This window comes from Pseudomonas sp. XWY-1 (assembly GCF_002953115.1).
Taxonomy (GTDB): Bacteria; Pseudomonadota; Gammaproteobacteria; order Pseudomonadales; family Pseudomonadaceae; genus Aquipseudomonas; species Aquipseudomonas alloputida.
In genome coordinates this window covers 5181324-5236746 of the sequence record NZ_CP026332.1, presented here as the reverse complement: position 1 = coordinate 5236746, position 55423 = coordinate 5181324, and the positions used below count along the sequence as shown (strand labels likewise).

General features: G+C 63.5%; 56 protein-coding genes (2 of these 56 only partly in view). 25 read left to right on the top strand and 31 right to left on the bottom strand.

Annotated features, from left to right (window positions below):
* The 11 genes from cycA to cbiE all read right to left on the bottom strand — a co-directional run.
* Positions 1-388, bottom strand: partial view of a D-serine/D-alanine/glycine transporter gene (gene cycA, locus PRJ_RS24520; protein ID WP_104962631.1) — the 5' portion only. It extends 1019 nt beyond the left edge of the window; the window shows 388 of its 1407 coding nt (coding positions 1-388); the start codon lies at positions 386-388; its stop codon lies off the left edge, out of view.
* A gap of 204 nt (positions 389-592) precedes the next feature.
* Positions 593-1960 (bottom strand): PepSY domain-containing protein, encoded by a 1368-nt coding sequence (locus PRJ_RS24510; protein WP_104962630.1) that lies wholly within the window; start codon positions 1958-1960, stop codon positions 593-595.
* A gap of 55 nt (positions 1961-2015) precedes the next feature.
* On the bottom strand, positions 2016-4082 hold the full coding sequence (locus PRJ_RS24505) for a TonB-dependent copper receptor (protein WP_104962629.1): 2067 nt from the start codon (positions 4080-4082) through the stop codon (positions 2016-2018).
* Positions 4083-4148: 66 nt separating this feature from the next.
* A complete protein-coding gene (locus tag PRJ_RS24500; protein ID WP_104962628.1) occupies positions 4149-4580 on the bottom strand; it encodes a DUF2946 domain-containing protein in 432 nt (143 codons plus the stop codon).
* 22 nt (positions 4581-4602) lie between these two features.
* On the bottom strand, positions 4603-5088 hold the full coding sequence (locus PRJ_RS24495) for a copper chaperone PCu(A)C (protein WP_003249653.1): 486 nt from the start codon (positions 5086-5088) through the stop codon (positions 4603-4605).
* 47 nt (positions 5089-5135) lie between these two features.
* Positions 5136-5525 carry a DUF2946 domain-containing protein gene (locus PRJ_RS24490; RefSeq protein WP_010955443.1) on the bottom strand — a complete coding sequence of 130 codons (390 nt, stop codon included), beginning with the start codon at positions 5523-5525 and terminating at the stop codon, positions 5136-5138.
* A gap of 218 nt (positions 5526-5743) precedes the next feature.
* Entirely contained in the window at positions 5744-6598 is an 855-nt protein-coding gene (locus PRJ_RS24485; RefSeq protein ID WP_010955442.1) for an SPFH domain-containing protein, read from the bottom strand.
* A 26-nt stretch (positions 6599-6624) separates the two neighbouring features.
* A complete protein-coding gene (locus PRJ_RS24480; RefSeq protein ID WP_049586722.1) occupies positions 6625-7062 on the bottom strand; it encodes an NfeD family protein in 438 nt (145 codons plus the stop codon).
* 128 nt (positions 7063-7190) lie between these two features.
* Positions 7191-7910 carry a cobalt-precorrin-6A reductase gene (locus PRJ_RS24475; protein ID WP_104962627.1) on the bottom strand — a complete coding sequence of 240 codons (720 nt, stop codon included), beginning with the start codon at positions 7908-7910 and terminating at the stop codon, positions 7191-7193.
* The gene (locus PRJ_RS24470) at positions 7907-9001 is read right to left on the bottom strand and encodes a cobalt-precorrin-5B (C(1))-methyltransferase (protein ID WP_104962626.1); all 1095 of its coding nucleotides are present in this window, start codon (positions 8999-9001) and stop codon (positions 7907-7909) included. The genes PRJ_RS24475 and PRJ_RS24470 overlap by 4 nt, the downstream gene beginning before the upstream one ends.
* Entirely contained in the window at positions 8994-10205 is a 1212-nt protein-coding gene (gene cbiE, locus PRJ_RS24465; protein ID WP_104962625.1) for a precorrin-6y C5,15-methyltransferase (decarboxylating) subunit CbiE, read from the bottom strand. The genes PRJ_RS24470 and cbiE overlap by 8 nt, the downstream gene beginning before the upstream one ends.
* A gap of 243 nt (positions 10206-10448) precedes the next feature.
* Between cbiE and cobG the strand changes: the two genes are divergently transcribed.
* The 7 genes from cobG to PRJ_RS24430 all read left to right on the top strand — a co-directional run bounded on the left by cobG (position 10449) and on the right by PRJ_RS24430 (position 16957).
* Positions 10449-11780, top strand: a complete 1332-nt coding sequence (gene cobG / locus PRJ_RS24460) for a precorrin-3B synthase (protein WP_177429903.1) — start codon at positions 10449-10451, stop codon at positions 11778-11780.
* Positions 11773-12399 carry a precorrin-8X methylmutase gene (locus PRJ_RS24455; protein WP_003249670.1) on the top strand — a complete coding sequence of 209 codons (627 nt, stop codon included), beginning with the start codon at positions 11773-11775 and terminating at the stop codon, positions 12397-12399. The genes cobG and PRJ_RS24455 overlap by 8 nt, the downstream gene beginning before the upstream one ends.
* Positions 12396-13130 carry a precorrin-2 C(20)-methyltransferase gene (locus PRJ_RS24450; RefSeq protein ID WP_020191548.1) on the top strand — a complete coding sequence of 245 codons (735 nt, stop codon included), beginning with the start codon at positions 12396-12398 and terminating at the stop codon, positions 13128-13130. Before PRJ_RS24455 ends, PRJ_RS24450 begins: the two co-directional genes overlap by 4 nt.
* Positions 13118-14815, top strand: coding sequence for a precorrin-3B C(17)-methyltransferase (gene cobJ, locus PRJ_RS24445; protein WP_104962623.1), 1698 nt, complete (start codon positions 13118-13120; stop codon positions 14813-14815). Before PRJ_RS24450 ends, cobJ begins: the two co-directional genes overlap by 13 nt.
* 92 nt (positions 14816-14907) lie before the next feature.
* The gene (locus PRJ_RS24440) at positions 14908-15588 is read left to right on the top strand and encodes a hypothetical protein (RefSeq protein ID WP_012053823.1); all 681 of its coding nucleotides are present in this window, start codon (positions 14908-14910) and stop codon (positions 15586-15588) included.
* 59 nt (positions 15589-15647) lie between these two features.
* Entirely contained in the window at positions 15648-16337 is a 690-nt protein-coding gene (locus tag PRJ_RS24435; protein ID WP_104962622.1) for a hypothetical protein, read from the top strand.
* Positions 16334-16957, top strand: a complete 624-nt coding sequence (locus PRJ_RS24430; protein ID WP_012053821.1) for a hypothetical protein — start codon at positions 16334-16336, stop codon at positions 16955-16957. The genes PRJ_RS24435 and PRJ_RS24430 overlap by 4 nt, the downstream gene beginning before the upstream one ends.
* Here PRJ_RS24430 and PRJ_RS24425 read toward each other — a convergent pair.
* The 9 genes from PRJ_RS24425 to PRJ_RS24385 form a co-directional block, all read right to left on the bottom strand.
* On the bottom strand, positions 16954-17550 hold the full coding sequence (locus PRJ_RS24425; protein ID WP_104962621.1) for a MarC family protein: 597 nt from the start codon (positions 17548-17550) through the stop codon (positions 16954-16956). The two genes, PRJ_RS24430 and PRJ_RS24425, sit on opposite strands and share 4 nt — an antisense overlap.
* A gap of 75 nt (positions 17551-17625) precedes the next feature.
* The gene (locus PRJ_RS24420) at positions 17626-20397 is read right to left on the bottom strand and encodes a hybrid sensor histidine kinase/response regulator (RefSeq protein ID WP_104962620.1); all 2772 of its coding nucleotides are present in this window, start codon (positions 20395-20397) and stop codon (positions 17626-17628) included.
* Positions 20398-20532: 135 nt separating this feature from the next.
* Positions 20533-21828: a phosphoribosylamine--glycine ligase gene (gene purD, locus PRJ_RS24415; protein ID WP_003249685.1), complete on the bottom strand. Its 1296-nt coding sequence runs from the start codon at positions 21826-21828 to the stop codon at positions 20533-20535.
* A gap of 146 nt (positions 21829-21974) precedes the next feature.
* Positions 21975-23582, bottom strand: a complete 1608-nt coding sequence (gene purH, locus PRJ_RS24410; protein WP_003249687.1) for a bifunctional phosphoribosylaminoimidazolecarboxamide formyltransferase/IMP cyclohydrolase — start codon at positions 23580-23582, stop codon at positions 21975-21977.
* A gap of 81 nt (positions 23583-23663) precedes the next feature.
* Entirely contained in the window at positions 23664-23984 is a 321-nt protein-coding gene (gene fis, locus PRJ_RS24405) for a DNA-binding transcriptional regulator Fis (protein WP_012274390.1), read from the bottom strand.
* The gene (dusB, locus tag PRJ_RS24400) at positions 23981-24994 is read right to left on the bottom strand and encodes a tRNA dihydrouridine synthase DusB (RefSeq protein WP_003249695.1); all 1014 of its coding nucleotides are present in this window, start codon (positions 24992-24994) and stop codon (positions 23981-23983) included. Before dusB ends, fis begins: the two co-directional genes overlap by 4 nt.
* A gap of 207 nt (positions 24995-25201) precedes the next feature.
* Positions 25202-26557, bottom strand: coding sequence for a DUF3426 domain-containing protein (locus PRJ_RS24395; protein WP_104962619.1), 1356 nt, complete (start codon positions 26555-26557; stop codon positions 25202-25204).
* A 42-nt stretch (positions 26558-26599) separates the two neighbouring features.
* Complete coding sequence (gene prmA, locus PRJ_RS24390) at positions 26600-27478, bottom strand: 50S ribosomal protein L11 methyltransferase (protein WP_003249700.1); 879 nt, start codon at positions 27476-27478, stop codon at positions 26600-26602.
* Positions 27479-27595: 117 nt separating this feature from the next.
* The gene (locus PRJ_RS24385; RefSeq protein WP_010955428.1) at positions 27596-28051 is read right to left on the bottom strand and encodes a MaoC family dehydratase; all 456 of its coding nucleotides are present in this window, start codon (positions 28049-28051) and stop codon (positions 27596-27598) included.
* A gap of 143 nt (positions 28052-28194) precedes the next feature.
* On the opposite strand from PRJ_RS24385, the gene PRJ_RS24380 reads away from it, so the two are divergent.
* Genes PRJ_RS24380 through PRJ_RS24370 form a run of 3 tightly spaced genes read left to right on the top strand, consistent with a single transcriptional unit; the run spans position 28195 to position 29870 of the window.
* Positions 28195-28557, top strand: a complete 363-nt coding sequence (locus PRJ_RS24380) for a CidA/LrgA family protein (protein ID WP_049586734.1) — start codon at positions 28195-28197, stop codon at positions 28555-28557.
* Positions 28554-29270, top strand: coding sequence for an LrgB family protein (locus PRJ_RS24375; protein WP_004576852.1), 717 nt, complete (start codon positions 28554-28556; stop codon positions 29268-29270). Before PRJ_RS24380 ends, PRJ_RS24375 begins: the two co-directional genes overlap by 4 nt.
* 9 nt (positions 29271-29279) lie before the next feature.
* Complete coding sequence (locus PRJ_RS24370) at positions 29280-29870, top strand: LON peptidase substrate-binding domain-containing protein (RefSeq protein ID WP_003249708.1); 591 nt, start codon at positions 29280-29282, stop codon at positions 29868-29870.
* 111 nt (positions 29871-29981) lie between these two features.
* Here PRJ_RS24370 and PRJ_RS24365 read toward each other — a convergent pair whose 3' ends face one another.
* A complete protein-coding gene (locus tag PRJ_RS24365) occupies positions 29982-31298 on the bottom strand; it encodes a bifunctional DedA family/phosphatase PAP2 family protein (RefSeq protein ID WP_104962618.1) in 1317 nt (438 codons plus the stop codon).
* A gap of 2 nt (positions 31299-31300) precedes the next feature.
* A complete protein-coding gene (locus PRJ_RS24360) occupies positions 31301-31969 on the bottom strand; it encodes a DNA-3-methyladenine glycosylase (protein ID WP_010955424.1) in 669 nt (222 codons plus the stop codon).
* Between the two features lie 305 nt (positions 31970-32274).
* Between PRJ_RS24360 and PRJ_RS24355 the strand changes: the two genes are divergently transcribed.
* From PRJ_RS24355 to PRJ_RS24295, 13 genes are all read left to right on the top strand, one after another.
* Positions 32275-33546 carry a glutamate-5-semialdehyde dehydrogenase gene (locus PRJ_RS24355; protein ID WP_004576854.1) on the top strand — a complete coding sequence of 424 codons (1272 nt, stop codon included), beginning with the start codon at positions 32275-32277 and terminating at the stop codon, positions 33544-33546.
* Entirely contained in the window at positions 33515-34207 is a 693-nt protein-coding gene (gene nadD / locus PRJ_RS24350) for a nicotinate-nucleotide adenylyltransferase (RefSeq protein WP_020191776.1), read from the top strand. The genes PRJ_RS24355 and nadD overlap by 32 nt, the downstream gene beginning before the upstream one ends.
* A 43-nt stretch (positions 34208-34250) precedes the next feature.
* Positions 34251-34670: a ribosome silencing factor gene (gene rsfS / locus PRJ_RS24345; protein WP_009685825.1), complete on the top strand. Its 420-nt coding sequence runs from the start codon at positions 34251-34253 to the stop codon at positions 34668-34670.
* Positions 34671-34680: 10 nt separating this feature from the next.
* The gene (gene rlmH, locus PRJ_RS24340) at positions 34681-35148 is read left to right on the top strand and encodes a 23S rRNA (pseudouridine(1915)-N(3))-methyltransferase RlmH (RefSeq protein WP_003249722.1); all 468 of its coding nucleotides are present in this window, start codon (positions 34681-34683) and stop codon (positions 35146-35148) included.
* 16 nt (positions 35149-35164) lie between these two features.
* On the top strand, positions 35165-37054 hold the full coding sequence (gene mrdA / locus PRJ_RS24335; RefSeq protein WP_010955422.1) for a penicillin-binding protein 2: 1890 nt from the start codon (positions 35165-35167) through the stop codon (positions 37052-37054).
* 38 nt (positions 37055-37092) lie between these two features.
* Complete coding sequence (gene rodA, locus PRJ_RS24330; RefSeq protein WP_003249727.1) at positions 37093-38196, top strand: rod shape-determining protein RodA; 1104 nt, start codon at positions 37093-37095, stop codon at positions 38194-38196.
* Positions 38197-38213: 17 nt separating this feature from the next.
* Positions 38214-39224, top strand: coding sequence for a lytic murein transglycosylase B (mltB, locus tag PRJ_RS24325; protein ID WP_014592536.1), 1011 nt, complete (start codon positions 38214-38216; stop codon positions 39222-39224).
* The gene (locus tag PRJ_RS24320; protein ID WP_064491146.1) at positions 39224-40225 is read left to right on the top strand and encodes a septal ring lytic transglycosylase RlpA family protein; all 1002 of its coding nucleotides are present in this window, start codon (positions 39224-39226) and stop codon (positions 40223-40225) included. Before mltB ends, PRJ_RS24320 begins: the two co-directional genes overlap by 1 nt.
* 220 nt (positions 40226-40445) lie before the next feature.
* A complete protein-coding gene (locus PRJ_RS24315) occupies positions 40446-41606 on the top strand; it encodes a D-alanyl-D-alanine carboxypeptidase family protein (RefSeq protein WP_010955418.1) in 1161 nt (386 codons plus the stop codon).
* 73 nt (positions 41607-41679) lie between these two features.
* On the top strand, positions 41680-41955 hold the full coding sequence (locus PRJ_RS24310) for a DUF493 domain-containing protein (protein ID WP_104962617.1): 276 nt from the start codon (positions 41680-41682) through the stop codon (positions 41953-41955).
* Entirely contained in the window at positions 41955-42602 is a 648-nt protein-coding gene (lipB, locus tag PRJ_RS24305) for a lipoyl(octanoyl) transferase LipB (RefSeq protein WP_003249738.1), read from the top strand. The genes PRJ_RS24310 and lipB overlap by 1 nt, the downstream gene beginning before the upstream one ends.
* A gap of 2 nt (positions 42603-42604) precedes the next feature.
* Positions 42605-43621, top strand: a complete 1017-nt coding sequence (gene lipA / locus PRJ_RS24300; RefSeq protein WP_003249742.1) for a lipoyl synthase — start codon at positions 42605-42607, stop codon at positions 43619-43621.
* Positions 43622-43719: 98 nt separating this feature from the next.
* Positions 43720-44658 carry an LD-carboxypeptidase gene (locus tag PRJ_RS24295; RefSeq protein ID WP_104962616.1) on the top strand — a complete coding sequence of 313 codons (939 nt, stop codon included), beginning with the start codon at positions 43720-43722 and terminating at the stop codon, positions 44656-44658.
* 33 nt (positions 44659-44691) lie between these two features.
* On the opposite strand, the gene PRJ_RS24290 is transcribed toward PRJ_RS24295, so the two are convergent.
* From PRJ_RS24290 to leuS, 5 genes are all read right to left on the bottom strand, one after another.
* Entirely contained in the window at positions 44692-46008 is a 1317-nt protein-coding gene (locus PRJ_RS24290) for a lytic murein transglycosylase (protein WP_010955414.1), read from the bottom strand.
* A 60-nt stretch (positions 46009-46068) separates the two neighbouring features.
* Positions 46069-46233: an alternative ribosome rescue factor ArfA gene (gene arfA / locus PRJ_RS24285; protein WP_003249747.1), complete on the bottom strand. Its 165-nt coding sequence runs from the start codon at positions 46231-46233 to the stop codon at positions 46069-46071.
* Between the two features lie 367 nt (positions 46234-46600).
* Positions 46601-47638, bottom strand: coding sequence for a DNA polymerase III subunit delta (gene holA / locus PRJ_RS24275; protein ID WP_003249749.1), 1038 nt, complete (start codon positions 47636-47638; stop codon positions 46601-46603).
* A gap of 39 nt (positions 47639-47677) precedes the next feature.
* Positions 47678-48283, bottom strand: a complete 606-nt coding sequence (lptE, locus tag PRJ_RS24270) for an LPS assembly lipoprotein LptE (protein ID WP_014592529.1) — start codon at positions 48281-48283, stop codon at positions 47678-47680.
* A 61-nt stretch (positions 48284-48344) separates the two neighbouring features.
* Positions 48345-50951, bottom strand: a complete 2607-nt coding sequence (gene leuS, locus PRJ_RS24265) for a leucine--tRNA ligase (protein ID WP_020193849.1) — start codon at positions 50949-50951, stop codon at positions 48345-48347.
* 227 nt (positions 50952-51178) lie between these two features.
* On the opposite strand from leuS, the gene PRJ_RS24260 reads away from it, so the two are divergent.
* Positions 51179-51493 (top strand): hypothetical protein, encoded by a 315-nt coding sequence (locus PRJ_RS24260; RefSeq protein WP_104962615.1) that lies wholly within the window; start codon positions 51179-51181, stop codon positions 51491-51493.
* A gap of 134 nt (positions 51494-51627) precedes the next feature.
* Positions 51628-52389, top strand: coding sequence for a YdcF family protein (locus PRJ_RS24255; RefSeq protein WP_104962614.1), 762 nt, complete (start codon positions 51628-51630; stop codon positions 52387-52389).
* 141 nt (positions 52390-52530) lie between these two features.
* On the opposite strand, the gene lnt is transcribed toward PRJ_RS24255, so the two are convergent.
* The 4 genes in view from lnt to PRJ_RS24235 are tightly spaced (at most 25 nt apart) and all read right to left on the bottom strand, a layout consistent with a single transcriptional unit that may run on beyond the window.
* Positions 52531-54048, bottom strand: coding sequence for an apolipoprotein N-acyltransferase (lnt, locus tag PRJ_RS24250; RefSeq protein ID WP_019437045.1), 1518 nt, complete (start codon positions 54046-54048; stop codon positions 52531-52533).
* Positions 54049-54056: 8 nt separating this feature from the next.
* Complete coding sequence (locus PRJ_RS24245) at positions 54057-54896, bottom strand: HlyC/CorC family transporter (RefSeq protein WP_003249762.1); 840 nt, start codon at positions 54894-54896, stop codon at positions 54057-54059.
* Between the two features lie 25 nt (positions 54897-54921).
* A complete protein-coding gene (gene ybeY / locus PRJ_RS24240; protein ID WP_010955408.1) occupies positions 54922-55395 on the bottom strand; it encodes an rRNA maturation RNase YbeY in 474 nt (157 codons plus the stop codon).
* On the bottom strand, positions 55388-55423 hold the 3' portion of the coding sequence (locus tag PRJ_RS24235; RefSeq protein WP_014592526.1) for a PhoH family protein. It continues 963 nt past the right edge of the window; 36 of the gene's 999 nt are visible here — the last part of the coding sequence; the start codon falls outside the window, past its right edge — the gene reads right to left on this strand; it ends in the stop codon at positions 55388-55390. Before PRJ_RS24235 ends, ybeY begins: the two co-directional genes overlap by 8 nt.

Below are 55423 nucleotides of genomic sequence, written 5' to 3'. Positions count from 1 at the left end.
GCGGCAGGTCGGGGAACCAGAACTGCGTGTAGGCGGCGATCGCGACTACGTCGGCAATGCCGGTGACCACCCAGCAGAACCAGTAGGTCCAGCCAGTAAAGTAGCCGGCCCAGGGGCCGAGCAGGTCGGCGGAAAAGTCGATGAACGATTTGTAGTTCAGGTTCGACAGCAGCAGTTCGCCCATGGCGCGCATGACGAAGAACAGCATGAAGCCGATAATCATGTAGACGAAGATGATCGATGGCCCGGCCAGGCTGATGGTCTTGCCTGAGCCCATGAACAGACCGGTACCGATCGCGCCGCCGATGGCGATCAGCTGGATGTGGCGGTTGGTCAGGTTGCGTTGCAGGTGCGGTTCATCTGTCGCTATGGGTGAGGTTTGCGTCATAGGCTGCAGTCTTCTTGTCAGAGGTAGCCGGCTAGGCTAACACGCGCGTTCCAGATCGGGGCGCGACAGATCGACTCTGCATTTTCGGCTCAGCATTTCGCCTGTACCGGCCTCTTCGCGGGTAAACCCGCTCCTACAAAGGCAACGCGGTCCCCTGTAGGAGCGGGTTTACCCGCGAAGAGGCCAGCACAGGCAACACAAGGCTCAAGCGCTGGCCAAGACCCGGCGGTGCCTCACCACCAAACTATCCACTCCCCACATCACCACCATCGACACCCCCACCAGCGGGAACATCACCCCCAGCACCAGCATCACGGCCACCGCCGCCTTCCAGCGTGGCAGGTCATGACGCAGAGGCGGTACGCCCAGGCCGCCTTCAGGCCGGCGCTTCCACCACATCACCAGCCCACTCACCGACCCCAGCAGAATCATCAGGCACACCAGCAGGATGATGATCTGGTTCAGCGCCCCGAACATCTTGCCTTCGTGCAGCATCACGCCCAGCTCGGTGGCGCGGGCGACCGGGCTGTAGTCGTGCCAGCGCACATCGGCCAGAACCTTGCCGGTGTATTGGTCGACATGCAGGGTGGCGTCGTTGCGCGGGTCGTCGGCGAACACGGCAATGGTGAACACCCCGTCGGCAGTGGTGGGCAGGGTAATGCTGTAGCCCGGCTCGACCTGACGCGAAGTGGCAATGTCTTCGACCTGCTGCACGCTCACCTGGGGCGCTGCGGGCATGTCCGACATCATGTGGTGCCCGGCGTGCTCGGCGTGTGCACCGGACTGTGGCATCGGCGTGTTTTCCATGGCCCAGGGCACGGTCTGGCGGTGTGCGCTGTTCAACTCACGCGCCTGCTGGTCCGACTTGGGCACGTCGTTCCACATGGCTGCCGGGAAGCGGTTCCACAAATCAGCGTACTGCTTGCCCCACAAGCCGGTCCAGGTCATGCCGCTGACCAGCATCAACAACAGCAAGGCCGAACCCCAGAAACCGGTTACCGCGTGCAGGTCACGCCAGAACAGCCGGCCGCGCGCCGACAGCCGCGGCCAAAGCACGCCAGCGCCACTGCGCCCGCGCGGCCACCACAGGTACAGGCCCGATACCACCAGCACGATGCCCCAGCCCGCAGCCAGTTCCACCAGCCGGTCACCGACCGTGCCGACCATCAGCTCGCCATGCAGGGCGCGGGCGATGGCTTGCAGGTTCTGCTTGCCGTCCTGTTCGCCGAGGACCTTGCCGCTGTATGGGTCGACGAACACGTTCAGTTCGCGCCCGCCGTCATGCACCACGAACTGCGCACTGCGCTCGGCGTTCAGTGGCGGCAAGTACTGGGCGATGTGGCCCTTTGGGTAGGCCTGGCGCACTTCAGCCAGCATCGTGTCTGCGCCCTGCCGGTGCTGGCCGGCCTCGACCACCATCAGGTCGCGGTACAGCAGCGGGTCGAGCTGGGGCTTGAACAGGTAGATGATGCCGGTGATTGCCAGCAGGATCATGAACGGGGCCACGAACAGCCCTGCATAGAAATGCCAACGCCAGGCCAGGTTATAGAATGAGACGCGTGTTCCTCTCATGGGAACCTCCTTTTTGACCAGCTGAGGGGCGCAACCGAAGCTGCGCCCGTTGTTGTCAGAAGCTGAAGTCGACCTTGGTCCAGAAGGTCCTGCCTGGCTCGTTGACCGGCTGTGGATCTGTAGCCGGGTAGCCAAACCCGGCGTTCCCGGCCAGGTTCAAGTGCTCGGCGTAGGTTTTGTCGAACAGGTTGTCGACCCCTGCGCTGAGCTTGAGGTTGTTGTTCACCTTGTAGGCGCCGTTCAGGGAGAACACGCCGAAGCCGGCGCTCTTGTCGTAGTCCTTGCCAACGACGTTCCCTTGGTTTTCGGCAATGCGGTTTTGCGCCGCCACCAGCCGCCACAGTGCGCCGACGCTCCACACATCGCGGCTGTACGTCAGGCCCATGCGGCTTTCCAGGGGAGGCATTTGAGGTAGCGCTTTGCCATCGCTGCTGTTCTTGCCCCAAGCGTAGGCAAGCGTGGCGTCGGCCTTCCAGTTTTCAGTCAGCTGGTAGGCGGCGCCCAGTTCGCCACCCATGATGCGGGCATCGATGTTCTGCGCCTGCGAGGTGCTCATGCCCATCATGCCAGTGCGATAGTCGAACAGGATGTAGTCGCGAATCTGCCCGACATAGCCCGAAGCCCAGGCCTCCAGGCGTTCAGTGCGGTACTGGATGCCGAAGTCGAGCTGGGTGGTTTTTTCTGGCTTGATGCCGTCGAAGGCATTGGCCGAGCCGGGTGGTGCCAGCTTGGGTGAGAACAGCTCCCAGTAGTCGGGGAAGCGCTGGGCATGGCCGAGGCCGATGTAGGTGGTGGCCGGGATGGCCGCCAGGTCGTGCTCGTAACGGATGAAGCCGCTTGGCAGGGTATCGGCGCGGGTGTCGCCTTCGGTGGCGCTGGTTTTGCGGAAGTCGCGCGCCGAGGCGCGGTCCAGACGGGCGCCGGTAATCAAGCGGTCCTCACCGCTGACGTACCAGGTCAGTTCGCTGAAGGCGCCGTAGTTGTGGAAGTCGGCGTCCTTGGTCCAGGCCTGGCCCTTATGTGCGTCCACACCCATACCGCCACGCTGTCGATGTTCATTGGTTTGCGCGTCGATGCCGCTGATCAGCTGCACGTCGGCCCAGCGCCAGGTGGCTTTGATGCGTGCACCCATGGTGCGGCGGTCGACGTTGCTGACCATCGGCATGCCCATCATTCCGCTACCCGACGGCGTGCGCAGGCTGTAGTTGTCCATCACATGGTCGGCGTAGTTGTAGTAGACCTGCGCCTCGACCTTGTCGAGCACCTCGCCGAGGTTGGACTTCTCAAAGCGCAGGCCCAGGCTTTCGCGCTTGAACTGCGAGCCGTCCATGCCGCGCCCGGCGTAGCGGGCTTCGCCATCACCCTTGCCGGCAGTCAGCTCCAGCAAGGTGTCCTGGTCGGGAGTCCAACCGAGAGCGACATCGCCGTTCCACTTGTCCCAGCGCGACGGCACGGTGTCGTTGTTGCCGTCGTGGTAGTCATCCGAACGTGACTGGTTGCCGACGAAGCGGGCGTAGGCCTGACTGTTGCCGGCCGCGGCATCCAGCACCTTGTCGAAGCGGCCGTTGGAGCCGGCCAGCAGGCTTGCGTTGACGCGGCTGCCGAGGGTGCCGAATTTCTCCGGTTCGCGCTCGAAGAGGATGGTGCCTGCCGAGCCGCCGGGGCCCCAGATGACGCTCTGCGGGCCTTTGATCACGGTCAGGCGGTCATAGGTTTCTGGCGAAATATAGGACGTGGGCGCGTCCATGCGATTGGGGCAGGCCCCAAGCATCAGGCCTCCGTTGGTGAGGATGTTCAGACGCGAGCCGAACATGCCGCGCAATACCGGGTCGCCGTTGGTACCGCCGGCACGGATTGCCGAGAAGCCGGGGATGGTCTTCAGGTAGTCGGCGCCGTCGCTGGCCGGCACTGGCTGGCGCGGGTCTTTCGGGTTGGTGACCACAGTCAGCGGCGAACTCGGGGCCACGGCGGTGATCACCGTCGGGCTCAACTCGGGTGCGTCGTGCACATGGTCTTCATGGCCAGGGTCGGCAGCCAGGGCCATGGGCGCGAGCAGCGAGCCGCACAGGGCGGCGATGGTCCCACGCAGGGACAAGGCAAAAACAGGGGTGCAGCCGGACATAATGATTCCAGTCGATCAGTCATGAGTTAGCGCGAAGCCTCCTGGCTTCGTGCGCAAAATGTGGTTTCAGACGTTGATCGAAGAAGGCGGGGCGCGGCTGCGCGCACCAGGGAATACAGCCTGCCGGGCATGGCCCTGGTGCGTTGGCGCAAGCAGGTGGGTGGTGGGGACGATGCTGCCGGCGCTGAGCGGGCTGAGGGCCTGGGGCAGGGCCGGGCAGTTGAACAACAGGCTGCAGTAACCGCACTTTTCCCACATCACATGCAACTGGCCATCGCTGCCGTGGCCGTGATGGGCGTCGCCGCCATGCTGATGGGCAGCCGCCATCGGCATGTTCATCGGCATGTTCATGCCCGCGTGGTGGTCCATCGGCATCGACTGGGAAATCAGCGGGCCGATGAAGATCATCCACATGGCGAACAGGCTCAGCCATCCGCCACCGGCGCGCCTGAGGTCAGGGCGGATGGTACGGCCGATGCTGTGGCGCGGCAGGCTCATGGCGCGTGCCTGTCAGCAGGTATCAGTGCGCGTGTTCGTGGGCTTGCGGCTGGTCCGCAGGCGCCTGCTTCTGCACGGCCACTTCGACGGTGATGTCGCCGGCCTTTTCGAAGTGCAGGGTCAACGGGAAGCGTTTGCCGTCGCTGAGCAGGCTGCGGTCCTTGGGCTGCATCAGCATCACATGGTAGGCACCGGGGGCAAAGGTCAGGTCCTTGCCGGCAGGCACTACCACGCTGGGCACCTGTTGCATCTTCATGGCGCCAGTGGCGCTCATGGCATGCTCGTGAAGTTGCGCGTCATCGCTGATGGGGCTGTCGACGCTGAGCAGGCGGTCATCAGCCTGGCCATTATTGTGCACCACGAAATACGCGGCGACGTTAGGCGCGTTGGGTGGCAACTGCAGCGACCACGGGTGGGCAATGTGCAGGTCACCCACGCTGTATTCGTGGGCATTGGCAAAGGCGCCAGGCAGCAGCAGGGCGGCCATGACGAGGGCGTGCTTGAGCATGGTGAATCTCCGTTTCAATTCTGGTTCAGGCAGACAGCATGATGAACTCAGGCTAGCGGAGAGGCACGAGGGTTTAGCCCAGGCCAGAGCTGGCGGGGCGTGGGTGTGTACTTGGCAGGTGGCGGCAGCAGCCCGCTGAGCAGTGTCGGCGGGTTGTGCAACTGTGGCGGGTAGCCGGGCAGGGCCAGCAGCGGCACGGCACCGGAGCAGCACCAGCAGTTCATCATGCCGACGCTGTCGTCACTTTGCGGGCCGAGGTCGATCTTGGCCAGGGCCTGAACGTCGACGTTGGCCTTGTTGGCCATGCTGGAACAGAAAGCCCCCCACAGCAGCTGCTCGGCCGTGCCCTTGGGCGCAGCAGAAGACAGCGGCATGGCCAGCAGGTTGAACAGCACTGCAAGGCAGGCTATCCAGGCAATGTGCCGACGTGGGGGCATGGAGAGATCCGGTCAGGAATCGTGGTGGCTATTGTACGGCGGAGTATAGGTAAAAATGCCGGGGTGCGGTGAAGTGACGCAGGTGGTCTGGTAATGGGGGCTGCTGTGCAGCCCATCGCGACACAAGGCCGCTCCCACAGAATTGCGGCAGCCTCGAATACTGCGCTGTCCTGTGGGGCCTTGTGTCGCGATAGGGGCGCAAAGCGCCCCCGACACTCTCAAATCTTGTTGCGGCCCATCAACCCGCGCACGGTTTCTTGCAGGTCAGCCGGCAACACCACCACTTTGGCATTGCTGCTCCCCGCCAGGTTCTCCATCGCGCCCACATAGCGTTCGCCCAATAGGTACATCGCCGGTACGGTCTCGTTGCCCACCGCTTCCTTCACCAGCGAAATCGACCGCGCCGAGGCCTCGGCCAGGCTGATCTGTGCCTCGGCATCCAGCCTGGCCGCCTGCAGGCGCGCCTCTGCTTCGAGGATCGCCGCCTGCTTGGCCCCTTCGGCGCGGGTAACGTCGGCCTTGCGCTCACGTTCGGCCGCGGCCTGGCGTTCCATGGCCAGTTGCATGTTTTCCGAAGGTTTGATGTCTTGAATCTCCACCGAGCGCACCGTCACGCCCCAGTCTTCGGTCTGCTCGGACATTGCATCGCGCAGGCGGGCCTTGATCTGCTCGCGGCTGGACAGCGCCTCGTCGAGGTCCATTGCACCGACGATGGCGCGCAGCGAGGTCATGGTCAGGCTGGTGACGGCGAACGAGAAGTCCTGCACGCCATACGAGGCTTTCTGCGGGTCGACTACCTTGGCGAAACACAGGGCGTTGGCGACGATTACCGCGTTGTCCTTGGTGATGATTTCCTGCTGCTGCACATCGAGGATGATGTCCTTGGTCGGCAGGCGGTAGGCGACCACGTCCATGTAGGGGATGACAATGTTCAGGCCCGGCTTGAGGGTGCTGTGGTAGCGACCCAGGCGTTCGACGATCCACTCCTCGCCCTGGGGCACGATGCGCACCCCCTTGAACACGGTGATCAGGACGAACAGGGCGATGGCGCCGACGACGATGAGGCTGGTCATGCTGCAAAATTCCTTTTAATGCGGATTCAGGCCCGGATAACGCGGGCGGTGTTCCCCTCGATGGCGGTCAGGCGTACCCGCTCGCCGGCGGCGATCTGGCTATCGGCGACGCAGGTCCACTCTTCGTTGCCGAGGATCGGCTTCTGGAAGCGTACGCGGCCTTTCTGGAACTCCGACACGGGAGCGGTCAGCAGGCCCACTTCGCCGATCACGCTGTCGGCGGTCCAGCGCACATCCGGCTGCTTGCGCCGGAACACTTTGAACCACAGCACGGTGGTGGCCGACGACAGCAGTACCCACAGCAGGACCTGCATGTCCAGTTGCAGGCTGGGTGCGGCGAGCGAGATAAGCGAGACCAGCACGGCGCCGATGCCGAACCAGAGTATGAAGAACGTTGGGAGGACCAGTTCAAGCAGGATCAGCGCAATGCCGAAGACCAGCCAGATCCACCATTGCATTTCCATATGGGTGAAACCTTCCGGGGGAGGGGCGTCGAGTTTAAGGCAGCAGATCGGCAACGGGCCACTGGGTTGGTTGGAAGAAAAGTCTGAAATCCTTGTAGGAGTGCCTTTGTGTCGCGAAAGGGCAGCGCCTAAAGGGCGAGCGCTGTGGCCAGATCCGTCAGTGAGTCGAATGCCCTGTCCACCTCCGGCAGCGTCGGACGTTTCAGGACAAGCACCGGCACGCCAAGCTCCCGCGCCACTTCCAGCTTCGGCTCGGTCGCCACACTGCCGCTGTTCTTGCTGATCAGCACATCGATGTGGCGGCGCTGGAACAACACTCGCTCATCCTCGATATGGAACGGCCCACGTGCGCCAATCACTTCACAGCGCTCGTTGCCAGGGCACGCCTCCAGCGCACGCAAGGTCCAGAACTGCTCCGGCGGAATCTCGTCCAGGTGCTGCAGCGGCTCGCGCCCCAGCGTGAACAGTGGCCTGCGGAACGGCTTCAGTGCTTCGATCAACCCTGCCCAATCCTCGACTTCACGCCAGTCGTCCCCCGCTTGCGCCTGCCAGGCGGGGCGGCGCAAGGCCCAGCACGGGATGCTGGCGTTGCGTGCGGCGCTGGCGGCATTGCGGCTGATTTGCGCGGCATAGGGATGTGTGGCGTCGATCAGCAGGGTGATGCCCGCTTCGCGCAGGTAACGGGTCAGGCCCTCGACGCCGCCATAGCCGCCGACCCGCACCTGGCATTGCAAGCCCTGGGGCACGCGGCCGATACCGGCCAGGCTGTAGACATGTCGAGGCCCGAGCCGGCGGGCGATAGCCAGGGCTTCAGTGACACCTCCCAGCAACAGGATGCGCGCAGTCATTGCACACCCGCCTGGCCGACGATGCCGCCTTGGCGGTCGATGGCGAACACTTCCACGTGCACCTGCGCCGGCACGACGCTACGGGCGAAGGCCAGGGCGTGGGCACACACCGCGTCACCCAGGGCAATGCCGGCCGCATGAGCCAGGGCGAGCGCTTGCTGGCTGGTGTTGGCGCCGCTGATGGCAGCCTGCAACGCCTCGTCAGCGCCAATGTCTGCGGCCCAACCTGCCAGTTGCGGCAAGTCGATGCTGGAGTGACGGCTGTGCAGGTCCATGTGCCCGGCGGCCAGTTTGCTGATCTTGCCGAAGCCGCCGCACAGGGTCAGGCGCGGCACCGGTACCTTGCGCAGGTGCTTGAGCACCGCGCCGACGAAATCGCCCATTTCGATCAGGGCGATTTCCGGCAGACTGTAGACGCGGCGCATGGTGTCTTCGCTGGCATTGCCGGTGCACGCGGCTATGTGCGTGTAGCCATTGGTGTGGGCCACGTCGATGCCTTGGTGGATCGAGGCAATGTAGGCCGCGCAGGAGAACGGCCGCACGATGCCGCTGGTGCCGAGGATCGACAGCCCACCGAGAATGCCCAGACGCGGGTTCATGGTTTTCAGGGCCAGCTGCTCGCCACCTTGCACATTGACCGTGACCTCGAAGCCGCCAAGGTAGCCACACGCGTCGGCCAGGTGTTGCAGGTGTTCACTGATCATGCGCCGAGGCACCGGGTTGATGGCCGGTTCACCCACAGCCAGCACCAGCCCCGGCCGGGTCACCGTGCCCACGCCGCTGCCTGCTACAAAACCAATGCCAGGTTCCGCCAGCAGGCGCACCTGGCAATAGACCAGGGCACCGTGGGTCACGTCCGGGTCGTCACCCGCATCCTTGAGGGTGCCGGCTTCGGCGCACTCGCCGATCAGGCGGCAGAATTCCAGGCGCATCTGCACGACCTTGCCTTTGGGCAGGGTGATGTCCACCGCATCGTCACGCTGCCCGGTGAGCAGCAGCTTGGCCGCTGCCAGGCTGGTGGCGGTGGCGCAGCTGCCGGTGGTAAGGCCGCTGCGCAGAGGCGCGGGCTGTTCGCGGGTTTCTTCACGCATCGGCGGGTTTCAGTACTTCGAGAAGGGTGATCGGCAGAGCCTGGCGCCAAGTGTCGAACGCACCCAAGGGCTGGGCATGAGCGACATGGATACGGGTCAGCTCACCACCGTGCTGTTCGCGAAAATGTGCCAGGGCCAGTTCGCTTTGCAGGGTGACGGCGTTGGCCACCAGGCGGCCGCCGGGGCGCAGGCTTGCCCAGCACAGGTCCAGTACACCTGTGCGGGTTACGCCGCCTCCGATGAAGATCGCATCCGGTTGTTCCAGGCCTTGCAGCGCCGCTGGCGCCTTGCCGCGAATCAGTTGCAGGCCGGGTACACCCAGTGCATCGCGATTGTGCTCGATCAAACCCTGGCGGCCTTCGTCGGCCTCGATGGCCAAGGCGCGGCATGCCGGGTGGGCGCGCATCCATTCGATGCCGATCGAGCCGCAGCCCGCGCCCACATCCCACAACAGTTCGCCAGGCTGCGGTGCCAGGCGCGCCAGGGTGATGGCGCGGACATCACGCTTGGTCAACTGGCCATCGTGCCGGTATGCGGCGTCTGGCAGCCCGGCCAGCCGGTGCAGGCGGGGCGCATCGGGCGTAGCCAGGCATTCGATGGCTACCAGGTTGAGCGCCGCGATACCAGTGTGCGGCCAGTCTTGGGCGGTGCCGGCCAGTGCACGTTCGTCCACGCCCCCCAGGTGCTCGAACACCTGCAGGCGGCTAGGGCCGAAGCCGTGCTCGCGCAGTTGCGCGGCAATTGCCGCCGGACTGTCGCCATCGTTGCTCAGCACCAGCAGGCGCATGCCGCTGTACAAGTGGGCATTGAGCGCTGCCAGGGGGCGGGCCACCAGCGACACCACCTGCAGGTCCTGCAGCGGCCAGCCCAGGCGGGCAGCGGCCAGGGCGCAGGAAGAGGGCAGCGACAACACGCGCATTTCTGCAGCAGGCACCTGGCGTGCCAGGCTGGCGCCGACGCCGTAGAACATAGGATCACCGCTGGCCAGCACGCACACCGGCTCGCCGCGAAGGGCCAGCACCGGGGCCAGCGAGAACGGGCTGGGCCAGGCCAACTGTTCAGCGGTCACGCAACGTGGCAGCAAGGCCAGCTGGCGCGGGCTGCCGAAGACCCGGACAGCGCCCATCAGGGCGCGCCGGGCCTGTTTGCCCAGGCCGCTGAAGCCGTCTTCGCCGATGCCTACTACTGTCAGCCAGGGTGTCATGTATTTCAATCCGCCATTTTTGGGGCCGCTTCGCGCCCCTTCGCGGGCAAGCCCGCTCCTACAGGTACAGTGCAGCATGTGCAGCCTGCAGTGATCCTGTGGGAGCGGGCGAGCCCTCGAAGAAGGCGACGCGGTCCTGAATTTCTACTTGATCGCCGAGGATGCTCGACCACCGGCTTTTCATGCCGCCGGACAAAGCAGGCATAATACCGCGCCTTCTACACTCAAGCGCACTTTCACAGATTGCCGGACACCCCATTGACCCAGGCCGAAGCCCCCACTGTCATCCCTCGTCCCTCGGCCTGCCCGGGGTTGTGGCGCATCGTCAGTGCCCGTGATGGCGGTATCTGCCGCATCAAGCTGCCGGGTGGCCTGCTGCTGGCCGAGCAGGCTGAAGCCGTGGCGGCGGCGGCGGAGCGTTTTGCTGGCGGCGTGATCGAGGCCACCAACCGTGGCAACCTGCAGATTCGCGGCATTGGCAGCGAGCATCGCGCTTTGGTCGAGGCACTGCTCGCAGCCGGCCTGGGACCACGCGATGCCGCGGGTGACGATGTGCGCAACGTGATGCTCAGCCCACTGGCCGGGCATGACCCGCTCATGCTGCTGGACGCCAGGCCGCTGGCCGGGCAGATCCTCGACCTGTTGGAAGGCACCCCGCGCTTTCACCAGCTGTCGGCCAAGTTCGCTGTGCAGCTGGATGCAGGCGAGCGCCTGGCGATGCTCGAACACCCCCATGACCTGTGGCTGTCGCCCCTGCACCTGGACCAGCAGACCTGGCTGGCGTTTGGCCTGGCAGGGTGCCCGGCAGAGGGCCAGGCGCTTGGTGCGGTGCCGCTGACGCAGGGCCTGATGCTGGTGCGCGCCGTGCTGGAGCGCTTCCTCGATCTGGCATCCCCGACGCAGACGCGCATGCGCCAGCTGCTTGAGGTGTACCCGCCAGCTGATTTTGTCGCTGGGCTCGGCCTGGACATCCGCTGCGATGCCGCCGTGCTCACATGGCGGCGTGAACAGCACCGCGCCTCGTGGTTGGGCAGGTTGCCCCAGGCGCAGGGTGTTGCCCTTGGCGTTGCCCCACCGCAAGGCCGCCTGACCCCCGCGATGCTGCGTGGCGCCGCACGTATTGCCCGTGAACTGGGCGATGCCAGTATGCGCCTTAGCCCCTGGCAAAGCCTGGTGCTGACCAACCTGCAAGCGCAGCACATCGATCAGGCCCTGGCCGAGCTGTCTGCGCTGGGGTTGCTGTGCCACGACCGTGAACCCCTGGCGCGTATCAGCGGCTGCACCGGTGCCAGCGGCTGCGCCAAGGCCCTTGCCGAGACCAAGGCCGACGCCGTTGTCCTGGCCGCGCTGCTGGGCCCTGGCGTGCCGGCCAGCGTGCACCTGTCCGGCTGCCCCCGTTCCTGCGCCGTGGCCCATGTTGCCCCGGCCACCTTGCTGGCCCGTTCGCCGGGCCGTTACGACCTGTACCTGCGTGATGCGCGCCAGCCGGGTTTCGGTGCCCTGCGCGCCACCGACCTTACCTTGAATGAAGCAGGCGCCATGCTCGACCTGCCGACGGAGCACCTTGATGATTGACTACATCCGCGATGGTCAGGAGATCTATCGCAATTCCTTCCGGATCATCCGCGAGGAAGCCCGACTCGAGCGGATCCCCGCAGACCTTGAAAAGCTCGCCGTGCGCGTGATCCACGCCTGTGGCATGGTCGACGCCATCGATGGCCTGCAGTTCTCCGACGGTGCCGGCCGGGCCGGGCGAGAGGCGCTGCTCAACGGCGCGCCGATCCTGTGCGATGCGCACATGGTGGCCGAAGGCATCACCCGGGCCCGCCTGCCAGCTGACAACAAAGTCATCTGCACCCTGCGTGACCCCAGCGTGCCGGGCCTGGCCAAAGACGCCGGCAACACACGCTCCGCCGTAGCCCTGGAACTGTGGCGCCCTTACCTGGAGGGCAGCGTGGTGGTCATCGGCAATGCCCCTACTGCGCTGTTCTACCTGTTGGAAATGCTCGACGCCGGTGCGCCCAAGCCGGCGCTGATCCTCGGTTTCCCGGTCGGTTTCGTCGGCGCTGCCGAGTCCAAGGCCATGCTCGCCGCCGACAGCCGTGGCGTGCCGTTCGTGATCATGCAAGGCCGCCTGGGCGGTAGCGCGATGGCCGCCGCGGCGGTCAACGCCCTGGCCACGGAGGTGGAATGATGGCGCCGCGCGGACGACTGCTTGGCCTGGGCGTGGGCCCTGGCGATCCTGAACTGATTACCCTCAAGGCCCTGCGCCTGTTGCGTGAGGCGCCGGTGGTCGGCTACTTCGTGGCCAAGGGCAAGCGTGGCAATGCCTTCGGCATTATCGAGGCGCACCTGCAGCCCGAGCAGACCCTGCTGCCGCTGGTCTACCCGGTCACCACCGAAGTGCTGCCGGCGCCGCTGTCCTATGAGCAAGTGATCAGCGACTTCTACGACGAAGCCAGCGTACAGGTGGCCGAGCACCTGGATGCCGGCCGCGACGTGGCGGTGATTTGCGAAGGCGACCCGTTCTTCTATGGCTCCTACATGTACTTGCATGACCGCCTGGCGCAGCGCTACGAGGCAGAAGTGATTCCCGGTGTCTGCTCCATGCTCGGTGGCGCTTCGGTGCTGGGGGCGCCGCTGGTGTACCGCAACCAGAGCCTTTCGGTGTTGTCCGGTGTGTTGCCCGCTCAAGAGCTCAAGCGCCGTCTGGCCGACGCCGATGCAGCGGTGATCATGAAACTTGGGCGCAACTTCCCCAAGGTGCGCGAAGTGCTGGCCGAACTGGGCCTGGACGGGCGTGCGCTGTATGTGGAACGGGCGACCATGGCCAACCAGAAGATCGTGCCGCTGGACCAGGTCGACCCGCAGTCGTCACCCTACTTCTCGCTGATAATCGTGCCGGGGGAAAAATGGCAGGGCTGAACATGCACAAGGCGCCGGCGATCATCATTCTTGGGCCGGGCAGCCTGGCGACGGCGCAGCGTATCCAGGCCTGTTATCCACAGGCCACGATCCATGGCCTCGAGGGGCGTGTCGAGGGTGCGGACCAGTCGTACGCGTCGTTTGGCGATACCCTGCGCGGGTTGTACCAGCAAGACACGCCGATCATCGCGTTGTGCGCCGCGGGTATCGTCATCCGCAGTCTGGCCAGCCTGCTCAGCGAGAAGGGCAGCGAGCCGCCGGTCCTGGCCGTGGCCGAGGATGGTAGCGCGGTAGTGCCGTTGCTCGGCGGCCTCGGTGGGGTGAACGTGATGGCGCGCGAAATCGCTGACGCGCTGGGCGTTTCCGCTGCCATCACCACCAGTGGCGAGCTGCGCTTCGGGACTTGCCTGCTGAACCCGCCGCAGGGCTATGCATTGGCCGACATCGAGCAAGGCAAGCGCTTTGTATCCGACCTGCTGGCGGGTGAGTCTGTGCGCATCGAAGGTAACGCCCCGTGGCTGCAGCTGGCGCAGTTGCCCGCCAGCGAAGCGGCGCAGCGCACCATCCATGTGGGGCATCAGGCGCGCCCGGCCAACCGCGACGAGCTGCTGATCCACCCGCGCCTGGTGGTGGTGGGCGTTGCAGGTGGCAATCTGCACAGTATTCGCGCAGCCCTGCAGCAGGCCGGCATCGCCGAGCCCTCGGTAGCCTGCGTGCTGGCAGACGAGCGAACCATGGCCGACAGCGCGTTGCACGAAGCTGCGCAGGCCCTGGGTGTCCCCTTGCGCTTCGCCACCCGCCCAGGCGATGTGGCCAGCATGGTCGCTGCGGCGGTGCCCGATAGCGAGTTGATAGCGCTTGGAGAAGTCGTGGTCGCGGTGGCGCCTGCCCCGGTCGACGTAGCGCAGGTCGGCCGCCGTCGCGGTCGCCTGGCGGTCATCGGCCTTGGCCCAGGTGCGGCGGAACTGATGGTGCCGGCGGTCAAGGCCGAACTTGCGCAGGCCGAAGATGTGCTCGGTTACGAAACTTACGTGCGCATGGCTGGCCCGTTCCGCAGCGACCAGGTGCTGCACTGCACCGACAACCGCGAAGAGATGCAGCGCGCCCGACATGCCTTCGAACTGGCGGCCCAAGGCCGTTCGGTGGTGGTGGTCTCGTCGGGCGACCCGGGCGTTTTCGCCATGGCCGCTGCGGTGCTCGAAGCATTGCACGAATCCAGCGACCCCACTTGGCATCGCGTTGACCTGCAGATCTTGCCGGGGGTATCAGCCTCGCTGGCAACCGCCGCCCAGGCAGGTGCACCGCTGGGGCATGACTTCTGCGTGATGTCGCTGTCGGACAACCTCAAGCCCTGGTCGATCATTGAAAAGCGCCTGGACCTGGCTGCCCAGGCCGACCTGGTGCTGGCCTTCTACAACCCGATCTCCAAGGCCAGGCCGCACCAGCTCGGTGTGGCCCTGGAGGTTGTGCGCCGACATCGTGACGGGAACACGCCTGTAGTCCTAGGCCGTGACATCGGTAGGCCGGGGCAGACGCTTAAGGTAGTCACCTTGGCCGAGCTGCTGCCGGAAATGGTCGATATGCGCACCATGGTTCTGGTTGGCTCCTCTACAACCTGTGTATTCCCTCGCCTGTCGGGTGGGGTGTGGGCCTACACGCCGCGTTGGTACCCCACCGCCAACTAGTTGCGTCGGAAACTCTTCAGCGCGCTTTGTGGCCAGCGCGCTGGCTAAGGTGATTGCCCTTGACTCAAGGGGCAACCATCAAGGAGTTTCCAATGTCCGATGCAACCCAAATCACCACCACCGATGCCGCCATCCTGGTAGACGGCAACCTGCTTGCCTTCGGCGCGGGCATGTCTGCGCAAAGCCGTCATGATGTGAAGAATGCCTTCCACTTCGCCACGTTGGTCGCCGACAAAGCTTTTGACGCCGAAAAGCAGAGCCGAGAGTGGTACGACAAATTCATCGATGTCATGCGAGACCTTGGCTTTACCATCCCACGCCGTACCTTCGAACTTGAAACCTCGGTGGAACTGTCCGTCACCGTAGGCGCCGTGGCCATCCGCGCGATAGGTGTGGTCGGCAATGCGATGCTGGGCGGCACCAAGCTGGGTGAAGTGGCAAAGCGGGCGTTTGACAAAATGACCACAGTCGAAAACGACGCCAAGGTGCTCCACCACAAGCGCAAGAACAAAGCCAGGGGCCTGGTCGGCCTGGCCTCCTGCATTGAAACCTCAAAAAACGATGTGGTCATGGTGGTGAGCTGCATCCAGGCATCTGCCCCAGCACTGGACGACGATGTGCTCGGCATCCAGTGGAAGCTGGACAGGTCCGCTTACTACGCCGGCACGGCAGTGCTCACCCTCAATAACTTTGTCTACGACAAAGTCCGCGAAACCGTAGAAAACAAACTCGGCGTGCGCAGTGTCGAGAACGTGCTCGAGTACGACATCTGATTGCTCGGCGGCGTAGTCGCAACGCCGCCTTGTTCGGTTCTTTGTGACGAGGTAACACGATGGATAGAGCAGATGAGCAACTGATGTTGATTGGCGGAACAGCATTGCTGTATTCGCCAGGCGCAGTCGAGGCACAACGCCAGGCCGCTTTCGATTCAGTCCTGTACGCGCAGTTGGTAGCCAACAAGCACGCCGGTTCACGCGTGGACAATTATGAAAACTGGTATGCCGCGTATCGGGAGGCCTACCGCCAACTGGGCTGGATCAAGCTGGCCAGTACTCATGACCTGAAACCGTTGGGGCGACCTGTGCGCAACGCGCATATACAGCCACTTGAAGCGTGGCTGAAGATGCGTTCGCTTCGCCATGAGGCCGTGCTGGCGGCGATAAAGACGGGCCTTGGCCAGTCTGCTGAAGGCTTCCGGCACTTGCTGAGTTTCTGCGCGCATGATCAGGCGCAGTGCTCCACCCTGGTCATCGAACTTGGCGTACTCAAGCCGGGCCCGGCGCTGGACTTGTGCAGCATCTCGCTGCAAATCGACAAGCCACTCTCGCTAGTTTCGCTGGAGACATTTCTGGGCGAACAAGTACTTGAGGGCGAGGCCGAGTTCAACGGCGTTTCCCTGGCATTGGATGAAGGACGCTTCCAACGCCAGCGTGATGAATTGCAGGCCTTGATGGAAACCAAGGATGCACAGGCCGTTTACCGGTTCGACCCTTACGCACAACCTACAGGAGCAGCATCATGAGTGAAGCCACGTCTGCCGTGATCGGCGCTGGGATTGTTTCGTTCTTGCCGGGCGTCGACGCCGCGCAGAAAAACAAGGTGAAGCTGGCCTTGGCAATGGCCGAAAGAGCCACCGAGGCCGCTTTCAAAGAGGGGCTGATTAAAGACTGGTTCGCTTATTACCGTAACCAACTCAAATTCATGGGGTGGGATGCGGTGACGGCTGAGCAGATCCATTGGCCGGACAAGACGCGTACGCAACAGACGGATCAGGTGCTGCAGACCCTGTCCAAAACTGCCGGGGACAGCTTTGCATCGTCGGTCAAAGTGTCCATTCAAGCGTTGCTGACCAAGCCGTCGGTGCTGAAGGAACTTGAGAAAAAGGCATTCGAGATGCAGCACTTTCAAGTGTTGGCCTGTGCGCCGGCCGGTAATAACCGTGTCGACATGGTGATTTACCACGAAACGGACAAGCAGTCTGTTTTCAGTGCAGGGTTCATCAGCCGCAAGCGCAGTTACAAGAATGTGCGTGCGGAGCTGGTCCGGTTCAATATTCTGGCCTTCGAGAACAGCGTAATGCCAAAAGTGCAGGAAAGCGTCGTCAAGGTATCCCTGGCGCGCATTCATGACTATGCCATCTAAGGCACCAGGTACCCTTTGATCCCTGTAAAAATGATCTGCGCCGCCAGGGCACAGACGAACAGCCCCATCAAACGGCTGACGATCTGCAGGCCCTGGTCGCCCAGGATTCGCTCGATACCGTGGGACAGGTAAAGCACTAGGCCGACAGTGAAACTGGCCAGGGCAATGCTGACGATGGCCAGCAGTTTTTCATCCCAGTGCGGCTGGCTCACCCCCATCACCAGCAGGGCACCGATGGTACCGGGGCCAACGGTCAGCGGAATGGTCAGCGGTACGATGGTCACATCCTGCTGCACGTTGTCGGCCTGTACCGCCGGCTTGCCCTGGGCCATGCCCAGGGCCGAAATGAATAGCACGCTGCCGGCACCGATGCGGAAGGCATCGGCGGTGATGCCGAAAATTCCGAAGATCGCGCGCCCGAACAGGTAGAGCGTCACGCTGGCGACCAAGGCTGCGAACGCGACCTTCCAGGCCAGTTGCTTGCGCTCCTTGCTGGAGTGGCCACGGGTCAGGCTGATGAAACACGACAGCACGAAGAACGGGCTGTAGAGCACGAGCATTTTCAGGTAGACGCTGAACAACTCATGGAGCATGAGCAGTGTTCCTTGGGTTTATGCCGGCGCGGCCTTGTGTCGCGAGGCCGCTCCTGCAAGAGCATTGGATATCGGTCAGGACGTATGTGCCGGGTCCACCTTGGCTTCCCGGTGATTGGCCCAGTATTGAATCAGCTCACGCAACTGCGACAACTCCACCGGCTTGGCCATGTGTCCGTCCATGCCTGCCAGCCGCGCACGCTCCTTGTGTTCGGCGAGTATGTGCGCTGTCAGTGCCACCACCGGCGTGCGCTGGCGCTGGTTTTCTGCTTCCCAGGCCCGCAACTGCTGGGTGGCCGAGAAACCGTCCAGTATCGGCATCTCGCAGTCCATCAACACCAGGTCATAATGCTGCGCTTTCATTGCCTGCAAGGCCTCTTCGCCATTGCAGGCGGTATCGGGCTTGAGGTTGAGCTTGCCGAGCATGCTGCGGATCACCTTGGTCGAGATGCTGTTGTCTTCGGCGACCAGCACGCGGAAGTCGCCTGGCAGGTCCAGCGCCTGCGGGATGCCAGGCAGGCTGGCAGGCATCGCCTGTTCGCGGCCGCGCTGGGCCAGCTCCTCGGCCAGGGTGGTCTTCAATGTATAACCGGCCACCGGTTTGGCCAGTATTCGCTTGACCCCGGCGTTGCGCGCGATGACTTTGCTCGGCGCATTGCTGATGCCGGTGAGCATCACCACCAGGATGTCGTGGTTCAGGCTCGGGTCTTCCTTGATCTTGGCGGCCAGCTGCATGCCGGTCATGCCGGGCATGTTCTGGTCCAGCAGCACCGCGTCGAAGTAGTCGCGCAGGTGTGCCTTGGTGCGCAAAAGGGCCAGAGCCTCCTTGCCTGACGGCACCGCGCTGACGTTCATGCCCCAGGCGCTGCACTGCTGTACAAGCACCTTGCGGCACGTGTCGTTGTCGTCGACCACCAGCACGCGGGCATCGCGCAGCGGGCTGTCGAGGTCCGCCGGTGGCTGTTCCAGACGGGAAGGGTCCAGCGGCAAGGTCAGCCACAAGGTGTTGCCCATGCCGGTGCTGCTCTTGATGCCGAACTCGCCCTGCATCAGACCGATCAGCTGTTTGGCGATGACCAGCCCCAGATGGCCGCCCAGCTTGTTGCTGGAAAGGAAGTGGTGGCTGTGCAACTCAGCCTGCAGCAAGGCTTCACGGTCGGCGGCGGGCAACGGCTCGCCGCTGTCCTGCACGGCGATACGCAGGCGTGGCACCTCGCCGCGTTGATCCAGCGCCACCACCAGCAGGATCTCGCCCTGGTCGGTGTTTTTCAGGGCGTTTTCCAGCAGGCTCGACAAGGCCTGGCGCAGGCGCGTCGGGTCTCCGCTGATGACCCGGGGTACTTGTGGCTGGGTGAAACTGATCAGCTCGATGTTCTGTTGCTCGGCCTTGGCGCGGAAGATGTTCAGGCAATCCTCGATCAGCGCGTTAAGGTCGAACTGCACGTCATCCAGCTCGATCTGCCGGGATTCCAGCTTGGAAATGTCCAGAATTTCGTTGATCAGCGTCAGCAGCTCGTTGCCCGCGCTGTGGATGGTCTGCACATAATCTCGTTGCTTCACCGACAGCGGTGTGCCCAGCAGCAGTTCAGTCATGCCGAGCACGCCGTTCATCGGGGTGCGGATTTCGTGGCTGATCTTGGCCAGGAACTCGGCTTTGGCGTTGATTTCTGCATCGCTGGCGGCCAGCGCGCGGCTGGCGCTGAAACGCTCCTCGCTTATGCGCCGCAGCCGTTCACTGACCGCCAGGTTGAGCAGCAGGCCACTGACCACGGTCAGGCCCAGCAGGATACACAGCAGCCAGGGTGTCGAGGTGCGTGTCAGGCCCAGCAGGGCTGGCAGCAGTACCAGGCCTCCGAGGTTGAACACCACCATTGCCAGGCTGAACAGGCGTCCGGGCGCATAACCCTTGTACCAGTGGTAGCTGCTGACCAGCAGCATGCTCACGCTGCCCAGCGCCATCAGGGCGTAGGTCATCAGGTTCAATGGCAGGGTATCGACGAACAGCAGCACCAGGCCACTGAGCCCGACAATCAGCATCTCACCCTGCAGCAGGCGGTTAAGCCGTGGCGAATTGCACGGCGAAAAGAAATGTTGGGTGAAATACAACCCGGACAGGCCGGCCAGGACCAGTGTCAGATAGGCGGCAGGCGTTTGCGCACTGTGCCACACATGCCACCAAGGGCCGCTGAGGTTCAGCAGGATCAGGCCGCTGAGCAGCATCAGGCCGTGGTAGAGCGCCAGGATCAGGGTGGTGCTGGAGCGGGTGTAGAGGAAGCGGATCAGGTTGTGCATGATCAGCATGATCAGGCCGCCGAACAGCATGCCGAACAGCAGCGGCTGGCGTTGGTCCGAAGCTGCCTCGGCCGCAGGTTCAAGGCTGATGGCCGGACGCAGCTGGTGCTCTGAGGCCAGGCGCAAGTAGATGTCCAGCGGTTGCCTGCTGTTGGGCAGGGGCAATACATGGTCGCTGCCTCGCAGGGTCGGGCTGGCATTGCCGGCCTGGCGCCCGTGGTGCAGCTGACGCAGAAGTTGTTCGCCTTCGAGGGCGTAGAGGTCCAGGCCAGAAAGGTCCGGGGCAAATACCCGCAGCAGTTGCTCCTGGTCACCTGGTGCCAGACGATAGTGCAGCCACAAGGCCTGTCCAGCCGGGGCAGCATCAAGGTCGGCGAGAGGCAGTGGGCTGAACTGGTTGCGATAGCGCTCGGAGCGCACATCGCTCAGTTGCAGGTTGGCCTGTTCGTCGAACAGAACGGTCCAGCCACCGTCATGTTCGGCCGCAGCCGGAAACATGCAGAGCAGGGTCAGCAAGCTGACGATCAGAGCTGAGGCAATCCGAAGCCGACGCACTACGAAATCCCTTCTTGGCCGATGTGCCGGGTACTCACTATGCGCGGCGCGCCAAGTCGAAGGCAAGGCCCATTCCGGGCCCTGTCGACGAGCCGGATGCCGCAGGCTGAAACCGCTACGGCATACCGGTAGTACTTACTGCTGGTGCTCACCGCGCTCGCGGGCGATGGCCCGATAGCCGATGTCGGAACGGTAGAAGCTGCCGTTCCAGCTGACTTCCTTGGCCAGGCGGTAAGCCTGCTGCTGCGCGTCGGCAACGGTGCTGCCCATGGCGGTGGCACACAGCACGCGCCCGCCGTTGGTGGTTACCTTGCCATCCTTGAGCGCAGTACCGGCATGGAATACCTTGCCTTCGATCTTGGCGGCAGCGTCCAGGCCGTTGATCACATCACCCTTGGCGTAGTCGCCCGGGTAACCGCCCGCTGCCAGGACCACGCCCAGGCTCGGGCGCGGGTCCCACTGTGCTTCGACCTTGTCCAGTGCCTTGGCGAATGCAGCTTCCACCAGCAGGACCAGGCTCGACTCCAGGCGCAGCATGACCGGCTGGGTTTCCGGGTCACCGAAGCGGCAGTTGAACTCGATGACCTTGGGGTTGCCCGCCTTGTCGATCATCAGGCCGGCGTAGAGGAAGCCGGTGTAGACGTTGCCTTCCTCGGCCATGCCGCGCACGGTTGGCCAGATCACCTGGTCCATCACGCGCTGGTGCACGTCGGCGGTAACGACCGGGGCAGGGGAGTAGGCGCCCATGCCACCCGTGTTCGGGCCGGTGTCCTGGTCGCCGACGCGCTTGTGGTCCTGGCTGGTGGCCATGGGCAGCACGTTGTGGCCGTCGACCATGACGATGAAGCTGGCTTCCTCGCCGTCGAGGAACTCTTCGATCACGACACGCGAACCGGCTTCACCGAAGGCGTTACCGGCCAGCATGTCACGCACGGCGGCTTCGGCTTCTTCCAGGGTCATGGCGACGATTACGCCCTTGCCCGCAGCCAGGCCGTCGGCCTTGATCACGATTGGCGCGCCTTTTTCCTGCAGGTAGGCCAGCGCTGGCTCGATCTCGGTGAAATTCTGGTAGTCGGCGGTCGGGATCTTGTGACGCGCCAGGAAATCCTTGGTGAAGGCCTTGGAGCCTTCCAGCTGGGCCGCGCCCTTGGTTGGACCGAAGCAGTCCAGGCCGCGGCTGCGGAACAGGTCGACCACGCCGATAACCAGCGGTGCTTCCGGGCCGACGATGGTCAGGTCGACGTTTTTCTCGGCGAAGTCGGCCAGTTGCTCCAGGGCGCACACGTCGATGGCGACGTTCTCGCACTTGGCTTCAATGGCGGTACCGGCGTTGCCCGGGGCAACGAAGACTTTCTCGACGCGTGGGTCCTGGGCGACTTTCCAGGCCAGGGCGTGCTCACGGCCGCCGCTGCCGATGATCAAAACTTTCATGTCAAAACCTCGATTCAAGTGATCCCGTGGCTTGCGCCGAACACTGTGGGAGCGGGCTTGCCCGCGAATGCGGCGGTGAATCCACCATCGTATTCGCGGGCAAGCCCGCTCCCACAGGATCTCGACTCGCCTCGGGATCCGCGTAATTAGTGGCGGAAGTGGCGCATGCCAGTGAAGACCATCGCGATGCCGGCCTCGTCGGCAGCAGCGATGACTTCAGCATCACGCATCGAACCACCCGGCTGGATCACGGCGCTGATACCCACTTTAGCTGCATTGTCGATGCCGTCACGGAACGGGAAGAATGCATCCGACGCCATGACTGCGCCCTGCACCTGCAGGCCAGCGTGCTCGGCCTTGATTGCAGCGATGCGGGCGGAGTTGACGCGGCTCATCTGGCCGGCGCCGACGCCGATGGTCTGGCGCTGCTTGGCGTAGACAATGGCGTTGGACTTGACGAACTTGGCCACTTTCCAGGCGAATACCAGGTCGTGGATCTCTTGCTCGGTCGGGGCACGCTTGGTGACGATCTTCAGATCATCGGCGGTGATCATGCCGATATCGCGGCTTTGCACCAGCAGGCCGCCATTGACGCGCTTGAAGTCCCAACCGGCAGCGCGCTCGGCTGGCCACTCGCCGCACTCCAGCAGGCGTACGTTCTGTTTGGCAGCCACCACGTCGCGGGCGGCCTGGGAGATTTTCGGGGCGATGATCACTTCGACGAACTGGCGGTCGACAATGGCCTTGGCGGTTTCGCCGTCCAGTTCACGGTTGAATGCGATGATGCCGCCGAACGCCGATTCGGTGTCGGTCGCGTAGGCCAGGTCGTAGGCTTTGCGGATGCCGCCTTCGTCTTCCGGTACTACCGCCACGCCGCACGGGTTGGCGTGCTTGACGATGACGCAGGCCGGCTTGACGAAGCTCTTTACGCATTCCAGCGCGGCGTCAGTGTCGGCCACGTTGTTGAATGACAGTTCCTTGCCTTGCAGCTGGACAGCGGTGGAAATGCTGGCTTCGCCTTTCTTGGCTTCTACATAGAACGCCGCGCTCTGGTGCGGGTTCTCGCCATAACGCATTTCCTGTGCCTTGACGAACTGGCTGTTGAAGGTGCGCGGGAATTCGCTGCGCGCCTCGGTGCTCAGGGTGTCCTTGGCCTGGTCGATGGTGCCCATGTAGTTGGCGATCATGCCGTCGTAGGCGGCAGTGTGCTCGAACGCCTTGAGCATCAGATCGAAGCGCTGGGCATAGGTCAGGCCACCGGCCTTGAGGCCTTCGACGATGCCGGCGTAGTCGCTGGCGTTGACCACGATGGCCACGTCCTTGTGGTTCTTGGCTGCCGAACGGACCATGGTCGGGCCGCCGATGTCGATGTTCTCGATGGCGGTCGGCAGGTCACAGCCTGGCTTGGAAATGGTGGCTTCGAACGGGTACAGGTTGACCGCAACCAGGTCGATCGGCTTGATGCCGTGCTCGTTCATGATGGCGTCGTCGGTGCCACGACGGCCGAGGATACCGCCGTGGATCTTCGGGTGCAGGGTTTTGACCCGGCCATCCATCATTTCGGCGAAGCCGGTGTAGTCGGCCACTTCCACCGCGTTTACGCCGTTGTCCTTGAGCAGCTTGTAGGTGCCGCCGGTGGACAGGATCTCGACACCGAGCTGCTGCAGCTCACGGGCGAATTCGAGGATACCGGTCTTGTCGGAGACGCTGATCAGGGCGCGGCGGACTGGCAGGCGGGTAGTCTGGTCGGTCATTTCGGGTTCCAATAACGCGGTGGAGTCAGCAAAAAAGGCGCCTCTGTTCAGGGAGTCGCCTTTTCTGGATGGGATTCTGGCTTACAACAAGTCGTACTGCTTGAGCTTCTTGCGCAGGGTGCCTCGGTTCAGCCCGAGCATCTCGCTGGCCTTGGTCTGGTTGCCCTTCACGTAGTTCATCACGCTTTCGAGCAGGGGCGCCTCGACTTCGGAGAGCACCAGGTTGTACACGTCCGTCACGGTCGCGCCTTCCAGGTGGGCGAAGTAGTTGTGCAGCGCCTTCTCGACGCTGTCGCGAAGGGTCTGGCCCTCTTCGCTCGGCGTGTTGAGGTGCTGTTTCAGGTTGGCGTTGTCGCTCACGGGCGTTGTTCCACTCACAAATGTCTCGGTCATCATCGTCATGCGGCCACCCCTTGTCCGTCCTCTGTCTCAAGGCTCTGTCGACGTTCGCTGAAAAACGCGCGAACGTTGGCGCACTGCGCTTGTGTGTCTTCCAAAGCGTTGAACCGGGCGCGAAACTCCTTGCCGCCGGGTCGTGTTGCCAGGTACCAGCCAACGTGCTTGCGGGCGATACGTACGCCCATCACATCGCCATAGAAGGCATGCAGCGCGGCCAGATGCTCCAGCAGGATGCGTTCCACTTCGTCCAGTTGCGGCGCTGGCAGATGTTCGCCAGTGCGCAGGTAATGCTCGATCTCGCGAAAGATCCATGGCCGCCCCTGGGCAGCCCGGCCAATCAACAGGCCATCGACCCCGGTGGTTTCCAGCACCGCCCGGGCCTTTTCTGGCGAGGTGATATCGCCGTTGGCAAAAACCGGGATTGACACCGCCTGCTTGATGGCAGCGATGGTGTCGTACTCGGCTTCGCCGGTGTACAGGTCGGCACGTGTGCGGCCATGCACCGCCAGCGCCTGGATGCCAGCCTGTTCGGCGATCTTCGCCACGTTCAGGCCGTTCTTGTTCGCCCGGTCCCATCCGGTGCGGATTTTCAGGGTCACCGGTACGTCCACGGCGCTGACCACGGCGTGGAGGATCTCGCTGACCAAGGCTTCATCTCTCAATAAAGCAGAGCCTGCGGCTTTGTTGCAGACTTTTTTTGCCGGACAGCCCATGTTGATATCGATGATCTGGGCACCCGCCTCGACATTGGCCTTTGCCGCCGCAGCCATCATCTGCGCATCGCCGCCGGCGATCTGCACCGAGCGTGGCTCGGGATCACCTTCATGGATGCGGCGCAGGCTCGACTTGCGGCTGTTCCACAGGCTCATGTCGCTGCTAACCATTTCCGACACCACCATACCGGCGCCCAGGCGCTGGCAAAGTGTACGGAAAGGCTGGTCCGTGACCCCGGCCATGGGCGCGAGGATCAGGTTGTTACGTAGTGTGTATTGGCCGATGCGTACCGCCGACATAGGTGATCCCTGTTGTGGGGCCGAATCTTGGAGTTCGAAAAAGGGTTGGCATGATACCCGCTCTCGATGACTGGATAAAGATGGATTTGGATAAAATCTGAACAGTTGTCGGCTTATGCCTTTGCGCTTCAAGCAGCAGGCGACAGGACGAAAAGCGGTCGCGGTTGGGGCTTCTTGTCTTGTCGCTCGCTGCTGGCCGCTTGTCGCCTACTCCGGCGAACGGAAGCTCAGGCTGTAATTCACGGCCTTCGGGCCAGGGTCGAGGATGTCCAGGGCAATGTGGATTGGCGTCTGGCTGGGCATTTCGCCACGCCCTGCCAGTTCGCCCGACAGGTACTCGCTGGGCTTGAAGCGACGGCTGGCGATCAGTTGGCCATTGAGGTCGGCGAAACGCAGTTCCAGCAACGGGAATGGCTGGGCGAACGGCGCGCGGTTGTAGATGATTGCGTCGACAATCAGCGCGCCCTTGAAGTCCGGGTGGCTGCGTACCACCAGATTGCTGCTCTTGATGCGTGCAATATCGACGCGGGTTGGCACCTGGCAACCGACCATCGGGCAGATCTGCTGGAAAATCGGCCGATACTGGTCCTGGCGGGCCATTTCGTCGAAGTGGAACCACACGTACTGGAACGCGAGCAGGCCGGCAGCCAGCAGGGTCAGAAAGCCCCACAGCAGGCGCTTGCCCCAGTTGGGTGCGGGTTTTTCCCAGCCTAGCTGCAAGGGGTCGTCGACCACATCGACCAGCGGCTCCTTGCGCGAGGGGCGCTCGGGTTTGCCGGCAAGGCCTGGTTCCAGGCGCTCTCCGGGCAGCGGCTCGACGGGCTCGTCGTCATGCGCCGACAGGCGCAGCGCCAGTGGCTCGTCGTCGCGGGCGCTCAGGCCCGTTTCCGGGGTTTCGTCATCGCTGATACGCAGCGGTTCGCTGAATGCGGGCTGGTCATCGCGTTCGGCCGCACGGTGCACGGGCGGCTCGCCATCGATGTCCAGGTCAAGGTTGCTGCCCAGGGTAGGCTCGGTGCGTTCGCCGGGTGCAGGCTCCAGGTCGAGCTCCAAAGGTTCCGGTTCCAGCAGCACCGGGGTAGGCTCTGCCGGTTCCTGCGGCACGTAGGGCTCATCGGTAGCCGTGCCGAAAAGGTCTTCTGCGTGCTCGTCCGGGTGAAGTTCATCGCGCCGTGCCTGCAGCTTGTCATCCTGGCTGGCCGGGTGGGTCGGGGCCGGTTGGCCGCGACGCTCCAGGCGCTCCAGTTCCTTGTCGAGGTCGAGCTCGTCCAGCGCCTGGGCAGTCAGCGCCCAGTCCTGGTCAGGGGGGGTACCGCGTACGCTGGTGGCAGGCTCTTGCGCCGGTTCGGCCAGCGGCTCGGCAGGCACTGTAGGTACCGGTGCCGGCACCACGGGGGCGCTGGTGGTGGCGGCGCGGTTTTGCTCCAGCAGCTGCTTGGCGGCATTGAATACCTGCAGGCAGTGACCGCAGCGCACCACGCCACGGGCCACGCCCAACTGGTGGTGGGTGACGCGAAAGCTGGTCTGGCAATGCGGGCACTGGGTGACGAAACTGTCGGTCATGCGGCGATCCGGGAGCTGTGCAGAAAAGTATTCTAGGCCCGCTTAGCGACGCCGACCACTGATGCGCACCCAGCCGTCGCGCACGACGATCGGGTCCAGTTCAAAGTCGGCGGCATAAGCGGCGGCCACGTCTTCACCTTGCTCGGCGAGGATGCCCGAAAGCGCCAGCAGGCCACCTGGGCGAACCAGGCCGGACAACTGTGGCGCCAGCGACACCAGCGGGCCGGCGAGGATGTTGGCAACCAGCACGTCGGCCTGCATCGCCGGCATGTGCTCGGGCAGGTACAGCGCCAGTTTCTCGTCGGCAATGCCGTTGCGTTGGGCGTTGTCGCGCGAAGCCTCGATGGCTTGCACGTCGATGTCGGTGCCTACCGCTTCGCGGGCGCCCAGCAGCAGCGCAGCGATGGCCAGGATGCCCGAACCGCAGCCAAAGTCCAGCACCTGGGTGCCTTCAAGCTGCTGGCCGTCGAGCCATTCCAGGCACAGGGCCGTGGTGGGGTGAGTGCCGGTGCCAAAGGCCAGGCCCGGGTCGAGCAGCAGGTTCACGGCGTCCTTTTCCGGGGCATCGTGCCAGCTGGGCACGATCCACAGGCGGCGGCCGAAGCGCATCGGCTGGAAGTTGTCCATCCAGCTGCGTTCCCAGTCCTGGTCCTCGATCACCTCGGCCTGGTGCTCGGGCAGCTCGGCGCCGGTCAGCAGGCGCAGGTGGGCGAACACCTGTTCAGGGTCGGCATCGGCCTCGAACAGCGCCAGCAGGTGAGTGTGCGACCACAGCGGGGTGGTGTTGAGGTCTGGTTCGAAGATCGGTTGATCTTCGGCATCCATGAACGTGACCGAGACGGCGCCTACTTCAAGCAGCGCATCTTCATAGGTTTCGGCTTGTTCCGGGCTGATGGCCAGGCGTACTTGCAGCCAGGGCATGGCGGGCACCTTTGATAAATCGACAGGGGCAGCCCTAGGCTGCGCGAAGGCTGGCAGTTTACGCGAGTGCGGGGGATTTGTGGATCGGGGGCTGCACAGCAGCCCCCCGGGCATGTATCAGACAAAACAGAGCGACAGCGACTCGGCTATATAAGCAGGTTTCTCTTCACCCTCAATCTCCAGTGTGGCAATCGCCTTGAGTAGCCACTGCCCCGGCTTTTTCTCCACCACCTCGCCCAGCTTTACCTTCAGCCGAACCCGGCTGTCGACCTTGACCGGCTGAATGAAGCGCACGCTGTCCAGCCCGTAGTTCACCACCATCTTCAGCCCTTGCGGCAGGACGAGGATGTCCTCGATCAGCTTGGGGATCAGCGACAAGGTCAGGAAACCATGGGCGATCGTGCCGCCAAACGGGGTTTTTGCCGCCTTCTCGGGGTCGACATGGATGAACTGGAAATCGCCGGTCGCCTCGGCGAACAGGTTGATGCGCTGCTGGTCGATCTTCAACCACTCCGAGTGGCCCAGCTCCTTGCCAACGTACTGCGAAAGCTCTGTAACCGGTACATGGGGCATCGCGGACTCTCCGGGTTGTCTGTTGGTACGAAAGTACAAGATCAGCACGGCGAACCGTTTCAGTCAAGTTGCCCGCTTTTCGGCGAATATCGGTCTACAGCCGAGCGTGCTTATAATGGCGGCCATGCCCGAGGGAGATGCTTATGCTGTTGCGTGGTTTGACCTGGCTGGTACTGTTCCAGCTGCTGGGGACGGCGATCAATCACCTGTTCGTGCCGTTTTTACCCGGGCCGATCATCGGCCTGTTGTTGCTGCTGCTCTTCCTCATGGCCCGCGGTGAGGTCGGCAAGCCGCTGAACGAGGCCGCCAGCAGCTTGCTGCGCTATCTCCCGCTACTGCTGGTGCCGCCGGCAGTCGGGGTGATGGTATATGCCAAGGACATTGCCGCCGACTTCTGGGCGATTGCCGGGGCCTTGCTGATCTCCTGTCTGGTGACCCTGGTGTTCGTCGGTGTGCTGATGCAAAAGCTCATCCAGCGCCAGGGCAAGCGTGAGGAGCAGCCATGATGCTCGACTGGCAGGGCGCACTCGATGCGGTCATTCATCACCCATTGTTCGGTATCGGCATCACGCTGGGGGCCTATCAGGTAGTGCTGGCAGCCTACGAGAAAACCCGCTGGATCTTCCTGCAACCTGTATTGGTATCGATGCTGCTGGTGATCGGTGTGTTGCTGCTGTGCGGCATCGATTACAGCGAGTACCGCAAAAGCACCGAAATCATGAACATCCTGCTGGGGCCCGCTACGGTGGCCCTGGCTGTGCCGCTCTATCTCAACCTGCGGCGTATCCGCCAGCTGTTCTGGCCTACATTTACTACGCTGGTAGTCGGAGGCCTGTTCGCCACGCTCTGCTGCCTGGTGCTGGGTTGGTGGTTCGGTGCCGAGCACATGATCCTGATGACCATGGCGCCGAAGTCCGTCACCTCGCCGATCGCCATGCTGGTGGCTGAGCAGATTGGTGGCGTGGCAGCCCTGGCGGCAGTGTTCGTGTTGATTACCGGGGTGATCGGGGCGATCTTCGGCCCGGCGTTGCTGAGCCGCTTCGGCGTGCACAGCCCTGAGGCGCGCGGCATGTCGCTGGGCGTGACCGCACACGCAGTGGGCACTTCGGTGGCCCTGCAGGAAAGTGACGAATGCGGCGCCTTTGCCGCGCTGGCGATGAGCCTGATGGGAGTGGCTACAGCGGTGTTCCTGCCGCTGGCAGTCAGCCTGGTGGCTTGAGGAATTGTGATGACGCTACCGCTGTTTCCGCTCAATACCGTGCTGTTTCCTGGCTGCTTTCTCGATTTGCAGATTTTCGAGGCGCGCTACCTGGACATGATCGGGCGCTGCATGAAGCAGGGCGAAGGGTTTGGTGTGGTGTGCATCCTTGAGGGCGAGCAAGTCGGCAAGGCGCCGCCGGTGGTCGCCTCGATCGGCTGTGAAGCGGTGATCCGCGACTTCGTGCAGCAGGATAACGGCTTGCTGGGTATCCGCGTCGAGGGCGTGCGGCGCTTCAATCTGGAAAGCTCCGAGGTGCAGAAGGACCAGTTGCTGGTGGGCCAGGTGCAATGGCTGCCGGAGCAGGCCGACAGCCCGTTGCTGGAAGCCGATGACGACCTATTGGCGCTGCTGGTAGCTCTGGGTGAGCACCCCATGGTCGAAGCGCTGGGCATGCCGCGGCCGGTGGACGGGCGTCAGGCGCTGGCCAATCAGCTGGCGTACCTGTTGCCGTTCATGGAAGAGGACAAGCTGGACCTGCTGACCCTCGATTCGCCACAGCAGCGGCTGGGCGAGATCCAGAAGCTGCTGGAGCGGATTCAGGGTGAGTTGTTCGCCTGATGGTTCTGTATTGCCTGTGCCGGCCCCTTCACGGGTAAACCCGCTCCTACGACAAGCGCGATCCCCTGCGTAGGAGCGGGTTCACCCGCGAATAGGCCGGCACAGGCAACATCAATATTGATACCTGACCAACGCCTGCGGCAACGCATGCATGGCGAAGAACGCCAGCAGCGCCACGCATGCCGGCAACACCAGCCACCACACCCGCAGCGGCAGGGCTGGCAGGGTCTGCTGGCGTTGCACCAATGTCAGGCTGAGTGCGCACACGCAACAGGCCAGCAGGGCCCCGGCCAGGATATCGGTTGGCCAGTGCGCCCCCAGGTACACCCGCGACAGGGCAATCGCCAGCGCCGGAATGCACCCCAGCATCACCCAGGTCAGGCGCATGCGTGGTGGCTGCCCACGCCCCGCCAGTACGGCCATGACCAGGAAGAACGCGAACGATGCCGAGCTGTGCCCGCTGGGCATGCTGTAGCTGGTCAGTGGGTCGGTCAGTACTTCCGGCCTGGCCCGGGCAAATAGCCATTTCAGTGTGCCGTTGGCGATCGCCGTGCCCATCAACGCGCCCGCCGCGAAAAATGCGTGTCGCCACTGACGGGCAAGCAGCAGCAGGCCGGTCAGCAGGGCACCGAGGAACAACTGGGTGCGGAAATCGCCTAGCCGTGTCACCAGCACCACGGTGCTGTCGATGGCCTGGCTGCGATGCTCCTGGACCAGTGTCATCACGCCTTGGTCGAACTCATGGAAGTAGGGCCAGCCGAGGAATACACCGGCCAGGGCGATGAAGCTGAGCGCGGCAACCAGCCGGGTGCCGTGGCGCTGGTCACGCAGGCTGGTATTCAGGCTCAGGCCGATCAGCACCGCGAGGGCGCCGGCTATGATCCCGGCGTCCAGCCAGAAGCCTTCCGGCAGGGGCAGGCGCATGGCGGCGCCGGTGGCCCAGCCGGGCAGCAGGTAGGCGACCGACCAGCCGGCGCCCGCCAGCAGGCTGACGGCGATGAAGCGCGGCAGGGGCATGTCGAACATGCCGGCGACCATTGGCAGCATCGGCCGCAGCGGGCCGATGAAGCGGCCTACCAGCAGGCTGGCGATGCCATAACGCTGGAAGTAGCTTTCGGCGCTGCCGATCCATTCCGGATGGTGGCGTAGCAGCGGCAGCCGGCGAATGTTCTGGTGGAAGTACTTGCCCACTGCGTAAGACATGGCGTCGCCCAGCAGGCCGCCGAGAAAGCCGAGGAGCAGCGTTTCGCCCAGGCTGAACGTGCCGTTACCGGCCAGTACCGCAACGGCGAACAGCAGTACGGTGCCCGGCACGATAATGCCGGCGATGGCCAGGCATTCGATGCAGGCCACCAGGAAAATCGCCAGGCCAAGCCACTGCGGGTTGGCGCTGAGCCAGCCGGTCAGGCTGTCGAGCCATTGGCCCATGTTCAGCTTCCTTGTTCGAGAATGAAGAAATCACGGCCTTCGACTTGGCCGCGACGTAACGGGTTCCGTGTGCAGAAACGGGCGTACTCGGCATCGACGAAGCGGTACGGCAGGTGCTCGTCGCGCCCGTGCGGGATGCCCAGGCGAGCGGCCTGGATCACCCGGGGCACGGCGTTGCCGCAGTCCTCGACGTACAGGCGTTCGGCGTCGAAACGCTGGGCGTCCCAATGCGGCACTTTCAGGCCCAGGGCCCGGCATAGCAGGGTCTGGCCGGCGCACAGGCGCTCTTGCGGGCGGATATTGCCGCTTGCATCGGGGTTGTTCAATTGCATCTGCGCCAGGCTGTCGGGCCCCGAGAGGGTGTCCTGCCAAGGATAGGCAGACTTGATCAGCACTGCGTTGCCCGGCCCGTGGGCGCTGAAGTTCAGCGAATCGCCGCCGCGGGCGTAGTACATGTAGATGTGCCCCCCATCCAGGAATAGCGCCTTGCGTTTTTCGGTGTAGCCGAGCGAAGCGTGGCTACCTTTGTCGGAAAGGTAGTAGGCCTCGGTCTCGATGATCCGCGCGGCCAGCCACAGGTCGCCGTGGCGGTGACGGATGACCTTGCCCAGCAGGGCCTTGGCCAGGGTCTGGGCGTCGCGGTCGAAAAAGCTGTCGGGCAGGGCTGGCATGCGGGGCAGTTCGTGGCTGGAGAGGCGGGGATGATAGCAATGAATGGCTTAATCGAGGCTGAATCGGATGGTGATGTGGGCAGTGCCGGCCCTTTCGCGGGTAAACCCGCTCCTACACAAATCCCTGTGGGAGCGGGCGCGCCCGCGAAAGGGCCGCGACAGGAGATGAAAATCTCGATAACCCCGGTTACATCTTTCCTACACATTGCCCCATCCATTTTCTACCATCCGCCACCCGCCGCTGGGCGTACACCTGCGCGGCAGTTATAATCAGCCGATTTCCCCTTCGCCAAGACACCGAACCCATGACTGAGTCCGTTCTTGACTATATGACCCGCTTGGGTCGCGCTGCCCGTGAGGCTTCCCGGGTGATTGGCCGTGCCAGCACCGCGCAGAAGAACCGCGCCCTGCAAGCCGCCGCCGACGCGCTGGACGCTGCCCGTGCCGAGCTCACCGCTGCCAACGAGCTGGACCTGGCCGCCGGCCGCGCCAGTGGCCTGGAGCCCGCACTGCTCGACCGTCTGGCGCTGACCCCGGCGCGTATCGACGGCATGATCACCGGCTTGCGCCAGGTGGCCAGCCTGCCGGACCCAGTCGGTGCCATCCGCGACATGAGCTACCGTCCATCGGGCATTCAGGTAGGCAAGATGCGTACCCCGCTGGGGGTGATCGGGATCATCTATGAATCGCGTCCGAACGTGACCATTGATGCCGCCAGCCTGTGCCTCAAGTCGGGCAATGCAACCATCCTGCGTGGCGGTTCCGAAGCCATCCACTCCAACCGCGCCATTGCCACCTGCATTCAGCGTGGCCTGGCCGAAGCCGGCCTGCCGGCGGCGGTGGTGCAGGTGGTCGAAACCACCGACCGCGAAGCCGTGGGCGCGCTGATCAGCATGCCGGAATTCGTCGATGTCATCGTGCCGCGCGGAGGCCGTGGCCTGATCGAGCGCATCAGCCGCGATGCCCGCGTGCCGGTGATCAAGCACCTGGACGGCATCTGCCACATCTATGTCAGCCAGCATGCCGACCTAGACAAGGCCTGGAATGTGGCTTTCAACGCCAAGACCTACCGCTACGGCATCTGCGGTGCCATGGAAACGCTGCTGGTCGACCAACAAGTGGCTGAGCGCTTCCTGCCAGAAATGGCCCGCCGCTTCGTGGAGAAGGGCGTGGAGCTGCGCGGTTGCGAGCGTACCCAGGCTATCATCAGCGCCAAACCGGCCACCGAAGCCGACTGGCATACGGAATACCTCGATGCGATCCTGTCGATTCGCGTGGTCGACGGCCTGAACCAGGCCATCGAGCACATCAACCACTATGGCTCGCACCACACCGACTCGATCATCAGCGAACACCAGGGTGAAGCCCGTCAGTTCATGGCCGAGGTCGATTCGGCGTCGGTCATGCTCAACACCCCGACCTGCTTTGCCGATGGCTTCGAGTACGGCCTGGGTGCGGAAATCGGTATTTCCACCGACAAGCTGCATGCCCGCGGCCCTGTCGGTCTGGAAGGCCTGACCTGCGAGAAGTATGTGGTGATCGGCGATGGCCAGTTGCGCGGCCAGGGGTCCTGCTGAGTTGAGCAAGGCCCAGGCAGTCCGGCGTATCGGCATTCTAGGTGGTACCTTCGACCCCGTGCATATCGGCCACTTGCGCAGCGCGCTGGAAGTGGCCGAGTTCATGCGGCTGGATGAGCTACGCCTGTTGCCCAATGCCCGGCCGCCGCACCGCGACACGCCACAGGTGGCCGCGCAGGATCGCCTGGCGATGGTCCGTGAAGCGGTGCAGGGCGTCGCTTGCCTGAGCGTCGATGCCCGCGAGCTGGAACGTGACAAGCCGTCGTACACCATCGATACGCTGGAATCGATCCGCGCCGAACTGTCCGGCCACGACCAGCTGTTCCTGGTGCTGGGTTGGGATGCCTTCTGTGGCCTGCCCGCCTGGCATCGCTGGGAAGAATTGCTGCAACACTGTCACATCCTGGTACTGCAACGTCCGGATGCCGACGTAGAACCCCCTGACGAGTTGCGCAACCTGTTGGCTGCGCGCTCGGAGAGCGATCCCACCGCCATGTCCGGCCCGGCGGGAAATATTTCGTTCGTCTGGCAGACGCCGCTTGCGGTGTCGGCTACACAGATCCGACAGCTGCTGGCCAGCGGCAAATCGGTGAGGTTCCTGGTGCCGGACGCCGTACTGGCCTATATCGAGGCGCACGAACTGTATCGTGCGCCCAACTGACGGTGCCTCTGGCGCCTCATCCAACGAGTTGAACGAGTTTTATATGACCAAGCAGAAAATTTACGGCGAAGAACTGGTCGCAGTGACCAAGGCAGCGCTGGAAGACGTCAAGGCCCAGGACATCCAGGTCATCGACGTGCGCGAGAAGCACAGCCTGACCGACTACATGATCATTGCCACCGGTACCTCCAACCGCCAGATCAACGCGATGGCCGAAAAGGTCCGTGAAGCAGTCAAGGCCAAGGGCGCCCAGCCACTGGGTGAAGAAGGCAAAGGCGACAGCGACTGGGTGCTGCTGGACCTGAACGACGTCATCGTGCACATGATGACCGCCGCTGCCCGCCAGTTCTACGACCTTGAGCGTCTGTGGCAGGGTGCCGAGCAAAGCCGTGCCGCCGATGGCAAGCACCACAGCCCGGACCATGCCCACGAGTACTCCGACAAGCTCAAAGACCGCGAATAAGGAAAGCGCTGTGCGTCTGCGCCTGATTGCGGTCGGCTCGCGCATGCCGAAGTGGGTCGAGGAAGGCTGGCATGAATATGCCAAGCGCCTGCCCGCCGAGCTGTCGCTGGAGCTGGTGGAAATTCCGCTGAACACCCGTGGCAAGAATGCCGACGTCGCCCGCCTGATCCGTCAGGAGGGCGAAGCCATGCTGAGCAAAGTGCAGCCTGGGGAACGCATTGTCACCCTCGAGGTCCATGGCAAGCCATGGAGTACCGAGCAGCTGGCCACCGAGCTGGACCGCTGGCGCCTGGATGCGCGCACGGTGAATTTGATGGTGGGCGGCCCGGAGGGCCTGGCGCCTGAGGTTTGCGCGCGCGCCGAGCAACGTTGGTCGCTGTCGCCGCTGACTTTGCCGCACCCGTTGGTAAGGATACTCATCGGCGAGCAGATCTACCGCGCCTGGACCGTGTTGTCCGGGCACCCTTACCACAAATGAGCCTGTAAGCAGTCCGATGTCGCAGCCGATCCGTCTCAAGGACCACGAGAAAGACGCCCGCCTGGTGCGCAAACGCGTCGTGGTCGGCGCAGTCGCGATCATGCTGCTTGTGTGCGTGTTGATCGCACGGCTGTACTACCTGCAGATCATCCAGTACGACTACCACTCCACGCTGTCGGAGAACAACCGGGTGCATGTGCAGCCGATCCCGCCGACCCGCGGGCTGATCTTCGACCGCAACGGGGTGATCGTTGCCGACAACCGGCCCAGCTTCAGCCTGTCGATGACCCGCGAACGTGCAGGTAACTGGCAGGAAGTGCTGGATACCATCGTCGAAGTGCTGGACCTCACCGCTGACGACCGTGCCCTGTTCGAGAAGCGCATGCGCCAAGGCCGCCGGCCATTCGAGCCGGTGCCGATCCTGTTCGAGCTCAACGAAGAGCAGATCGCCCGCGTGGCGGTAAACCAGTTCCGCCTGCCGGGTGTCGAGGTGGTGGCACAGCTGGTGCGGCATTACCCGCAGGGTGCGCATTTTGCCCATTCGGTGGGTTATGTAGGGCGGATCAACGAGAAAGAGCTGAAAACGCTCGACCCGGTGAACTACAGCGGTACCCACCATATCGGCAAGACCGGCATCGAGCGCTTCTACGAGGCCGCCCTGCACGGTCAGGTGGGTTACGAGGAAGTCGAGACCAACGCCCGTGGCCGGGTGCTGCGGGTGCTCAAGCGCACCGACCCGAAGCCGGGCAAGGACATTGTGCTGAGCCTGGACATCAAGCTGCAGGAGGCCGCTGAAGCCGCCCTGGGAGGCCGGCGTGGTGCAGTGGTTGCGCTCGACCCGCGAACCGGCGAGGTGCTGGCGATGGTGAGTCAGCCTAGCTTCGACCCCAACCTGTTCGTCACCGGCATCAGCTTCAAGGCCTATGCCGAATTGCGCGATTCGATCGATCGGCCGCTGTTCAACCGCGTGCTGCGTGGCTTGTACCCGCCGGGGTCGACCATCAAGCCGGCGGTGGCTATTGCCGGTCTGGACAGTGGCGTCGTGAATGCCAGCAGCAGGGTGTTCGACCCTGGCTACTACCAGTTGCCCAACTACGACCATAAATACCGTAACTGGAACCGTTCCGGTGATGGCTGGGTCGACTTGGACACCGCCATCATGCGCTCGAACGACACCTACTTCTATGACCTTGCGCACAAGATGGGCATCGATCGCTTGTCCAGCTACATGAACAAGTTCGGTATCGGCCAGCGGGTTTCCCTCGATATGTTCGAGGAGTCTGCCGGGTTGATGCCGTCGCGCGAATGGAAGCGTGCCACCCGTCGCCAGGCCTGGTTCCCTGGCGAAACCCTGATTCTCGGCATCGGCCAGGGCTATATGCAGGCTACGCCGCTGCAACTGGCCCAGGCCACTGCACTGATCGCCAACAAAGGTGTGTGGAACCGCCCGCACCTGGCCAAGACCATCGAAGGCCTGCCGCCGGTGGACGACAACCCCATGGAAGACATCGTGCTACGTGACAAGTCCGACTGGGCCAAGGTCACCCATGGCATGGAACAGGTGATGCACAACGCCCGCGGTACCGCGCGCAAGGCAGCTGCCGGAGCCCAGTACCGCATTGCCGGCAAGAGCGGTACCGCCCAGGTGGTGGCGATCAAGCAGGGCGAGAAGTACGATCGCAACAAACTCCAGGAGCGCCACCGCGACCATGCCCTGTTCGTCGCGTTTGCCCCAGCCGAAGCCCCGAAAATCGTGGTTTCGGTGATGGTCGAGAACGGTGAGTCCGGCTCGGGTGTCGCCGCTCCGGTGGTACGCCAGATCATGGACGCCTGGCTGCTCGACGAAAATGGCCGGCTCAAACCCGAGTTCGCGCCCGCCACCGTTACCCAGGAATCGGCCCTGTGATGAACAATTTCGATCGCATGCTCTCCAGCGAGGATGTGATGCGTCGGCGTGCGAGCTTTCTGCAACGCATTCATATCGACGGCCCCTTGCTGATCATTCTGCTGACCCTTGCAGCCGGCAGCCTGTTCGTACTGTATTCGGCCAGTGGCAAGAACTGGGACCTGCTGCTCAAGCAAGCCACCTCGTTTGGCATCGGCCTAGTGTCGATGTTCGTCATCGCCCAGCTGGAGCCGCGCTTCATGGCGCGTTGGGTGCCGTTGGCCTACCTGGCCGGGGTGCTGTTGCTGGTAGTGGTCGACGTGATGGGCCACAACGCCATGGGGGCCACACGCTGGATCAACATTCCGGGGGTGATCCGCTTCCAGCCCTCGGAATTCATGAAGATCATCATGCCGGCGACCATCGCCTGGTACCTGTCCAAGCGCACCTTGCCGCCCCATTTGAAGCACGTGGCGATCAGCCTGGTGCTGATCGGCGTGCCGTTCATGCTGATCGTACGTCAGCCCGACCTGGGGACCGCGCTGCTGATCCTGGCCTCCGGTGCCTTCGTGCTGTTCATGGGCGGCTTGCGCTGGCGCTGGATCCTCAGCGTGCTGGCGGCAGCCGTGCCAGTCGCGGTGGCAATGTGGTTCTTCGTCATGCACGACTACCAGAAGCAGCGGGTATTGACCTTTCTCGACCCTGAAAGCGACCCGTTGGGCACCGGTTGGAACATCATCCAGTCCAAGGCGGCGATCGGCTCGGGCGGGGTGTTTGGCAAAGGCTGGCTGCTTGGCACGCAGTCGCACCTGGACTTTTTGCCGGAAAGCCACACCGACTTCATCATCGCCGTGCTCGGCGAGGAATTCGGCCTGGTAGGCATCTGCCTGCTGCTGATTGTCTACCTGCTGCTGATCGGCCGTGGCCTGGTGATCACCGCCCAGGCGCAGACCCTGTTCGGCAAGCTGCTTGCGGGCAGCCTGACCATGACTTTTTTTGTATACGTGTTCGTCAATATCGGAATGGTAAGCGGCCTTCTGCCCGTGGTGGGCGTGCCGTTACCTTTCATCAGCTATGGCGGAACATCGTTGGTGACGCTGCTGTCAGCGTTTGGCGTTTTGATGTCGATCCATACGCACCGCAAATGGATCGCGCAGGTTTGAATAAGGTGAACAATTTCATGCAAGCAGTGCGTAACTGGGCTGCCCGTTGTGCGCCTTGGATCGGTGCGGTGGGCCTGTTCGGCGCTGTACAGCTGGCCCATGCCGGCGAATACGACGGCTCGCCCGAGGTAGCCGCATTCGTAGGCGAAATGAGCCGCGACTATGGTTTTGCGCCTGAGCAACTGATGGGTGTGTTTCGTGAGGTGCAGCGCAAGCAGTCGATTCTCGACGCCATCTCGCGCCCGGCCGAGCGGGTCAAACCGTGGAAGGACTACCGGCCGATGTTCATCACCGATGCGCGTATCGCTCGCGGTGTGGATTTCTGGCGTCAGCACGAGGCTGTATTGGCACGTGCCGAGCAGGAGTACGGCGTACCTGCGCAGTACATTGTCGCGATTATCGGCGTGGAAACCTTCTTTGGCCGCAATACCGGCAACTACCGGGTGATCGACGCCCTGTCGACGCTGGGCTTCGACTACCCGCCACGGGCCGAGTTCTTCCGCAAGGAGCTGCGTGAGTTCCTGCTGCTGGCCCGCGAGGAGCAGCTCGACCCCTTGACGCTCAAGGGCTCGTACGCTGGAGCTATGGGGCTGCCGCAGTTCATGCCAAGCAGCTTCCGCAACTACGCGGTGGACTTCGACGGGGACGGCCATATCAATATCTGGAACAACCCTGACGATGCTATCGGCAGCGTGGCCAGCTACTTCAAGCGCCACGGCTGGGTGGCCGGCGAGGGTGTGGTCAGTCGCGCCTGGGTGGAAGGTGAGCGCGCCGACGAAGGCCTGACCACCGGCATCGAGCCGGTGAAAACGGTAGGGGAGTTGCGTACGCTTGGCTGGTCGGTTCATGATTCGCTGCGCGATGATCTGCCGGTTACCGCCTTCCGTCTCGAGGGCGAGAGCGGCCCCGAGTACTGGATGGGCCTGAAGAACTTCTACGCGATCACTCGCTACAACCGCAGCGTGATGTATGCCATGGCGGTACATCAGCTTGCGGAACAGCTGGTTCAAGTACGGGGCGTCAAGTAATGCGCGCAATCATCTCTGGCAACGCTTTCAAGCTGCTCACCTGCCTCGCCGTCGGTGTGGCGCTGGTCAGCTGCTCTTCCAACCGCCCGGCCCCGAAAAGTAGTGGTAATGTCGTGCGTAGCCAGCCGGGCCTGGACATCAACCGGGCGCACAAGGACGGCGCACCGTGGTGGGACGTGGATGTGAACAAGATCCCCGATGCCACCCCGACCGTGCACACCGGTAACTACAAGGCCAACCCGTACACCGTGCTGGGCAAGACCTACTACCCGATGCAGGACTCGCGCAACTACCGCGCCGAGGGTACGGCATCGTGGTACGGCACCAAGTTCCACGGGCAGAACACTGCCAACGGCGAGCTGTACGACCTGTATGGCATGAGCGCAGCGCACAAGACCCTGCCGCTGCCAGCCTATGTGCGGGTGACCAACCTGGCGAACGGCCGCAGCGTGATCCTTCGGGTGAACGACCGTGGCCCGTTCTATTCCGACCGAATCATCGACTTGTCCTATGCTGCCGCGAAAAAGCTCGGCTATGCCGAGATCGGCACCGCGCATGTGCGCGTCGAAGGTATCGACCCGCAGCAGTGGTGGGCTCAGCGCGGCCAAACGCCGCCGATGGTGCTGAAGGAGCCGCAAGTGGCGCAGACCCAGGCAATACCGGCCAGTACCGGGCGGGTCGAGCAGTGGACCCCGCCGCCACAGCAGCACGCAGCGCCCGTGGTACCCGTGCAGGTGGGTGGCAACAACGTGCCCGGCGGTAGCGGTGGCAGTTTCTTGCAGGTAGGCGCGTTCGCCAACCCGGACGCTGCCGAGTTGCTGCGCGCCAAGCTCAGCACCATGGTCAATGCACCCGTGTTCATCAGCTCGATCGTGCGTAACCAGCAGACCCTGCACCGAGTGCGCCTGGGGCCGATCGGCAGCCAGGGCGAGATCCAGCAAGCACAAGACAGCATTCGCCTGGCGAACTTGGGGCAGGCAAAGCTGGTCACAGCAGACTGACTGTGGGAGCGGGCGCGCCTGCGAAGACGGCAACACCAAACTATCGGTTTTGTCATGAATTGCCGGTCGCGGCCATGTACAATGACCGCTTTTGCCCGCAGCGACATAAAGCCGCACGTTCGCGGGCCAGGCCATCGGCCATAAAACTAGACTGACTGGCGCTGGGCACATGATCTTGCCCAGGGAACATCTCAGACCATTAGCGATTTTCGAGAGACGGATGAACATCACCAACCTTGCCAAACGACTTTGCCTGCCTGTACTGCTGCTGATCACGCCTGCCGCCTTCGCGGCGGAGCAGATGACGCCGGCGCCACCGCAACTGGCAGCCAAGTCCTACGTACTCATGGACGCGTCCAGCGGCAACGTGCTGGTCGAGAACAACGGTGACGAGCGCCTGCCGCCAGCCAGCCTGACCAAGCTGATGACCGCCTATATCGCCACCCTGGACATCCGTCGCGGCCAGATCGGTGAAAGCGACCCGGTTACCGTCAGTGAAAACGCCTGGCGTACCGGCGGTTCGCGCATGTTCATCAAGGTTGGCAGCCAGGTAACGGTCAGCGACCTGCTGCACGGCATCATCATCCAGTCCGGTAACGACGCCTCGGTCGCCCTGGCCGAGCACATCGCCGGCAGCGAAGACGCCTTTGCCGACATGATGAACAAGACGGCTGCCGACCTGGGCATGACCAACAGCCACTTCATGAACCCGACCGGTCTGCCGCACCCTGAGCATTACTCGTCGGCGCACGACATGGCGACCCTGGCCCGTGCGATCATCAACGTCGACCCGGCCCACTACGCCATCTACTCGCAGAAAGAGTTCTTCTGGAACAACATCAAGCAGCCTAACCGCAACCTGCTGCTGTGGCGTGACAAGACCGTCGACGGCCTGAAAACCGGTCACACCGACGAAGCCGGCTACTGCATGGTGGCTTCGGCCGTTCGTGACGGGCAGCGCCTGATCGCCGTGGTGTTCGGTACCAACAGCGAGCAATCGCGTGCTGCCGAAACCCAGAAGCTGCTGACCTACGGTTTCCGCTTCTTCGAAACCCAGACCTTCTACCAGAAAGGCACCGAGCTGACCCAGGCGCCGGTTTGGAAGGGCGCTACCAGCCAGGTCAAGGCTGGCCTGGCTGACGACCTGACCATGACTATGCCTAAAGGCCAATTGAAGCGCCTGCAGGCTTCGATGACCATGAACCCGCAGCTCACCGCACCGATCGCCAAAGGTGACGTGATCGGCAAAGTGGAAGTCAAACTGGACGAAAAAGTGATTCACAGTGCCGACCTGATCGCCCTTGATGGCGTCGAGGAAGGTGGTTTCTTCCGCCGTATGTGGGATAGCATCCGTCTATTCTTCTACGGGTTGTTCAACTGATACGTGACCTGCATGCCCCCGCGCCTACCGCGGGGGTGTTGTTGTTGCCACGGCTTACGAGGCCGTTTCCGCCATGAGCGAACCAGACGTCAAGTCGCACAAGATCGAATTCCCTTGCGACGATTACCCGATCAAGGTCATCGGTGACACCGTTGTCGGTTTCAAGGACATGGTCATCGAGATTCTCAGCAAGCACGCCAAAGTCGACCTTTCCACCCTGGCCGAACGCCAGAGCAAGGAAGGCAAGTACACCACCGTGCAATTGCACATCGTTGCCGAAAGCGAGAACCAGTTGCACGATATCAACAGCGCCCTGCGCGCTACCGGCATCGTGAAAATGGTGCTTTGATGTCCGCCTGCCTCGGTTTTCGCGAGCTTGGCCTGCAGCCCTATGAACCGGTGCTGGAGGCCATGCGTCGTTTTACCGAGCAGCGCAGCCCGGACAGCCAGGATGAAATCTGGCTGGTCGAGCACCCTGCGGTCTTCACCCAGGGGCAGGCCGGCAAGGCCGAGCACCTGCTGGTGCCGGGCGACATCCCGGTGGTGCAGACCGACCGCGGCGGCCAGGTCACCTACCATGGCCCCGGGCAGCTGGTGGCCTACCTGCTGCTGGATGTGCGCCGGCTGGGCTTTGGCGTGCGTGAGCTGGTCAGCCGTATCGAGCTGGCCCTCATCGACCTGCTCGCCAGCTATGCTGTTCAGGCGTCTGCCAAGCCCGATGCCCCGGGTGTCTATGTCGACGGAGCGAAAATCGCCTCCCTCGGCCTGCGAATTCGCAACGGCCGTTCGTTTCACGGCCTTGCCCTGAACGTGGACATGGACCTTGCGCCATTCCGCCGAATCAACCCCTGCGGCTATGCGGGGCTGGCGATGACCCAGCTGCGCGACCTGGCAGGTCCGATCGAACTCGACGAGGTCAGGACAAGGCTGCGCGGACAGCTGGTCAAGCACCTCGACTACGCTGAGCAGACGACCCTCACGGGCGGAATCGACTGAATATGACAACTGTGCAAGAAGCCGTGCCGAACCTGATACCTACCCAGGATGCCACCCCGCGCCCAGCGCCGAAGAAGGTGGAAGCTGGGGTCAAGCTGCGTGGTGCCGACAAAGTCGCGCGCATCCCGGTGAAGATCATCCCTACCGATGAGCTACCCAAGAAGCCCGACTGGATTCGCGTGCGTATCCCGGTGTCGCCCGAGGTAGACCGCATCAAACAACTGCTGCGCAAGCACAAACTGCACAGCGTGTGCGAAGAGGCCTCCTGCCCGAACCTGGGCGAGTGCTTCTCGGGTGGTACCGCCACCTTCATGATCATGGGTGACATCTGCACCCGTCGTTGCCCGTTCTGCGACGTTGGCCACGGTCGACCGAAGCCGCTGGATCTGGACGAGCCGAAAAACCTGGCTGTTGCCATTGCCGACCTGCGCCTGAAGTATGTGGTGATCACCTCGGTGGACCGCGACGACCTGCGTGACGGTGGTGCCCAGCACTTTGCTGACTGCATCCGGGAAATCCGCGCGCTGTCGCCGGGCGTGCAGTTGGAGACCTTGGTGCCGGACTACCGTGGCCGTATGGACGTTGCCCTGGAAATCACCGCGCAAGAGCCGCCGGATGTGTTCAACCACAACCTCGAGACCGTACCGCGCCTGTACAAGGCCGCGCGCCCGGGTTCGGACTATGACTGGTCGCTGGACTTGCTGCAGAAGTTCAAGCAGTTGGTGCCGCACGTACCGACCAAGTCGGGCCTGATGCTCGGCCTGGGCGAAACCGACGAGGAAGTGATCGAAGTGATGCACCGCATGCGCGAGCATGACATCGACATGCTCACCCTTGGCCAGTACCTGCAGCCGTCGCGCAGCCACTTGCCGGTGCAGCGTTTCGTTCACCCGGACACCTTTGCCTGGTTCGCCGAGGAAGGTTACAAGATGGGCTTCAAGAACGTTGCTTCTGGCCCGCTGGTGCGTTCTTCGTACCACGCTGACCAGCAGGCCCACGAAGCCAAGATCAAGCTCTGAGCTATGCTCTAGCCTAGAGCGGAGCCACAGATGCCGATGCGCGCCCAAGGGCGGCATCGGCATTTTTGTTTGTGTCCCATGCGCTGCAAGGAGCCGCGATGTACTGCGCCAAAACCTTCCAACCCACCCTGCCAGCCGCGCTGCCGGCCAATGCATGTTTTGCCATTGTCGCCCCGGCGGGCGCGGCGCGGCTTGATGCGCACAAGGTTAGCCAGTGGTTCGTTGACCGCGGCTACCGTTGCCATATCTACCCGGGTGCCCTGCAGGCGCAGGGCTACCTGGCGGGGCCGGACCAGCAGCGCCTGCAGGACTTGCATGCAGCGTTTGCCGATCCGGCCATGGACGCCATCCTGTGCATGCGTGGGGGCTACGGCAGCATGCGCCTGCTTGACCAGCTCGACTTTGAACTGATCCGGCGCAACCCCAAGCCGCTGATCGGCTACAGCGACATCACCGCGCTGCATACGGCGATCTACCGGCATGCCGGGCTGGTGACCTTCCATGGGGGGATGCTCAATGCCGACCTGTTGGGGGCCAAGTTGCCACCGACCGAGTCGTCGTTGCTGGCGCAACTGGGTGGGCATGTGGGGGCAGGCGAGCAGGTCGCGCACCCGGCGGGCTTCGCATTGGACTGCGTGCTGCCGGGGGTGGCCAGCGGACCGTTGCTGGGGGGCAACCTGTCGATGCTGGGGGCGACCATGGGGACCCTTGCCGAGCTGGATACCCAGGGCTGCATCCTGTTCATCGAGGACGTCAATGAGCCGTTGTACCGGGTGGATCGGCTGCTGACCCAGTTACGCCTGGCAGGCAAGCTGGAGGGGGTCAAGGGCGTGCTGGTGGGCGACTTTGCCGGGATTACCACAGCGGCGCTGACGCCGTTGCTGGAGGATACGTTTGCACCCCTGGGCGTACCGGTGCTGGCGGGTTGGCGCAGCGGGCACTGTGACCCGAATGTATGCTTGCCCCTGGGGGCTCGGGTGAGGCTGGACAGTGTTCAGCAAACACTGGTGCTGGAGCAGGACCTGTTCAGGGCGTGAAACTACCGGGGCCGCGCAGCGGCCCCGAAATGCCTACTGCTGCCGCAGGCTCTCAAGCAGCTTATGGGTCGGGTAGCCATCCGCCGGCCAGCCCAGCCCTTGCTGGGCATTGCGGATCGCCTTGCGGGTATTGGCCCCGATAATGCCATCTGCATTACCCGCATCATGCCCGCGGCTGTTCAGCAAGTTCTGCAACTCCATGCGCTCGGTGCGGCTGAGCGGCAGATCCTCTTTCGGCCAGCTGCCGGCAATGAAGCCCCAGCCGCTGAAGCGATCCCCGAGCAGGCTCACCGCCAAGGCATAGGACGACGAGTTGTTGTACTTGAGGATGGCGCGGAAGTTGTCCAGCACCAGGAACGCCGGGCCGCGTGCACCGGCCGGCAGCAGCAGGGCGGCAGACAGCTGGTTGCTACCTGCCGGCAGCTGGGTGCCCGCTGGCAGTTTCACGCCCATCGCCAGCCATTCACTCACCGGTTTGCGCAGTGCACCATCGGCCTGCCAGAAGTCGAAACCAGCCGGCACCTGTACCTCGAAGCCCCACGGTTGGCCGCGTTTCCAGCCCGAACTCTGCAGGTAGTGCGCTGTTGAGGCCAAGGCATCTGGTGTGCTGTTCCAGATGTCGCGGCGGCCATCGCCGTCGAAGTCCACGGCATGGGTGTTGTAGGTGGTCGGGATGAACTGGGTCTGGCCCATGGCGCCGGCCCACGAGCCACGCATGGCTTCAGGCTGGATGTCACCATGCTGGATGATCTGCAGTGCGGCGATCAGCTGGTCTTGGGCGAACTGTGGGCGGCGGCCCTCATAGGCCAAAGTGGCCAGCGAGCGGATCACCGACTTGCTGCCCTGGAACTGGCCGAAGTTGCTTTCCATGCCCCATACCGCAACCAGCACCTGGCGGTCCACGCCATAGCGTTGCTCAAGGCGAGTCAGCAGCTCGGCGTTCTGCTCCAGCAGCTTCTTGCCGTTGCGCACACGCAGGGGCGACAGGGCGCCTTCGAGGTATTCCCACACCGGGCGGGTGAACTCCGGCTGGCTGCGGTCTGCCTTGATCACGTCCAGGTCGGGGGTGACACCGAGGAAGGCGCGGTCGAAGGTGCTCGGCGAAATGCCGGCTTGCAGGGCCTGCTCGCGGAAGCCTGCTTGCCATTGGGCGAAGGTTTGCAGGGGCTGGATGTCAGTGCTGACGTCGGGCGTTGCGCCGGGCACGGTCACCACGGGATTGGGTTGGGCAGGGGCCAGCGGCAGCGCGTCGGCGGCGGTGGGCTTTTCCGCACAGGCCACGAGCAGGATGAAGCTGGAGGCCGCGATCAGCTGGCGGGTTTCCCAGCGGGGGATAAGACGGAAGAGCATGCACAGATCCAGAGTTGCAGGTCAGGTGACGACCATACCATGCCTGCGCTTGCGATGCTTTCATGCAGCCAAAAAGTAGGAAGCCTCCCAATCTCTCGATTGGAAGGCTTCGCGGCGGTAGCTGCCTTTGCCCTTGTTCGGTTGTTCCTGGCGGCAGCGGAACAGTGGCTGGGCAACGATGGACTTGGCCTTGTTGGGGCCGTGCTTTTTCGGCTTTTTGCTCATGGCGGGCTTCCCGGGTTGGGTGGGTTTCGCGGCGCACTGTAGGCCCCCCGAGGGGTGGGGGCCAATTGATTGTGTATATGGTCGAGGCTCTGGTGCCTTGTGTAGGAGCGGGTTCACCCGCGAATACGGTGGCGGCAGCAACGGTGAACGGCGGGTGGAAATTGGCCAGCAGGGCCGGCCCTTTCGCGGGTAAACCCGCTCCTACACGACGGCCTGTGCCAAACCCCCGATGTGTGTCCACCACCAATCTGCGTAGGAGCGGGTTTACCCGCGAATACGGTGGCGGCGGCAACGGTGAACGGCGCGTGGAGATTGGCCAGCAGGGCCGGCCTCTTCGCGGGTAAACCCGCTCCTACAGTGGCCGCAGTTACTCGGGAGGCAGGGCCAGGCGTTGGCCAGCCATCAACAGCGACAGCCGCGCCAGGCCAATCCAGGGCGAACCTTCAGCCTGCCCTTTGATCTGCGCATCGATTCGCTGGGCATCCTGCAGCAGTTGCGCCCAACGCTGCGCCGAGAGGCGCTGCAGGGCCTTGCTGACCAGCGGTCGGCGTTTGTCCCAGATGGGCGGGCGGGCCTGGCTGAACGCTTTGTCCAATGGCACGCCTTGGCTGAACTGCTGGGCTAGCCCCGCCAGTTGGCGCAGCTCACGGGCCAAGGCCCAGAGGATGACTGGCGGCTCCACACCTTCACCGCGCAAGCCTTCGAGCATGCGCAGGGCATGCGCAGCCTCGCCGTTGAGAATGGCATCGACCAGGCCGAAGACATCGAAGCGGGCACTGTCGGCGACGGCAGCCTGCACGGTTTCCACGGTGATCTGGCTGCCTTCGGCCAGCAGCTTGAGTTTTTCGATTTCCTGCGCGGCTGCCAGCAGGTTGCCTTCCACGCGCGCGGCAATCAGGTCGACGGCATCACGCTGGGCTGACAGGCCGGCCTGTTGCAGGCGCTGGTTGATCCACTGCGGGAGCTGGTGCACATCCACCGGCCAGATCTGGATGAACTGGCAATGGGCGCCTTCGATCAATGCCTTGCCCCACTTGGTCTTCTGCGCACTGCTGTCGAGCTTGGGCAGGCTGATCAGCAGCAGCGTATCTTCGGCGGGGTTGGCGCAGTATTCCATCAGCGCAGCGGCACCCTTGTCACCGGGCTTGCCCGAGGGCAGGCGCAGTTCCAGCAGGCGGCGCTGGGCGAACAGCGACAGGCTTGCACCGGCCTGGAGCAGGGTGCCCCAGTCGAAGTTGGCGTCGGCACTGAAAACCTGGCGTTCATCGAAACCTTGCTGACGCGCGGCATTGCGGATGGCGTCGGCGGCTTCCTGGCACAGCAGCGGGTCGTCGCCGCTGACCACGTAGACCGGTGCCAGGGCGCCTTGCAGGTGCTTGTTGAGTTGGGCGGGGGCGAGTTTCATGGGGAACAGACGGGGCGCCCGAGGGCGCCCCTCGCGGGCTTAGTTGCCCGGTACTTCCAGTGGCGATTGCTGAGGCGTCTCGGCTTGCTGGCGGCGGGCAGCCTCCAGCGCGGCAGCTTCGGCTTGGGCGCGCTCGTCGGCTTTACGCTGCAGCTCATCCAGTTGGGACGGGGACAGCATCTGCAAACGTACGACCATGGCGTTGACCAGGTCGCGGCGCATTTCTTCGCGGGCGCGTTTGGCTTCCTGCTCGGAGCCGGTGATGTTCGAGCCGTCACGCACGTAGACCTTGCGCACCTCCAGCTTGTCGCTCATCAGCTCCAGGTTGTTCAGGCCCAGGATGCTGTAGTCCAGCTTGGTGGTCAGCTCGTACTCGGCGGTACGGTTGCCGCTGTTGTAGGTCGCCGAGCGCTCGCGCTCCTGTTCGTTGGTCAGCACCAGGCGATACGGTGCGCCGGCGTGTACGTTGACGCCGCTACGTTCCAGCACTTCACGCAGCTGGACCACGGTCGGGCCATAGGCATTGCGCGCGCTGACGTCCATTTCCTTCACGCTCAGCTCGGTGGCGCCGGTGCCGCGCAGCTGGAAACCGCAGGCGCTGAGCATGACCGCCAGGCCGATTACCAGCAAATTGCGTTTGATCATGTTGTTGCTCCCTTTAGGGCCTGTTCCGCCCACCCGCAATCGATGCGGGTGGGCGTTTTCATCAGTTGGCGACGATGTTGACCAGCTTGCCCGGTACCACGATGACCTTGCGGATGGTCAGGCCATCGATGAAGCGCAGGACATTCTCGTTGCTGCGGGCAGCGGCTTCGACTTCTTCGCGGCTGGCAGCGGCAGGCATCTCGACCTGGCCGCGCAGTTTACCGTTGACCTGAACCACCAAGGTAATGGAGTCCTGCACCAGCGCCTGTTCGTCGACGCTTGGCCAGGCGGCATCGATCACCGAGCCTGCGTGGCCCAGGTGCTGCCACAGCGCGTGAGAGATGTGCGGAGTGATCGGCGCCAGCAGCAGGGTGACGGCTTCCAGGCCTTCCTGCAGCAGGGCGCGGTCCTGTTCGGTGGCTTGCGGGGCCTTTTCCAGCACGTTCATCACGGTCATCACCTGGGCGATGGCGGTATTGAACTTGTGGAACTGGCCCACGTCGGTGCTGGCCTGCTTGATGGCAGCGTGAATGGCGCGGCGGATGACCTTTTGCGCGTCGTCCAGAGCGGCAACATCCAGCTTGCCTGGCAGGCCCTGGCTGACGTGAGCCTGAGCCAGACGCCAGACACGGCGCAGGAAGCGGCTGGCACCTTCGACGCCGGAGTCGGACCATTCCAGGCTCATGTCGGGCGGCGAGGCGAACATCATGAACAGGCGGCAGGTGTCGGCGCCGTAGGCTTCGATCATGGACTGCGGGTCGACGCCGTTGTTTTTCGACTTCGACATTTTCTCGGTGCCACCGATTTCCACCGGCAAGCCGTCGGTCTTCAGGCGGGCGCCAATGATCTTGGCTTTGGCATCACGCTCGATTTCGACATCGGCCGGGTTGAACCAGTCCTTGCCGCCGTTGCTGGCAACGCGGTAGTAAGTCTCGGCGACCACCATGCCCTGGGTCAGCAGGTTCTTGAATGGCTCGTTCGAGGTGACCAGGCCTTCGTCACGCATCAGCTTGTGGAAGAAGCGCGCGTACAGCAGGTGCAGGATCGCGTGTTCGATACCGCCGATGTACTGATCTACCGGCAGCCAGTGGTTGGCGGCTTTGGGGTCGACCAGGCCTTTGTCGTAGTTTGGCGAGGCGTAGCGGGCGAAGTACCAGGACGACTCGACGAAGGTGTCCATGGTGTCGGTTTCGCGCTTGGCCGGAGTACCGCATTTCGGGCAGCTGCATTCGTAGAATTCAGGCATGCGCGCCAGTGGCGAACCGGCGCCGTCCGGCACCACGTTCTCCGGCAGGGTGACCGGCAGTTGGTCTTCCGGCACCGGGACGTCGCCGCAGGACGGGCAGTGGATGATCGGGATCGGGCAGCCCCAGTAGCGCTGGCGGCTGATACCCCAGTCGCGCAGGCGGAACTGCGTACGCGATTTGCCCAGTTCCTTGCGGATCAGGGCCGCTTCGATGGCGTCGAAGGCGCCAGCAAAGTCCAGGCCGTCGAACTCTGCGGAGTTGATCAGCTGGCCGTGCTCGCCATAGGCGGCCTGCCACTCGCTGCCGACTTCATCGCCAGCGCTGGTGCGCACCACGGCCTTGACCGGCAGGTTGTACTTGTGGGCGAACTCGAAGTCGCGCTCGTCGTGGGCCGGCACGGCCATTACCGCGCCATCACCGTAGTGCATCAGCACGTAGTTGGCGACCCATACTGGCAGCTTCTCGCCGGTGAGCGGGTGCTCGACCAGCAGGGAAGTGGCCATGCCTTTCTTCTCCTGGGTGGCCATGTCGGCTTCGGCAACGCTGCCGCTCTTGCACTCATCGATGAACGCCTGCAGCGCCGGGTTGCCCTGCGCAGCCTGGGTGGCCAGCGGGTGCTCGGCGGCGACGGCGACGTAGGTGGCGCCCATCAGCGTGTCCGGACGGGTGGTGAAGACCTTGAGGGTGCCTTCGTGGCCGATGCTGGCCTTGTCGTACGGGAACTGGACTTCCATGCCGCGCGATTTGCCGATCCAGTTGCGCTGCATGGTCTTGACCTGCTCAGGCCAGCCCGGCAGCTCGTCGAGGCTCTCCAGCAGCTCGTCGGCGTAATCGGTGATGCGGAAGTAGTACATCGGGATTTCGCGCTTCTCGATCAGCGCGCCCGAACGCCAGCCACGGCCGTCGATAACTTGTTCGTTGGCCAGTACGGTCTGGTCCGCCGGGTCCCAGTTCACGGTACCGTTCTTGCGGTAGATGATGCCTTTTTCGAACAGGCGGGTGAACAGCCACTGCTCCCAACGGTAGTAGTCGGGTTTGCAGGTGGTGACTTCACGTGCCCAGTCGATGGCCAGGCCCAGGCTCTTGAGCTGGGTCTTCATGTAGTCGATGTTTTCGTACGTCCACTTGGCCGGGGCGACGTTGTTTTTCATCGCCGCGTTTTCCGCGGGCATGCCGAAAGCGTCCCAGCCCATCGGCTGCAGGACGTTCTTGCCCAGCATGCGCTGGTAGCGGGCAATCACGTCACCGATGGTGTAGTTGCGCACGTGGCCCATGTGTAGCTTGCCGCTCGGGTACGGGAACATCGATAGGCAATAGTAGGTGTCTTTGCCTGGCTGTTCGGTAACAGCGAACGATTGTTGCTCGTCCCAGAACTTCTGGGCGGCGGCTTCGATATCACGGGGCGTGTATTGTTCGTGCATGGCTACTTTTGGCTGAGAGAGAAGAGACCTTGTTCCAGGCAGCGGAACCTCGCTGCGTCCGGCACTCCGGTGTCGTTTAGAGTGAACGCCGTAGCATACAGCAGCGCCGCGCATCGTGGGAAACCTTCGTTGCGAATGCCCGCTGGTCGCGGCGCACGGCTGCTTTTTGCAACGACGCTAAGCTCAGGTGTGGGGGGAGATATTCTTACCTTCAATGAGGTGAACGGATGGGAGAGACGCAGCTACCCGCAATCAGACCGGAGCTTTACGAGCGCCTGATCGACCGGCTTGGCCTGGCACTGGAAACGGCCAGGACCTCGGTGCGATTGCGCGACGAGATGCCAGCTGAGCTTGAGTTGCGTGGCCTGAGCCACGCAGAGTTCGAAGTGATCAAGGCCTACCTGGAATCCCTTCCGGAGCGCCACAATGCCCCTATCGGCAGTTACCCACAAGCGGAGCCGACATCGGCCAAGATCATCTGGCTCAAGGACAAGAAACGCCCCGCCAGTACGGCGAGATCCAGGACGCTGCCACATCGCTAGCCGTTCAGGACGCCAGGCGCAGGCTATCGCGCGCCGGTTCTTCACTATCACACAACTCAAGATCGACGCCGGTACGCACTTGTTGACCGGCGTCGATCCTTCTAGGCTGCACGCCTGCCAAGGAGGTGTGGCCGATGCCGATCCGATTCTTCATCAAACAATGGCTGATGCCGCCGGGCGTGCTGTTCTTGCTGCTGCTTGCGGCATGGTGGCTGCGTACGCGGCGGCCACGGTTGGCGGCGCTTTGCTTTAGCGTAGGGCTGGGTGGCCTGTGGTTGATGAGCCTGCCGCTGGTGGTGCAGGAAACCGCCCGTGTGCTGGAAAGTGAGCCGCCGCTGGCCTTGAGCGACTGGGCCGGCCTGGCGAGCCGGGCGGATGCCATTGTGGTGCTGGGCGCCGGGCGCGAGCGCGGGGACCCGGCCTGGGGTGGCGGTGACCAGCCCACGGCCACGGCACTGGAACGTATGCGCTTTGCCGCGCGACTGGCCAAAGCCTCGGGCCTGCCAGTGTTGACCAGTGGTGGGTTGCATTACGGCACGCCGCCCAGCGAGGCGAGGCTGATGGCGGAACGCCTGCATGAAGATTTCGCTGTCGAGGTGAAATGGCGCGAAGAGGCCAGCCGCACGACCTGGGAAAATGCTCAGCTGACGGCCAAGGTGCTGCAGCCTTTGGGGTTTCGCCGGGTGGTGTTGGTGACCCAGGCCTGGCACATGCAGCGCTCACGCTGGAGTTTTGAACAGGCGGGGTTCGAGGTGGTGCCGGCGCCGGTGGGGTTCCTTGGGCGCGATCATGCGCGGCCGTTTGGCGGGCTGCTGCCAGAGAGCCGGGCGATGTGGCAGAGCGGGCAGTTGTTCAATGAAGTGGTGGGGTTGGTGGGGTATCGGGTGTTCTACTGATTCACCGGCTTACATAATCCCCTGAGCGGGCTTGCCCGCGAAAGGGCCTGCCCTGCTGCCAATCTCCACCCGCCGTTCACCGTTGCCGCGACTACCGTATTCGCGGGTAAACCCGCTCCTACAGTGGTCGCGTATCGTCAATCAGACGGTTTTTGCAATACGCCCTGCCAGCAACGCCCAGCCCAGCAGCAATGCACAGACAATCGCCAGCGGCCATGAGCGCCATTGCAGGTAAGGCGTCAGCTGCTGCATCGGCACCACCTCGCCATACAGCACGGCCTGCTGGAACTGCGGAATCTGCGTGGTAATGCGGCCAAACGGGTCGATCAGCGCGGTCACGCCGTTGTTGGTGGCGCGGATCATCCAGCGGCCGGCTTCCAGCGCGCGCATCTGCGCCATCTGCAGGTGCTGCAAGGGGCCGATCGATTTGCCGAACCAGGTGTCGTTGCTGATGGTCAGCAGCAGGTCGCTACGCGCAGCCAGGCCGGCGGCGAACTCGGGGTAGACCACCTCGTAGCAGATGTAAGGGGCAATCTGGTAGCCCTTGGCCTGCAGCAGCGGCTGGTCTTCCGGACCGCGGGCGAAGTCGGACATGGGCAGGTTGAAGAACTCGATGGCCCCACGCAGCACGTCTTGCAGCGGCACATACTCGCCAAATGGCACCAGCTTCTGCTTGAGGTAGGTGCCGTCGCCTTCGCCAGTGACGGTGATGCCGTTGTAGTAGCGGCGCTGGTGGTGCACTTCTTCACGCACCGGCACGCCCGTGATCAGCGCCGAGTGGCGCTCGGCGGCGAAGCGGCCCATCACGTCGATGTAGCCCTGGGCCTGGTCCTTGAGCACCGGAACGGCGGTTTCTGGCCACACCAGCAGGTCCACCGGCCTGGAGCTGAAGCTCAGGTCGCGGTATAGCGCCAGTTGCGCGTCGATGTGCGCAGGGTCCCATTTCAGGTCCTGCTCGACGTTGCCCTGGATCGCCGCCACTTTCAGCGGATCGCCTGCCGGAATGGTCCAGGCATGGCCCTTGAGCGCCAGGCCCAGCACCCAGGGGGCCAGCAACAGCACGCTGGCCACGGCCAGGAACGAGGGGCGGGTGCGCAGGCGGTGCAGGTTGCACAGCAGGGCGGCGGTGAGGGCGAGGCTGAAGGAAATCAGCCATACCCCGCCCAGCGGCGCAAGGCCGGCCAACGGGCCGTCCAGTTGGCTATAGCCGGCGTAGAGCCAGGGGAAACCGGTCAGGAACCAGCCGCGGAAGGCCTCTTGCAGTAGCCAGAGGGCGGCGAAGCACAGGGCGTCGGCCAGTGGTGCTTCGTTGCGCCGTAGCCAGCGCGCCCACAGCCAGGTGGGCAGGGCGAAGAACCAGGCCAGTGCGGCGAAGAACGCCAGCAACAACACGATTGCCAGCAGCGGCGAGGCGCCGCCGTAGGTGTTCATGCTGACGTAGATCCACCAGGTGCCGGCGCCATACAGGCCAAACCCAAACCACCAGCCACGCCACATGGCCTGGCGCGGGCTGAGCTCGCGCAGGCCAAGGTAGAGCACCGCGATGGACAGCACCGCCAACGGCCAGATGTCGAACGGCGCCAGGGCCAGGAGGGTGGAAGCACCGGCCGCCAGGGCCAGCAGGTTACCGGGCCAGCCGGGGCGGGTGATCCAACGCATGTTTGTCCTTAACGGGTGATCGGGGTCAGGCGCAGCAAGTGTATCCGCCGGCTGTCGGCGTTGAGAATACGGAACTTGTAAGACCCGATCTCAGTGGTTTCGTTGCGCTTGGGCAGGTGGCCAAAGGCGCTCATCACCAGGCCGCCGACCGTGTCGAACTCGTCATCGGAGAACTCGCTGTCGAAGAACTCGTTGAAGTTCTCGATCGGGGTAAGCGCTTTGACCAAAAAATCACCGCTGGGCAGTGGTTTGATGTAGCTGTCTTCCTCGACGTCGTGCTCGTCTTCGATATCGCCGACGATCTGCTCCAGCACGTCCTCGATGGTGACCAGGCCCGCCACGCCGCCATATTCGTCGATGACGATGGCCATGTGGTTGTGGTTGGCGCGGAATTCACGCAGCAGCACGTTCAGGCGCTTGGACTCGGGCACGAAGGTGGCCGGGCGCAGCAGGTCCTTGATGTTGAAGCTGTCGCCGTTTTCCTTGAGGATCAACGGCAGCAAGTCTTTGGCGAGCAGGATCCCGAGCACATCGTCATGGCTTTCGCCGATTACCGGGTAGCGCGAGTGCGCGGCGTCGATCACCGCCGGCAGGAACTCGCGAGGCGACTGGCCGGCCTTGATGCTGTTCATCTGCGAGCGCGGCACCATGATGTCGCGAACCTGCAGGTCGGCTACCTGAATGGCGCCTTCGACGATGGTCAGCGCTTCGCTGTCCAGCAATTTGTTCTGATGGGCTTCGCGCAGCAGCTCAAGCAGCTCCTGGCGGTTTTTCGGCTCATGGGCAAAAGCCTGGGTCAGTTTACCCAGCCAGGACTTCTGCCCGTTGCTCGATCGATCTTCGCTCATGGCGGTTCTCGTGATCCTTCGTGTATCAGTGTGTGATTGTGTCGGTTTCATCATCGGCATACGGGTCGGGGTGACCCAGTTCTGCCAGCAATTCCCGTTCCAGGCTTTCCATTTCCTCGGCCTCCTCATCCTCGATGTGGTCGTAGCCGAGCAAGTGCAGGCAACCGTGGATGACCAGGTGCGCCCAGTGCGCTTCCAGCGATTTGCCTTGTTCGGCCGCTTCGCGCTCGACCACCGCTACACAGATGACCAGGTCGCCCAGCAGCGGGATATCGAGCAGGTCATCGGGCACATCGGCCGGGAACGACAACACATTGGTCGCGTAGTCCTTGTGCCGGTAGGTGTGGTTCAGCTCGCGGCCTTCGGCTTCGTCGACCAGGCGAATGGTCATTTCCGAGTCGGCGCTGCGCTGGCGCAACGCCAATTCGCACCAGCGGCGCAAGGCGGCGTCTTCTGGAGTGGCAGCATCCGTGGCCCGTTGGATATCAAGTTCAAGCATCTTTGCCGGGCGCCTCGGGCTTGGGCTG

What these genes read in the sequence shown, in the direction of transcription:
- PRJ_RS24380 (WP_049586734.1), top strand. Translation starts at nt 28,195, where the DNA reads ATGCTGTTGCGTGGTTTGACCTGGCTGGTACTGTTCCAGCTGCTGGGG.
- PRJ_RS24455 (WP_003249670.1), top strand. Translation starts at nt 11,773, where the DNA reads ATGATTGACTACATCCGCGATGGTCAGGAGATCTATCGCAATTCCTTC.
- ybeY (WP_010955408.1), bottom strand. Translation starts at nt 55,395, where the DNA reads ATGCTTGAACTTGATATCCAACGGGCCACGGATGCTGCCACTCCAGAA.
- fis (WP_012274390.1), bottom strand. Translation starts at nt 23,984, where the DNA reads ATGACGATGATGACCGAGACATTTGTGAGTGGAACAACGCCCGTGAGC.
- PRJ_RS24360 (WP_010955424.1), bottom strand. Translation starts at nt 31,969, where the DNA reads ATGCCAGCCCTGCCCGACAGCTTTTTCGACCGCGACGCCCAGACCCTG.
- PRJ_RS24395 (WP_104962619.1), bottom strand. Translation starts at nt 26,557, where the DNA reads ATGACCGACAGTTTCGTCACCCAGTGCCCGCATTGCCAGACCAGCTTT.
- PRJ_RS24385 (WP_010955428.1), bottom strand. Translation starts at nt 28,051, where the DNA reads ATGCCCCATGTACCGGTTACAGAGCTTTCGCAGTACGTTGGCAAGGAG.
- PRJ_RS24505 (WP_104962629.1), bottom strand. Translation starts at nt 4,082, where the DNA reads ATGTCCGGCTGCACCCCTGTTTTTGCCTTGTCCCTGCGTGGGACCATC.
- prmA (WP_003249700.1), bottom strand. Translation starts at nt 27,478, where the DNA reads ATGCCCTGGCTGCAAGTACGCCTGGCCATCAGCCCGGAACAAGCCGAA.
- PRJ_RS24435 (WP_104962622.1), top strand. Translation starts at nt 15,648, where the DNA reads ATGGATAGAGCAGATGAGCAACTGATGTTGATTGGCGGAACAGCATTG.
- PRJ_RS24450 (WP_020191548.1), top strand. Translation starts at nt 12,396, where the DNA reads ATGATGGCGCCGCGCGGACGACTGCTTGGCCTGGGCGTGGGCCCTGGC.
- PRJ_RS24510 (WP_104962630.1), bottom strand. Translation starts at nt 1,960, where the DNA reads ATGAGAGGAACACGCGTCTCATTCTATAACCTGGCCTGGCGTTGGCAT.
- PRJ_RS24500 (WP_104962628.1), bottom strand. Translation starts at nt 4,580, where the DNA reads ATGAGCCTGCCGCGCCACAGCATCGGCCGTACCATCCGCCCTGACCTC.
- arfA (WP_003249747.1), bottom strand. Translation starts at nt 46,233, where the DNA reads ATGAGCAAAAAGCCGAAAAAGCACGGCCCCAACAAGGCCAAGTCCATC.
- PRJ_RS24440 (WP_012053823.1), top strand. Translation starts at nt 14,908, where the DNA reads ATGTCCGATGCAACCCAAATCACCACCACCGATGCCGCCATCCTGGTA.
- holA (WP_003249749.1), bottom strand. Translation starts at nt 47,638, where the DNA reads ATGAAACTCGCCCCCGCCCAACTCAACAAGCACCTGCAAGGCGCCCTG.
- PRJ_RS24475 (WP_104962627.1), bottom strand. Translation starts at nt 7,910, where the DNA reads ATGACTGCGCGCATCCTGTTGCTGGGAGGTGTCACTGAAGCCCTGGCT.
- lptE (WP_014592529.1), bottom strand. Translation starts at nt 48,283, where the DNA reads ATGATCAAACGCAATTTGCTGGTAATCGGCCTGGCGGTCATGCTCAGC.
- PRJ_RS24260 (WP_104962615.1), top strand. Translation starts at nt 51,179, where the DNA reads ATGGGAGAGACGCAGCTACCCGCAATCAGACCGGAGCTTTACGAGCGC.
- purD (WP_003249685.1), bottom strand. Translation starts at nt 21,828, where the DNA reads ATGAAAGTTTTGATCATCGGCAGCGGCGGCCGTGAGCACGCCCTGGCC.
- cbiE (WP_104962625.1), bottom strand. Translation starts at nt 10,205, where the DNA reads ATGACACCCTGGCTGACAGTAGTAGGCATCGGCGAAGACGGCTTCAGC.
- PRJ_RS24425 (WP_104962621.1), bottom strand. Translation starts at nt 17,550, where the DNA reads ATGCTCCATGAGTTGTTCAGCGTCTACCTGAAAATGCTCGTGCTCTAC.
- PRJ_RS24255 (WP_104962614.1), top strand. Translation starts at nt 51,628, where the DNA reads ATGCCGATCCGATTCTTCATCAAACAATGGCTGATGCCGCCGGGCGTG.
- PRJ_RS24430 (WP_012053821.1), top strand. Translation starts at nt 16,334, where the DNA reads ATGAGTGAAGCCACGTCTGCCGTGATCGGCGCTGGGATTGTTTCGTTC.
- mrdA (WP_010955422.1), top strand. Translation starts at nt 35,165, where the DNA reads ATGTCGCAGCCGATCCGTCTCAAGGACCACGAGAAAGACGCCCGCCTG.
- PRJ_RS24490 (WP_010955443.1), bottom strand. Translation starts at nt 5,525, where the DNA reads ATGCCCCCACGTCGGCACATTGCCTGGATAGCCTGCCTTGCAGTGCTG.
- PRJ_RS24355 (WP_004576854.1), top strand. Translation starts at nt 32,275, where the DNA reads ATGACTGAGTCCGTTCTTGACTATATGACCCGCTTGGGTCGCGCTGCC.
- lipB (WP_003249738.1), top strand. Translation starts at nt 41,955, where the DNA reads ATGTCCGCCTGCCTCGGTTTTCGCGAGCTTGGCCTGCAGCCCTATGAA.
- nadD (WP_020191776.1), top strand. Translation starts at nt 33,515, where the DNA reads ATGGCCAGTTGCGCGGCCAGGGGTCCTGCTGAGTTGAGCAAGGCCCAG.
- PRJ_RS24470 (WP_104962626.1), bottom strand. Translation starts at nt 9,001, where the DNA reads ATGCGTGAAGAAACCCGCGAACAGCCCGCGCCTCTGCGCAGCGGCCTT.
- rsfS (WP_009685825.1), top strand. Translation starts at nt 34,251, where the DNA reads ATGACCAAGCAGAAAATTTACGGCGAAGAACTGGTCGCAGTGACCAAG.
- PRJ_RS24370 (WP_003249708.1), top strand. Translation starts at nt 29,280, where the DNA reads ATGACGCTACCGCTGTTTCCGCTCAATACCGTGCTGTTTCCTGGCTGC.
- PRJ_RS24310 (WP_104962617.1), top strand. Translation starts at nt 41,680, where the DNA reads ATGAGCGAACCAGACGTCAAGTCGCACAAGATCGAATTCCCTTGCGAC.
- PRJ_RS24295 (WP_104962616.1), top strand. Translation starts at nt 43,720, where the DNA reads ATGTACTGCGCCAAAACCTTCCAACCCACCCTGCCAGCCGCGCTGCCG.
- lnt (WP_019437045.1), bottom strand. Translation starts at nt 54,048, where the DNA reads ATGCGTTGGATCACCCGCCCCGGCTGGCCCGGTAACCTGCTGGCCCTG.
- PRJ_RS24375 (WP_004576852.1), top strand. Translation starts at nt 28,554, where the DNA reads ATGATGCTCGACTGGCAGGGCGCACTCGATGCGGTCATTCATCACCCA.
- PRJ_RS24365 (WP_104962618.1), bottom strand. Translation starts at nt 31,298, where the DNA reads ATGGGCCAATGGCTCGACAGCCTGACCGGCTGGCTCAGCGCCAACCCG.
- dusB (WP_003249695.1), bottom strand. Translation starts at nt 24,994, where the DNA reads ATGTCGGCGGTACGCATCGGCCAATACACACTACGTAACAACCTGATC.
- PRJ_RS24480 (WP_049586722.1), bottom strand. Translation starts at nt 7,062, where the DNA reads ATGGAAATGCAATGGTGGATCTGGCTGGTCTTCGGCATTGCGCTGATC.
- rodA (WP_003249727.1), top strand. Translation starts at nt 37,093, where the DNA reads ATGCGTCGGCGTGCGAGCTTTCTGCAACGCATTCATATCGACGGCCCC.
- mltB (WP_014592536.1), top strand. Translation starts at nt 38,214, where the DNA reads ATGCAAGCAGTGCGTAACTGGGCTGCCCGTTGTGCGCCTTGGATCGGT.
- PRJ_RS24485 (WP_010955442.1), bottom strand. Translation starts at nt 6,598, where the DNA reads ATGACCAGCCTCATCGTCGTCGGCGCCATCGCCCTGTTCGTCCTGATC.
- PRJ_RS24290 (WP_010955414.1), bottom strand. Translation starts at nt 46,008, where the DNA reads ATGCTCTTCCGTCTTATCCCCCGCTGGGAAACCCGCCAGCTGATCGCG.
- leuS (WP_020193849.1), bottom strand. Translation starts at nt 50,951, where the DNA reads ATGCACGAACAATACACGCCCCGTGATATCGAAGCCGCCGCCCAGAAG.
- PRJ_RS24320 (WP_064491146.1), top strand. Translation starts at nt 39,224, where the DNA reads ATGCGCGCAATCATCTCTGGCAACGCTTTCAAGCTGCTCACCTGCCTC.
- PRJ_RS24245 (WP_003249762.1), bottom strand. Translation starts at nt 54,896, where the DNA reads ATGAGCGAAGATCGATCGAGCAACGGGCAGAAGTCCTGGCTGGGTAAA.
- PRJ_RS24495 (WP_003249653.1), bottom strand. Translation starts at nt 5,088, where the DNA reads ATGCTCAAGCACGCCCTCGTCATGGCCGCCCTGCTGCTGCCTGGCGCC.
- cobJ (WP_104962623.1), top strand. Translation starts at nt 13,118, where the DNA reads ATGGCAGGGCTGAACATGCACAAGGCGCCGGCGATCATCATTCTTGGG.
- purH (WP_003249687.1), bottom strand. Translation starts at nt 23,582, where the DNA reads ATGACCGACCAGACTACCCGCCTGCCAGTCCGCCGCGCCCTGATCAGC.
- lipA (WP_003249742.1), top strand. Translation starts at nt 42,605, where the DNA reads ATGACAACTGTGCAAGAAGCCGTGCCGAACCTGATACCTACCCAGGAT.
- PRJ_RS24315 (WP_010955418.1), top strand. Translation starts at nt 40,446, where the DNA reads ATGAACATCACCAACCTTGCCAAACGACTTTGCCTGCCTGTACTGCTG.